Here is a 57,671-nt window from a genome sequence, read left to right as displayed (position 1 = left end):
TAGGAGTCAGGGCAGCTACAGAATCAACTACCACGATATCTACGGCAGCAGAGCTGATCAGCTGATCGGCAATCTGCAATGCCTGCTCACCATTGTCTGGCTGTGAAATCCACAGGTTATCCACATCCACGCCCAGCTTGGCAGCATAGAAGCGGTCGAAAGCATGCTCGGCATCGATGAAGGCAGCAATACCGCCCGCCTTCTGAGCCTCTGCGATGGCATGGATGGCCAATGTTGTTTTACCAGAAGATTCAGGACCATAGATTTCGATGATACGTCCCCTTGGATAACCGCCTACGCCCAATGCATTGTCGAGAGCGATACTGCCCGTAGGAATCACCTCGATATTCTCGACGTGCTCATCGCCGAGTTTCATAATAGAGCCCTTGCCGAAGTCTTTCTCAATCTTCGCCATGGCTGCCTGGAGGGCTTTCAGTTTTCCCTCGTTGGGGGTCAATTTGCCCTCTTCTATCTCTTTTGCCATATTCTTTTCATGTTTAAAGTTTAATCAATCTCCAAATCGCCATCAAACACCTCGTGCCATGGCAATCCCTGCTTGTTCAACTGCTCCATGAATGGATCTGGGTCGAACTCCTCTACGTTCCAGACGCCTGGTTTCTTCCAGATGCCCTTCAGGAACATCATCGCACCAATCATGGCTGGCACACCAGTGGTGTAGCTTACGCCCTGCATGCCGGTTTCGTTGTAAGCCTCCTGGTGCTTGCAGTTGTTATATATGTAGTAGGTACGCTCCTTGCCATCCTTCTTACCACGGATGCGGCAACCGATGGATGTCTCGCCATCATAGTTCTCGCCAAGATCCTGTGGGTTAGGCAATACTGCCTTGAGGAACTGCAATGGAACAATCTTCACCTTGGCTGTCTTGCCTGAGCCATCTGCCAATGGAGCCTCGTACTCGATTTCGTCGATGCGGCTCATACCGAGGTTCTGAATGCAGTCGAGGTAGGTGAGATACTGCTGACCGAAGGTCATCCAGAAGCGTGCCTCCTTGATGGTAGGGTAGTTCTTCACCAGGCTCTCCAACTCCTCGTGGTGCATCAGATAGCTCTCGCGAGGGCCGATGTTAGGGTAGGTGAGAGGCTTGTGGATAGACAGAGGGTCGGTTTCAATCCATTCGCCATCCTTGTACCAGAGTCCCTTCTGGGTAATCTCGCGGATATTGATTTCAGGGTTGAAGTTGGTTGCGAAAGCCTTGTGATGGTTTCCGGCGTTGCAATCCACGATATCGAGCACCTCGATTTCATCGAAGTGATGCTTGGCAGCGTATGCGGTGAAAATGCCGGAAACACCTGGGTCGAAACCGCAGCCGAGGATAGCGCAGAGACCTGCCTGCTCGAACTTTTCCTTATATGCCCACTGCCATGAGTACTCGAAGTGAGCCTCGTCCTTTGGCTCATAGTTAGCGGTATCCATATAGTTGCAACCGCAAGCAAGACAGGCATCCATGATGGTGAGATCCTGGTAAGGCAAAGCAAGGTTGATGACAAGCTCAGGCTTATAGCTATTAAAGAGAGCCTTCAACTGCTCAACGTCGTCGGCATCCACCTCAGCCGTCTGAATATCCATCTTGTAGCCCTTGGCGTGGATATCCTTAACCAGCTTATCGCACTTTTCCTTGCGACGGCTAGCAATCATAAACTCGGTGAAAACATCCTGGTTCTGGACGATCTTGAAGGCAGCCACGGTAGCCACGCCACCAGCGCCAATCATAAGTACTCTACTCATTTATAATTTTGTTTTTTATTATTATGTTTATTATTTTAATGTTTATTTTATCTCCTTTGCCGAGATTCCGAGGGCGTTCATCAGCGAGTAACCCAGAATCTCCTGTCGGAAGTTTCCTCCCGGCATGGGTTGCATGGCGAAGAGCGTGATGCGCTTGTCGTCATCCTCCACCTTTCTCAGCATATCTCTCAGCTGGTCGTAGGCATCTCCATCTTCCGAGTTCGGAATCACCATCACCCTTTTCACCTCCTTGGTGTTGCATACGGTGCGTGCCACTTCTACGAGGAATTCATCCTTTCCCACCATCTTTTCCTCGGTAGGATAAGAGGCAAAGATGAATTCTCCCAGCTTATCATCCTTGAAAGCCTGGGCGTTGAGATCCTTCTCATAGTTGGAAGGGCGGAAATTCTTCATCGCCAGAGATTTCTTATCATGGATAAGCACCACTTGCGTTTCGTGCTCCCCCTCTCTGAGTCCTCCGTCGAGGGCAATGCACACTGCCCATTGAGCCATATCTGCTGGCTGGATGCGGCGGTTGATCATTCGCTCGAAGTTGACAGTTAGGTCGAAAGCCACTTTGTCGATATAATCGGCATCAGCGATGATTACATTCTCGCTCCATTTTATATTGTTTGTATCTAATGTATTCATTGGTGCAAAAATTAAGCAAACGAGTACAATGAAAGCATGCTTTCAAATAGTCGAGTGCAGATTATTTTCTGCAAATTTACGAATAAATTTCGTAATTAAGGCATTTTGAAAATATAAAATAATAAAAAAGATAGAATTTTCATCATTTCTTCATCTGATGGAATCCTATCTTCTGTATTTTATGCGATAATCCGGGTTCTTCTTCTTCCTGTTCTCCTTTCTTCTTTCTCGGCAATCTGGGTTCTTCTTCTTTCTGTTCTCCGGTCTTCTTTCTCGGCAATCCGGGTTCTTCTTCTTTCTGTTCTCCGGTCTTCTTTCTCGGCAATCCGGGGGCTTCTTCTTTCTATTCTCTGAAGTATTTTATGCGATAATCTTCGCCAGATAATGTCCGGCGAGTACGGCGACGAGCCCCAATGCCAGGCTTCCGAATAGGTAGAGCATCATATAGAGGTAATTTTCCTCCTTCATCAATCCTGCCCCCTCGTTCATGAAGGTAGAGAAGGTTGTGAATCCTCCGCAGAATCCCGTAGTGAGCAGCAGTTTGGCAGATGGCGACATCCATCCCCCTTCCCGCCAGTTCAATCCCGAGAGAAAACCGATGATGAGGCATCCCGCCACATTCACCGCCATGGTTCCGAAAGGAAAGGCAATCACCGTGCAGGATTGCACCATCTTTGAAATCCAATATCTCATGCCGCCTCCGAAGAAGCTGCCGATGCTTACTATCAATATTTCTTTCATCTCCTTATATAATATAGTAACTTGATGTAATTTAATAACTTGTATGATATAATAATTGGGTGCAAAAGTACGAGTTTTATTTCTACTGGCAAAAATATCTTTGAAAAAAGATAATCCTCAGATTAATTTTTCCCTCTATTTTTTCTTTTAAGGGATAAAGAAGCAATCAGGAAGAGGGGAAAGTTCCCTCTTCTTGATGAAAACAGAATATGTTGAACAATTAAAATTAATAGGAGAAACAAGTTATGAAACGAGTATTCAATCTTTTGGTAGTGGATGAGAGTGGCAGCATGAGCATTATCGAGCGCCAGGCACTGGTGGGCATCAACGAGACCCTGACCACGATTCAGAAAATGCAGAAGACGCATAAGAACATGGAGCAGCGTGTAACGCTCATCACCTTCGATAGCACCCACAAGAATCTGTTCTATGATAATGTGTCTGCCCGTCATGCCACCCCTTTGACCTCAAGGGATTACAACCCATGTGGCGGCACCCCTCTTTATGATGCCATAGGCATGGGTATAGCCAAGATCAACGCCCTGACTACCGAGGATGACAGCGTATTGGTAACCATCATTACGGATGGTGAGGAGAATTGCAGCGAGGAGTATGATTTGGAGATGATCAAGAACCTCATTGAGAAGTTGAAGAAGCAGAACTGGACCTTTACCTTCATCGGCACCGATGATCTTGATGTGGAGAACATCGCTCAGGATATGGGTATCGACAACCACCTTCAGTTCTCGGAAGATGAGGCTGGCACCAAGGCGATGTTTGCAAGAGAAAACAGAGCCAGAGAGCGTTACAACAAGTGCCGTGCGATGGATTGCAAGATGGAAGCTGGGAGTTACTTTGAGGAGAAATAAGATAAAAAAGAAGAAGTTGACGAAAAAAATGAATGGTAAATGCTGATTATTCAGAAAGTTTTTGTACTTTTGCAACCAGAATGATTTCTCGCAAGAGTTTGACTTCTGTTTTTTGATGGTTAAATTAGCGTTTGCTATTCGGTCATGCACATTGGAACGTAGGAAACTTCAATAAAAAGCAGGAATACCGGCAGATAGTAAGCGTCCGCTATAGCGTGGGCGTTACTTGTCGTTTTCCTCAGCTTTTCCTACGGCTGCAATGTGGACAGGTTTCGTCCACGTGTTTTGTATCCGTAGGTAATGTAGAGAACGATGGCTTCGCAATTATAATCTATCGGATTCACTAATTTAATAACATTAAAAGCTTAGCTATCGGCATAACGGGCACAACTTATGAAAAAGTTACATTTTTCTTTAATGGCGATTCTTTTCGCCTTGTTCTCAATGGTGTCTTTCACCGCTTGTTCATCTGATGATGACGATGCTCCATCACAAGATGATATCAAGACTAATTGTATAGGAATGTGGCAGACGACTCACATTTCTGGCTGGGGATATGATGATACAGAGGATGAGAATCTTATTAAGGTTGATCAGGATGTTCCTGAAGGGGATAGTGAGAGAATCCTTTTCAAGGGTGATGGAACCTACAAATGGTATTGGTATTATGGTGGTGACTGGCATTCATCTAGCTATACTTACAAATATGAGGTTTCTGGCAATAAAATCATTCTGTATGACAACAGAGGTGATATAGATATAACTTATACTGTTGTTTCCTTCAAAAATGATACTGTTGTATTGGAGGTTACCTTAGAGGAAGGCCCTCAGTATAAGCAGAGAATTACTTGCAAGCGAGTAAACTAAATTATATAAGAATTTTAAAAAGCAGCATGATTTCACGTGCTGCTTTTTTTGTTTTATATCAATCCTCTTTTCTTCAATTTTTCAATCATGGCTAATTCGCTTCTTTTGGATATTTCCGAGTTGCTGCTCTCTTTTGAAACTGCCTTTTGGTGCAGAGAGTTGATCTGTGCCAACTTCTGCTCCCGCGAGTAAGGATGCAATAACATGGATTCTACCTCCTTCACAGCACCCATACTGTTCTGACGGTGAAAATCGTTTATATAAGATCTTTCCAGTACTGAATTGTTCTGCATAATCATCTAATTTTGCTAGACCTTCAGATGTAAATCCTTCATTGATTATGTCACTGATGGACATCCAAAAATCATGATTCGTCATATTTACTTGTTTTAATTGCCACAAAATTACGGTTTTTCTTCGATAACACCAAAATTATTGGGGCTTTATTTCGCATTTTCCTGCGAATTGTTTCAATACATCTTTCATATCATCCGGAAGAAAAGAAATTGCCTTCTCTTTTATTTCTTGTGGAATACCAAATCGGGCTTCGGCGATGGAGCCGACGATGGCTCCGATGGTATCGCTATCGCCGCCATGAGATATGGCTAGGCGGATGGCATCCTCGAAGGATAAGGCTTGCGAGAGGAGATAGAAAGATAAAGGCACGGCATCCATGCAGGTTTCGTCGAACTTGCCTTTCGGATAATCTCGTGTTTCGAAATCTTCGTAATAGCTGCGGGCGATATTCTTGAATGTTTTCATTGCCTTATCATCATATTCTTTAGCTTTCTCACCCTTACACTCCTTGGATTCCTCTGAGAATTTGCTTTTTCTGAAATGCCAGATGGCATGAGCCACGGCTTTGGCTCCCTTGATTCCTTCGGGATGGTTATGGGTAGGAAGAGCCGTTTTCTCGGCCTCTTCCAAAACCTGCGACAGGTCATTGAATTGCCAAGCCACCGGTGATACTCGCATCGCCGAACCATTGCCAAAGCTATTGTATGGCTGCGGATCAAGAGAACGAATCCACCCCGCGAATCTTCCGCCATACGCTCCTTTTGGAGAAGGATAGCGGCGGCACCAATCCAGCAGGCTTTCCTGATAGCTTCGTCCGTTCAGTATCGCATCGGCTACCGCTACCGTACAGATGGTATCATCGGTGAAGTCGCATCCCTCTCCGAATATCTCGAAATCATAATCAAACGTATTGTTGAACTCATATTTTGAGCCAGCAATATCTCCTATCATTGCTCCTAACATAGTTACTTAATTATATTTTTTGTAATAAGATTTACCTAATTGCCATAGATATTTATCTATCTCTTTTAGATTGTATGCTGTTAACCCATAGCTCTCTTGGAACTTATGTATAATATTGATGAAAACTGGGTAGTTTCGTAAGTCGGAATTGTTGAAATTATAGAACTTGTCGCGTCTTTTGAAATACAGTAACACTTTCTCTACATAGTTATCGTAAATAGCATACATTAATGGTTGATGGTGGCTGCAATATTTTGATGCAAATGAGTAGAAAAAATGCTGCTTCTTTTCTTTTCCAACTTCGACGTGGGCAATTTCATCCACTAATGTTAAATCTCCATTTTTCAGTCTCTTGTCAAAATCAGCAATTGATAGTATATGCTTGGCAACAGCATGAATATCAAATATGTTGGTACTATAGAAGTCATTTAGTGTAGAGCATTTTAGCAGAACATCTTCTATGGTATTATTCTTTTGGCATAAGCTGAAAAACAATTTGTCAAGAGCTTTCTCTTGATTTACATAATTGTCTAAGCTATCCCACAAGCGAATGTATTTTTCAACTTCGCTTGGGGATGGCTCATATTCTTGTGGTATAGTTTGATTTCTCATCTTTAATCCTCTAATTTAATCCTCTAAAAAATTCCACTCTTTTAGTTTCTTTTTAGCCAAAGGATGTCCTTCTGAGTAGGCTAATGAATAGTAGCGTTTAGCTTCTTCTATATTTTTATCTACTCCCCAACCTTTCTCGTAAAATTCTCCACAACGATAGTGGGCGTATGGCAAACCACAGGCCTTATACAATTCAAATGCTTTCTTTAGGTCAACTTCTGTTCCATCTGTACCTTTACGATAGATGTCTGCCAAGTTGCTACGAGCTAAGTCATTGCCTTGATCTGCAGATTTGGCAAACCAATATTTAGCAAACTCTACATTTCTTTCAACGCATACACCGTCGTTGAAGAAACAACCTAAGTCGTTTTGTAGCTCGTCATCTTCAAGGTCATAATTGTTTGGATCATTCTTGACCAGATTCAAAACATTCAATACAGCCTCCTCTGTATAACCATAATCTTCTGGTTTTGCATTTGTCTTTTGTACCAATACAAAATTCTGATAATTCTTTGGTATATCAAAATACTTATCTTTTTTATTTGTCTTCATATCTTATGATGTTTAAATTGTATATTACTCCATTTCTTTACTCTATCACCTCCCAGAAACTCTCCGGTAAGCTGATGTTCTTCATCTCCTTTGCGCTCTCGAACAAAGGGGCGATGTCTTCGGCTTCGAAACCGGCGATGCCGCAACCTATTGGGGTTACCAGAAAATGTAGCTCGGGATGCTGATGGGCAAAGATAATGAATTCCTCCACGTATGGACGGATGGTTTCTACGCCGCCCTGCATCGTAGGGATGGCATAACTCTGGCCCTGCAAGCCTACACCCTTGCCCATGACGGCACCGAAATGCAGGCGGGCTATACGGGCTGCTCCACCACCATGCATGCCAGCCAGATTGCTGCCAAACACAAAAATCTCGTTTTCCTTCAATGAATCAATCCAGCTAGGAGTGATTCTTCCCTTCTTCATATCTTCCATATTATTCTTATTATTAAATATGTTATTGCCATTATCTGCCGATTCCTCGCAGCACATGCATTCTGCCATCATTCTCGGCATAGAACTCATTCTCGGCATCGACATCTTAGGAGCACTGGAAACTGATGCGTCTTCATCGCCGAACGACAGATAGCTTCCGTATTCCGATGCATCGAAGTATCTCTTGAAATAAGGAATCACCACATCGTGCATCATCTTCTGACAACGCTGGGTGACGGCAGAATGGGATATGCCCAACTGAGCGGCTACGTCCTTGCCCCTGAATCCCTCTATATAGAGCATCTTCAGGATGATGCTGTTCTTGCTGTCTCTGCCATAATAGAAATTGCCGATGTCTTCTATCGTCTGGTACAGATCGTGCTCAAACTGGTTGTCGGTTACGTCAAACTGCATCTTGCGGCTTTCCTGTCGTGCCTCGAAACTCTCGAAGCGATGCTCCTTCACCACCTCCTTCAGTTTATCCAGCAGCAGGAACCGGAAGCCATTCACCATCCAGGTTTTGAGCGACATGCTCGGTTTTCGGTCTTCCAGCGGCTTGAAGCCGTGTTCACAGAGATAGAGATAGTATTCGTGAGCCAATGAATAAAAGTCCATGCCCGGCTTGTGCTGCAGGTCGTATCGCTTATCGTAGATGCAATAAGCCACCCGGCAGTATCCGTAGTAATACTCCCTCACTATTCTGGCATCGGCATCCTTGAAGCCCTGCAGAATCTCATCATCCGATAAGCTTTCTAATGCCTTCTTATCCGATGGTTCTATCTTTTCCGAAAAATCAGTGTCTGAAAAATTCTTTTCTTTCTTCATATCTATATCTTTTTGATATCTGCAATTCGATTGCAAATATATACTTTTTGCAAAAGAAATGGCAGGTTTTGCCCATTTTTTCTCTTCTATATTCTATTAAAAGAAGAAAATGATGCAAAAATTAAGCTGGTATCGAAAAAAAGTATCCCCTTTTTTACTTTTCCCGTTTTGGATGGTCATATAATCGTACCATTCAAGTATTATTTTTTTCTTCCCAAGCCAGTATCAAGCCGACAACGCCCGAATAGCTCTTCCTGCCTTCTGCCACATGGTTGCTCCTGAGGTAGAGTTCGAAGATGAAATCCTGGGCGGCATCCAATGCCTTGCATCGCTTGCCGAGCCAGTAGCGGCGGTCGCTCTTTGCCAGTTGGATAATCTCGGGACGGATATGTTTCAGGAATTTTTCTCCCTCCTTTTCGCCGAGAATATCGAATACATTGTTCAGTACGTGGAAGAATATGTGGTAATAGCCGCTGAACCTCATCAGCTTATCTGCCGATGCCGTGCACACGATGTAACTGTAGAAATTCGCCTCTCCCTCGTTGGCTACACCCAGAAAGTGAGCAAACTCGTGGGCATAGGTGGCAGGATAATCGTGGGGGAGAATATCTCCATTAAGCGTAAACTCACAGAAGAAAGGCCCCATGCTTCCGGTAACGCCCGACATCGAACTGAGGGGTGTGAATACCATCGTCTTGACATGAGGATGCTGGTTGAAAGGTGCATTGATACCCTCCTTATAACCTATTTTATTATATTCCTTCAGAACCGCATCCCGCACCCGATTTTTCAAACCGTCATCTACGATGCTATCAGAGAAAATGCTACTCCCGGCAATATCAGAAGAAATGCTTAAAGCGTTGAGGCTGTCGGCATATTGATAGGCGAATGCCTTGAATTTAGCTTCGCTTACTTCCACCGGCTTCATTCCTATTCTATCATAGATATTCGGCTGGGAGTAGTTCAATCCCCAGGCGATGTAGAACCAGGCATATACCCAAAGCAGGTATTCTGCCACTCTTCCGAATATAACCTTCTTCTTGGGATAGCTGCCTTTCTTTGCTGCCAGGAAGAAGTATCGCTTGGCAAGCTTCTTTCTCAATCCTATCTCATAGATGGGATAGAAGATAACCCAGGCAATGCTGAGAACGATGAAGATATCGCCTACGGCAAAAGGAAAAAATCCTGAGATGGGAGAAAGGAGTGTGCCGATAATCGGATAGATACGGGTGGTGTAGATGAATCCCCATAGAGGAATCATTTTGGCAAGAGTAATGAGGAGGAGCAGTACCAGCAATAACCAGTGGCGCCACTTTACCCGATTGAGTCGAAATGTATGCAGTATCTTCATGTTTTTTATTCTAATTGTTCTTATTCTTTATTCTAATTGTTCTTAATGTCGCCAAATATGGCTTTCTGATGCAAAAATACAAAAGTTTTCTGAATAGTTGACAGCATCGATTCATTTTTTTGCTATTTTTGCATATACAAAAGATAGAAACGAATTTATTAACTTAAAGTAATAGGAGGGGCTATTATGAAACAGACACAGGAAAAATTCGAGGCAATGAACCTAGAGTATGAGAACCTCTATAATGAGGAAGATGACCGCAGAGATTATAATTCTGTTTGGTACAGTTAGGTAATTGGATGCAGTTAGACAATTCTTACTAAGGACAGTTGGATTATCAGCTAGTTATGCTGCTAGATAATAAAGCAGCCAGATCATAAAAAGGCTATGCTATTTGTTGCAGAATCTCAAGCAACAACAGCATAGCCTTCTTGTGTCCTTATTTCTCGAAGTGCTGGTAATCCTTGCTATGTTTCCAGTCGCCACCCCATCGGAACCCTTTCTCTTTAAAGAGCCGGTAGCATAAATCGCCCTTTCTGATCATGTAAGCATGGTGCTTGCTACGGTCGAGATAAGGTCGTGCCGTAGCTGGCTCTACCACTTCCTTGCCATTCTTCAAATGCTTATGATAGGGATTGTAGAGGGTATTGATGTCAACGGCAAGTCCCTTGCCGTGCTTCGAAACGGTCTTGGTATGTGAGATGAATCGGAAATTGAAGCTGGAGGAGTTGTTGTCCCTCATTGCCCTCTCGTCATCGGCATCCCAGTAGTCGATAAGTCTCATTCGCTCTATCGGATATTTTGCCTTATATAGCTTTCTGAGGATAGCGAGTACATCAGCAGCTATCGCTTTGTTCACCACCATTTCTCCCACTATCTTCCTGCCGTCCTTATCCACATGCAGGCATCTCAGATATCGCAGTTCGCTTCTTGCTACGGTGCAATTCTTTTTATACGTCTTTCCTTGCATCAGATGGAAGATGGGGTCAGGGATAGGAGAGATGGAGAAGAAATGCTTCTCTCCAAGTTTTCTGATGGTTTGCTCGCTGACGATATTTCCCGGCTTCTGTGCCTTGGATGGAAGGCAGAAAAGCATGGGGAGAGCAAAGTATAGGATGATGATCTTTTTCCAAAACATAATTCTTACTCCTTAATATTTATTCTCTTTCATTCTTTCTTGATTTAATTCTTCTTCTCCTTGTTTTGATTCACAGGGATATAATGCGAATCCTTGATTTCGCCAATTACGATGATGCTGTGAAGGCTTCCGATGCAGTCGATATTTCCCAGGGTGTTGAGCATGAAGTCCTGATAATCCTTCATATCCCGGGCATACACCTTGATCTGGAAGTCGTAATCGCCGGTGGTGTTGTAGCATTCCGTTATCTGGTCGATGGTTTGCACGGTGTCCATGAATTGCTGAATCAAATCATGGGTGTGCTGCTTCAATCGGATATTGCAGAGCACAATCACGTTGTGTCCCATCTTGTGATGATCCACTATCGCTCCATATCGCTGGATGTATCCCTCACGCTCCAGTCGCTTCTGTCGTTCGAAGGTGGGAGAAGGGGAGAGGTGTACTCTTGCGGCAAGTTCCTTCACGGTGAGTCGTGAGTTCTGCTGCAACAACTTGAGTATCTTGATATCGATTTCATCGAGATTTTCTTCTGTAGCCATTGTTCCTTTTCTTTCTGTTTTATAGTTTCTTTGTTTCTCCTTTTAGCGTTTCTTGCAGAATAATATTCTGTGAATTTGCTTAATACGCTGCAAAGATAGCATATTTTTCTGAATTACGAAGAATATTTGGCAGATAAAATTCTTTCTCTTACCTTTGCACTCGCAATTCCGGATGCAAAGAGCCGTTCATCATCTGATAATGGCAAATTAAGAGTCATTCTTCATTAAAAAATATAGGAGATAAAATAATGAGCAACGTAAGAAATATACATTTTGAGGCAGTGGGCAGCTATTTGCATCCTGCAGAGTTGAAAGAAGCAAGAGCCAAGTTTGCTGATGGCAAGATTTCTGCCACCGACCTTCGCTGCATCGAAGACCGTCTGATTACTGAGGTCATCAGGCAGCAGAAGGCGCATCGCCTGCCTTATATCACTGATGGCGAGTTCCGCCGCAGCTATTGGCATCTCGACTTTATGTGGGGATTCAATGGTGTGGAACATATCGAACTGGAGCATGGCTACCAGTTTCATGGCGAGGAGACAACCAAGGGTTCTATCCAACTGACCGGCAAGATTACCGGCGAGAATCATCCTTTTATCAAGGATTTCCTGTTTGTGAAGAAGTTTGAGGAGTTGGATGCTAAGGGCGAATATATCTTCGAGGCAAAGCAGACGGTGCCTGCGCCTGCTCAGTTCCTTGCAGAGTTGTTTCGTGGCAAGAATGCCGAGAACACCCGCAAGTTCTATCCTAATACCACCCAGCTGATTGAAGATATTGCCCAGGCTTATCGCACCTTCTTCCAGGAAATCTATGCAGCCGGTTGCCGCACCATCCAGCTGGATGATTGCACCTGGGGAATGATTGTGGATAGCGATTACTGGAAGGCTAAGGTGGGCACAGGTTTCACCCTTGAGCAGGAAGCCCTGCAATATCTGAAGGTGAACAATCTTGCCATCGAGGGCAAACCGGAAGGATTGACTATCAACACCCACGTATGCCGAGGCAATTATCATTCCTGCTATGCCACCAAGGGTGCCTATGATGCCGTGGCTCCTTATCTCTTCGCTCATGAAGATGTGGATACCTTCTATCTGGAGTATGATGACGAGCGTTCGGGCGGTTTCGAACCATTGAAATATGTGGCAGATGGCAAGAAGGTGGTTCTGGGTTTGGTAACCTCTAAATCTCCTGTGTTGGAGGATAAGGCTACGGTCATCGCCAGAATCCACGAAGCTGCCAAGTATATTTCTCTCAATCGCTTAAGCCTCAGTCCTCAATGCGGTTTTGCCTCTTGTGAGATTGGCAATAAACTGACCGATGCTGAGCAATGGGCAAAAATAGATCTGGTTAGAGAGATTTCCGAGGAAGTTTGGGGCTCTTCTTCTTTCTCCGATGCAGAATGATGTAGCCGGAAAGCAAAACCAGCGTAATCAGCAAGCCGGAGATGAAGACGAAAAGGTCGGAAAGAGGTCCTAAGAATGGAGAATAGCATCTACCCACATGGAGTTCTAATGCCACATTCCAAAGCGACATGGGGGTGGCAGAAAGCAACTCGGGGGTAGATGTTGTTTCACCTAAGCTCGCCCCTTTGCTATAATCGAAAATCACTTCTTTTCCTCCAAAGAAGTCCTTGGAATAACCGCTGACCAAAGAACTGGAAATCGGAATCATCGATTTTCCTTGGTTGGCTTTCCCTGTGAAATAATCCACAATCAGATTCTTTTCCGGATTCCAACGGAACATACCGCTGAATGATCCTATCAGCCAGCCACCCTTGCCGTCACTCTCGAAAACATTCACGCCCATCGGACTTATCTTTGGCGATTGCTTCTTATCCAATAAAACCTGCTTCTGGCAGAAATGCTCATCCACTCGAAGAAAACCTTCTGAGGTAGAAACAAGCCAGTTGCCCTCTGCTGCATCCCATCGGATAGCACGAAGTTTATCGTGCCAGACATTTCCATCCTTCACCTTTTCTGTAGTTTTGTTCATCGCCAGAGGTATCATTAAAGGTGGTCGGAGACACATACCTGTTATCGATAGCCAAAGCGTAAGGATGATAGTCGTGTATCCTAATTTATTATGCCATTTCGCATTGAACACCATCTGTTTGCCAAGCTTCATCATTCTTTCTCTTGCCTGTAATCTCTTCTGTCGGCGGATACGGTAAGGAAGAATGAAAAGGATGATGCCCGTTATCGAAAGGATGATGAGTACGATGGCGATGGCATCTACCACCAATCTTCCGGCTAATCCGAAGAAAGCACCGCTATGCAGGTTCCAAACGGTCTTGAAAAGGGTAACTTCCGGAACAAAACCTTCCGGTTGACCGATGATTTTGCGGGTAATATTCGTCTTTTTGCTGATTGCATCCCTCTTTTCGTTGGCTGCATCCGTCTTCTTTCCGGATATTTCATAAACGGCAGAACGGGTCATGGCGATGATGCTTGTGCTGTCTTTGGTCAATGTAATGTCAGCGATACGCTCTTCATTATCTGCGAGCGGAAACATCTTCCATTCCTTTCCGTCGAAGCGATATACATCCATCATGGCTGCACACCAGATTTCTCCATTCTTCGTCTGTACCATGTTGCGGATATTCCTGCCATCCACGTTCTTGGGTAATCCCTTGTTAAAGTCTTTCCAGCTTTTCATCTCTGCATCGGTAAGCCATACGCCACCATAACCATACGCCAGGATGGAATCACTTGGAGTTTTGCTGATGCGGTGATTGATCTTGATAGAACCTTTGATGATGCCGTTGTTGAAATTCTTGATATGATAAGCCGATGGCATCAGACTTCTGCTTACTTCACAACCGGCGAATAGCTGGCGATGATTTAAAATGATACCTGATACGCAGAATACCAACATAAAGACAGACAGTACAAGTCCGAACCAACGATGGTATTTCTTCCATGTAAAACGTTTCTTCTTTTTTTCTCTCATTGTTGTTTTCTACTAAATGGGTTGCAAAGGTAAGAATATCTATCTACTTCTGCAATACCCAAAAATAATGATTTAGGATGCCTCTGTTTTTTCTAATCTTTAGTTTCTTCACTTTTTCACTAAAAAAGTTTGGTGATTTCGTGATTTACTAGTAACTTTGCACCCCGAATAAAAAATCATCATTCATTAAGAACAATAAGAAACTAGAAAACAAGGAAAAATGGAATATATGTCTCAAGAAGGCTACGATGAGCTCGTGGCCGAACTTCAACACATGGTTAACGTAGAGTTGCCAGCCGTTCGTGATGCGATTGCTGAGGCTCGTGATAAGGGTGACCTCAGCGAGAATTTCGAGTATCATGCTGCCAAACGTGAGCAGGGCAAACTGTTGAGCCGCATCAGCTTCAAGCAGAAGGTCTTGGAGAATGCCCGTGTCATCGACAAGTCTCGATTGAAGAGCGATACCGTTGGCTTGCTGAGCAAGATTAAGATTACCAATCTCGCCAACAAGTGCAGCATGAGTTATGTTATCGTGAATCCTCACGAGGCAGATTTGCATAGTGGCAAAATCTCTATCAAGTCGCCTATCGCCAAGGCCCTTCTGGGTAAGAAGGCTGGTGATGAGGTAATGGTTAAGGTACCTGCCGGCTTGCTCAAATTCCGCCTGGATAGCGTTGAGTTATAACTTGATAGTGTTGAGTTATGACTTGCTAGCGTTGAGTTATAATGTATTCATTTAAAGGAAAACTCCCGATAATTTGAAACAATCAAATTATCGGGAGTTTCTCTTTTATATAAAATCTATATTAGTGCTTTTATAAGTCCTATTAATACTTCTTCTGAATTCTATTCTAATATTTCTCCAGAATCTTATTCAGTAAGAAGGTGGCATTCTGGTTTCTTGCCACACCCTTCTGTATCTTATAAGTATAGGTAACATCTGTGCCCAAATCTATCTCGAAACAATAGTTGTGGAATTTGCCTGATGCATCATTCTCCATCTTGGAGAGTTCCAAATCGTGGGTAGCGATGATACCGCTCACCGGCTGCTTGGCGATGGCTTCTAGGAATTTTCTCGAACCATTCAGCTTATCCAATGAATTCGTTCCCTTCAGAATCTCATCCAGAATAATCAGCGTTCGGAGTGGCTCCTTATTGCCCTCTGCACTTTCCTTGCAGAACTTCAGAAGCTCCTCCAATCTAATCAATTCTGCATTGAAATAAGAGATGCCGTGCGTCAAATCATCGGTGGTTCTCATACTCGAGAACAATCTGAAACGTGAAATCTTCAGTTGATCCGCAAATATCGGCATACCTGCCATCGCCAGGATATAGTTCACGCCCAGCGAACGCAGGAAGGTACTCTTCCCCGCCATGTTGGCTCCGGTGATGATATAATAGTTGTCGTCCTTGATGGTGAAATCGTTCTTCACCGCCTTGGCACCCAGGAAAGGATGATAGAGATTCTTACCTTCGAACACGATTTCCGGACTTCCGATTCCTGCATTTTCAGAAACATCGCTTTCTGCATCTGCTTCCTGCTTTCCCGAAACAAATTCCGCCTCTTCCGCCTCCGGATGATTATATCTGAAATCCGCCATCGAAACCATTGCATCCATCTCGCTGATGATATGCATCCATTCCTCCATCTTCATCATATAGGTATTCTTCCATTTCAGGAAACTGCGAACCAGGAAGAAATCACTCAGCATGAAGGCATCGGTGAAGAAAAGACCCAGGAAGTTGCCTCTTCTGTCATACCCCTTCAATATCTTTTCCAGTTGGGCAAAGGAAGGCAGGGCATCTGCCAGGGAATTCTGCATCTCCTTGCCTAATTCGCTATGGAAATTGCGCCTGTTGATAAGCTGGAGTATCTGGGCATAGGCGATGAGCTGATGTCGAAGCTTGCCGCCATTGCTGTCTATCTTATCAAGTGTCTGCTTGCAGACGAAGAACACCACCATGTATTGAACCAACACCCACCACAGAGCGAAATCCACCGAAACCATATTGCATATCGATAAAATCACGGAACCGATGACTCCGATAATCATCATCCATCCGATAACGAGCGAAACCGGAGATCCAAACCATGCCGGCACCTCCATCTTCGAAACCTTCTGCATCGCATCCACCACCGCAGCAGAATCAATCTTCTTCATCTTGCCATTCACCATTTTGCCATCCGCAGTTTGGCTTCTGTTCTTTTCGCCAAGTGCCAGAAATTCCATTCGCCAGTTTTCGCCTTCTCCAGCCAATTCCTTCTGCAAATCCCTTCTTCTTTTGATATCCTCCATGCTCAAAGGCGTTTCCCGGGTAAGATTCCTGGCGAGCGCCTCCGAACCGCCCGATGTGATGGTTCGGCAGATGCGGTTGAACAGCGAACTCTTGCCGAAGACATCGAGGTCGAAGGAATAAGGATGCTGCGGATTCTGATAGGAATCGCCCGTCTCGAAAGGCGAGAAATCCCCCTCCAAAGCCTTGATTTCGTCCTGATAAACCTTGAGCAAAGCCGAAAGATGCTCTATCTTCTCCTTGTTCTTATCGTCAAGTCGTCTGATTTCCAGATAGGCAATCAGGCACAGCACCGCCCCCAACAGATAGTTCTGCGTATCCCCATCCAATGCGAAATAGCAGATCAGGAAGGCGAGGATGCCGCCAAAAGCCAGCAGCTCGCCCGTTATGAATCCCGTATTCTTACGCTTCAGGGCAGCCACCTCAGAAGCGTATCGGCTTACATATTGTTGATAATTCTCCTTGATATTCATACTTTTTTCTATATTAATGTCTGTATAACTATTTTGCGGCAAAAATATGAAAAAAACACCGAATCACCAAATTAATTAGGTTATATTTTGACGTTTTATGATTTTCCTTTCAGGAAGAGTAAAACATACTAGACCGATAAAAACTCTTAAAAAGCATAACGTATCTTCTTGGATATCAATATTTGTTGCTATCTTTGCACGGTATATACGAATAACGCTACATTGGTAAATACTAATTATCAATATAAGTTTAATCATACAATGAATAATATGAAGAAGATATTTTTAGGATTGGCAGCTGCACTGATGTTGACTGCCTGCAACGAGAACAGACAGCTGGAAGCAATGACCAGCGTTGACTCTGCAAGTGTGGTAACCGATTTGATGATGAGTCGCAGAAGCATCCGTGCTTACAAGGATTCCGCTATCAGCCGTGATGCCCTAAACGAAATTCTGAAATGCGGCATCCATGCGCCAAACGGGCAGAATCTGCAGTCGTACGAAATCAGAGTGATAGATTCTCCTGCACTCATCGATTCGATAACCCAGGCCGTGGTAAAGGATAATCCTAAGATAGCCGAGCGCAAGGGCTTCAAGAACATCTTCGTGAATGCTCCATGCGTGGTTTGCATTGCCTACGATACGACTTATGATATGGCGCAGATTGATTGCGGTTTGCTTGGCGAGAATATCATTCTTGCAGCATGGGCAAAGGGCATCGGCTCCTGCTGCCTGGGCAGTTCTGCCCGTTGGATATTGGATTCGCCGTCAGCCAAGCCTTACCTCGACCGCATGGCATTCTCCAAGAATTACAAACTGCTCTACTGCATCGCCCTGGGTTATCCTGACGAATCGCCGGAGGCAAAGCCAAGACGCCAGGACATGATCAAATTCATGGATTAAGACAAATGAAATTTGATGTCCTGTTTCAGGACATCAACGTCTAAAGATAGATATGCATCTTCTTGAAACATGTAGGCAAAATATGAAACATCTTCTTCAAGTCCTTTTTTGTTTTGGGAAAAATGAGATAAATATCTTCCCGAGAGTTATTATTGAAAATGATAACCCAATATTTCTTCTTTTTTAATAGAGTTTCCAAAAAAACTTCGTATCTTTGCAGTGGCTTTATGCAAGATAAGCTGTTGTAATATCATCAAGCGTAGAATTATGGCAAGAAAAAGATATCCTATAGGAATACAAACCTTCGATAAGATTCGCACGGAAGACCGGCTCTATATCGACAAGACAGAATATGTTTACCGCATGACACATTCTGACAGCAACTATATATTTCTGGGACGCCCACGCCGTTTCGGAAAGTCTTTGCTTGTATCTACGTTACAGAGTTATTTCGAAGGAAAGAAAGAACTCTTTAAGGGACTTGCCATTGAAAAGCTGGAGCAGGAATGGACAGAATATCCTGTGCTCCATTTCAGTATGGCTATGGGCAAACACATGGAGAAGGAGCAACTGGAAAGATACCTGCTCTATATCATCGGCTTGAATGAAAAGAAGTTTGGTATAGAAAATGATGCTGTTGATCCGAATGTGAGATTGGCAAACCTGATTATGAATGTGTACAGACGGACGGGAAAGAAGGTGGTCGTGCTCATCGATGAATACGATGCTCCTCTTCTTGATGTGGCACACGAGGATGACAATCTCAAGAATCTTCGCAATATCATGCATAATTTCTATAGTCCATTGAAGGATTGCGACCCATATCTCCGCTTTGTCTTCCTCACCGGTATCACCAGGTTTTCGCAACTCAGCATCTTCAGCGAACTGAATAATATCACCAATATTTCGATGAACAGGGAATATTCGGGAATATGTGGAATCACCAAGGAGGAGCTGCTCACCCAGATGTCGGACGACATTGATGAATTGGCAAAATCGCTAGGCTCCACAAGAGAAACTGCCATCGAAGAACTGAAAATGAACTACGATGGTTATCATTTCTCTGCCCAATCGTCAGATATATTCAATCCGTTCAGTCTGCTCAACTGCTTTGCCAATCAGGATTTCGGTTCATACTGGTTCGCTTCCGGCACTCCAACCTACTTGATTAACATGATGCGGAAGTTTCATGTCTTGCCGGCAACTCTTGGAAAAATGTATGCCAAATCATCAGCCTTTGATGCCCCGACAGAGAACATGACAGCCATAACCCCTTTGCTATACCAAAGTGGCTATCTTACCATCAAAGATTATGACAAGACCAGCAAGCTCTATACTCTTGATTTGCCGAACAAGGAAATCAAGGTAGGATTGTTCGAGAGTCTTCTTCCTAACTATCTGGAAGGAATGTTTGCCCAGAATGGAGATGTCACCATCGCTCAGATGTCTGTGCTTATCCGTCAGGATGATATGGACGGAGCATTACAGCTGCTCCAGACCTTTCTGGGAACTGTGCCATATTGCAATGTCACCAACCATGAAGGTCATTACCAGCAGATGCTGTTTATCATCTTCTCGCTTTTGACTGGCTATGTGGTAGATGTAGAAGTGCACACTCCCAATGGAAGGGTAGATATCGTGCTGTTGACCGACATCCGTCTCTATATCATAGAGCTGAAGCTGAACAGGGATGCCCAGACGGCTTTGCAGCAAATCAACCTCAAGAACTATGCCCAGCGCTTTGCGCTTTGCGGGAAACCTATAGTAAAAGTAGGTGTCAACTTTGATTCTACACAGGGCAATATTGCGGATTGGATGATTGAAGAGAATGATAAAGATAGCTAGCCTCTTGTAAAAAGAGAACGCACATCAGCTTTTGTGCACGTATGTCTCGCTGATGTGCGGAGATAAATACCCTATAAAGTTTTAAAGCTATGAATATGAGGAGATTTATATTTTTTCTGATTGTCTGCGAGTTCTTTTCTTTGGCATGTATTGCTGCAAATAAGACTATAAAAGGACATATTGTAGATGAATTTGGTAAGAACGTTGAATTCGCTAGCGTATATGTAGATAGTATTTATGCGGTATCTGACAAGGAAGGAAATTTCTCTCTGGTGGTGCCCGATGGTATGAAACAGGAACTTGTGATTAGTCATATCAGTTATCAGACCAGTAAAATTCCTTATGATGTATATAGCAAAAAGACTTCGCTGCAACTTACGTTGAAAGAAAAGACTTGTGATTTGTCAGATATAACAGTCGTTTCCGGTAAAAAGCAGGAAAGCATTCTTGGAAAGGGAGTTCGGGCACCAGGTGATGTTGCATTTCATAACGTTAGAAACACGAAATATGAAACGGGCCCCTTATTTGTTGTAAATAAAGACTATTATGTGAAAACAGCTAAGTTGCGAGTACAAAAATGTACTTTTGCTTCATGCACAATTCGCTTAATCATTTATGAAGTAAAGGGAACAAATTTTGTGCCTGTACAGCATCGACCTTTGTACGTCCGATTATCCGAAATTTCAGATAAGAAGGATTTATCTGTTTGGATAGAAGAACCATTGAAGCTGGAGCGCAATCATAAATATTATATAGGTGTAGCTGTTATGGCAAGTAGTGGTAATGGCGAAATTCATTTTCCTGCTTATTTCAAGAAGGGTTGCGTAAGAAATCTGTGTACAGATAGGAAAAAGAATTTGCCAGTAACCTTGGGCGTTTCTCTTTATGGTATATCTGCAAAGCATCTTTAGTAACTTTTTTTATTGCAATAACTAAAGATATTTAAATATTTAACCCTATATTTGGCGATAAATAAAGAAATAACTATATTTGCAGCATGATTACGGAATATGGTATAGAGGCAAAGTCTAATTCTGAGATTATATCTGAATTAGGAGGACGATTCAAGCAATATCGTCTGTTCAGCAATCTCACTCAGAAAGAGGTGGCTGTAAAGGCTGGTGTGAGCATTTTCACCATTAGCCAGTTTGAAAAAGGCGAAGCTAAGAACATAGGCTTTGGCACTATTCTTTCTCTGTTGAGGAGCATTGGATTCCTGCAGGAAGCTGAAAAACTCTTGCCGCCGCTGCCAATTCTGCCTAGCCAAGTGAAGAAAATGAATGAAAAGAAGGAAAGGGTAAGACATGAAAGATAATGTTGTGCAGGTAATCCTGATTCACATTTCTATCGTAACCATGAACTTACGGTTCTTGGCAAGCGAAAGAATATAACGAAGCAGGATTTGATGCTTTTTGCACAAAAACAGGATATCAGAAATGCTTCTAATATCATAGAAGAAGTGGAAGACGTGGTGATGAACTTCAAGTCTTATGCCGAAAAAGTGGAAATCGATGAGCACTGGATACGCAAAATAGAACGGGTTTTGGAAGAAATCCGTAAGTAAGCGATTTCATATCATTTGGCGTTGATGGGGGAAGAGATTCCTGATAAAGTTTAGTATATGCTTGGGCGATGTTTTAAGGAAGAATAAGAAAGGAAAAGAAAGAAAAAGAATACGAAAAGATAATCCGAAACAGAAGTAATGGCAGCTATCTGTTTCGGATTTTTTTTGCAATGATTAATTTCCAGCGCAGTTCTTCCTCAACCACATCCCGAAGAAGCGGTCGTAGATGATATAGCTGCCATTGTACTTGTAGATGAATTCTCTATTGATCAGCGTCTTGAGAGCAAGACTCACGCTGCTGGCAGCAGGCAAGTTGTGGCGGCTGATGAAATCCTGCGAAAGAATGGAGGTGACAGCCTTATCCTGGGCAATGGCAGATAGAAGGGCAGCCTGATTGTCCGTAAGGGAATCGTAGTAATTCACGAATGCCACTTCCTGCTCGTTCACCAGTTCCAGGGTTACATCATTTATTTCCGCTGTCGTTATTTCCTTTCCGTTCTGATAGAGTCGGTTCAGAATATCCTGGATATACCAGGTTTGACCATCCACCTTATTATATAGATAGGCAAAGGTATCATGATCCATGGTCAGATTCCGGGTTCCCATCCATCTGTTGGCAAAACGATGATACTCATCCTGGTTGATGAGAGGAAGGTTGAGAATTTGCGAACTCTGATAGAATGGGCGCTTTGCCGACAGGAACATGTCGGTCATCATGTGCTGCTTGCTGCCTGCAAAGATGAAATATACATTCGGCAAGAACTGGATGTAGGAGCGCAGCAGGGCCTCTGTGCCATCTTCGGGATATTCGGCTATCTGCTGGAACTCGTCTATGGCAATATAGATTCGTTTTTCCGATTGTTTCAGATACTCGAAGATATGTTTAAGGGAATCTTCGCGCTGGCTTGGCGAAACCGTAATCGAGAACGTAGGGATTCCCGTCATCTCATCAAACGACATCGTAGGCTTGTAGCCAGCAAAGAAGGTGGTAATCTTGCGCATGGCAGTTTGTGAGAAAGTATCAACCTTCCCGATAACCGTCTTTGCCAATAATTGGATGAATTGGCTCAGATTTCTTGTGGCATTGATGTCGAGATAGAAACAATGCGTTTCAGGCTCCTGCTTGCTGATGTTCTCAAAGACATGGTGTATGAGTCCCGTCTTTCCGATGCGTCGGGGAGAGATGAGGACGATGTTGCGCTCATTCTGCAAAGCCTTCATGATGACTTCCGTCTCTTTCTTGCGGTCGCAGAAGTATTCTGCTCCCTTATATCCGTAGATAACAAATGGGTTATTCAGCTGTTCCATAACGTTTTATATCTATTCCATGTTTTATGTTACATGTTTTATGTAATGCAAAGGTAGTAATAATCTTTTAGGTAAGAAACATCTTAGTAAGAACTTTATTACTAATTAACTTTTAACTAGTTATACTGATGTCATTTTTGGGTTCCCCAAATTCAACAAGCATGTGCTAAACAACGAAATGCCTCAACCATACTGGTCGAAATCGGTTATTATCAGGTTAAAACCATTATTAAGTAAGCGATTTCATATAATTATAATACAGAAAAGGGTGGTTATTGCTTTTCTTTTTGTACCTTTGCACACAATTCGGCAATTGTACGTGCCAAATCATAAGAAGTGGAATCAAGAATATCTAATAATAAATAAGAAGTAATGACTACACTTACAATTTCTATTATTGTCGTTTTCGTGCTCGGCTATGCACTCATTGCCACCGAAAGCTTGACTAAGGTAAACAAGGCTGCGATAGCCCTGTTGATGTTGGTAGGTTGTTGGACCCTCTACATGATGGATCCAATGCAGTATCTCCAGTTGATGCACCCTGATTATACAGGCGGCGCAGCAGGAATGGTCGAGAAGGTGACCGGAATCATCCAGGAACATCTGGGCGATACCGCCACAACACTCTTCTTCCTGATGGGTGCGATGACCATCGTGGAAATCGTTGACCAGAACGGCGGATTCAACTGGGTTCGCAAGGTGATGAAGACCAAGTCGAAGCGTGCGCTCCTCTGGCGTATCGCTGTCCTTACCTTCATCCTCTCGGCTATCCTCGACAATCTGACCACCAGTATCGTGATGATCATGATTCTCCGAAAGCTCGTCACCGACCACAAGGATCGCATGGTTTATGCATCCCTCGTCATCATCGCAGCCAATTCGGGTGGTGCCTTCTCACCAATCGGCGACGTTACCACCATCATGCTCTGGAACAAGGGATTGATTACCGCAGCCGGCGTTATCGCCGAAATCTTCATCCCGTCTGTGGTTTCCATGGTGATTCCAGCCCTCATCCTTCAGACCATGTTGAAGGGCGAACTCGTGATGTCTGAGGTTTCTGACCAGCAGAATGCATCGGTCAGCGATTTCACCGAAGGTCAGCGCAAGGCAGTGTTCTGGTTGGGAGTAGGCGGTTTGATCTTCGTTCCTATCTTCAAGAGTATCACCCACTTGCCTCCATTCGTAGGAATCCTCCTGGTATTGGGCGTTCTCTGGATTGCTACCGAAGTTTTCTATCGCGGTTTGCATCGTGGAGCTGATGCCGAGGGCACTCAGAAGCGAGTAACCAAGTTGCTTTCTCGTGTTGATATGAGTACCATCCTCTTCTTCCTCGGTATCCTGATGGCAGTATCCTGCCTGGCTGAGATTGGCGTATTGACTGCTTTGGGTCAGGGCTTGAACGTCGTATTCGATGGCAACCACTACCTGGTTACTGGTATTATCGGTGTGCTTTCAAGTATCGTTGACAATGTGCCTCTGGTAGCCGGATGTATGGGAATGTATCCTGTGGCAGCCGCTGGCGATATGGCTGTGGATGGTGTCTTCTGGCAGTTGCTGGCCTACTGTGCCGGTGTAGGAGGTTCAATGCTGATTATCGGTAGTGCCGCTGGTGTGGTGGTAATGGGTTTGGAGAAGATTACCTTCGGCTGGTATATGAAGCACATCTCCTGGATTGCTTTCGTAGGTTACATCGCAGGTATCATCTGCTACTGGTTCATCCGCACCTTCCTTTATGCTATCTAAAGGATAAATGTTTTCGCTTACGTGAAAAAGTTTTTTTTTGAAGAAAAAGTCTCATAGTCTCATTTTCTATTAAAAATACCGGCTTAAAGACTTGATAGATAATAAGATAAAAAGAATGAGACTTCTCGGTTCTGATGCCGGGAAGTCTCATTTATGTCTCATAGAAGTATCATTATTTCACTTTTTCTTTACGAGATATTTCATTCCATCTGCAAATCTCTTGTGTTTCAACTCACTCATATTCGCCAGTTTCCTGCCGAATCCCATCAGGCTGTTTACCTTGAGCGATGAACCAATCTGCTTTTTCAGATAGTCGAAAATTTCGGCGGCAGTAAGATAGTCACCCTCTTTCTCATCCTCAACCAATTCAAAATAGAGCAGGAAATACTGATCTATCGGCTGGATTATCTCAAACTGGCTGTTGCTCTTCATGATCAGCTTCACCTGCTGCGCATCGAAATAACTCTTTTCGCCATTGTTCAAGGCAGAAAGTGCCTGGGCAAAAAGCTGCTGATAGTTCGGACGAACGCTCACGTCGATAGGCCCCGTCAGTTCCACACCGATGAATCTTCGATTGCCGGATGGATCGGAGAGAATATCCTTCATGTTGCTCGTGGCGATGAACGAGGCGAGACGAGGAAATTCCATGACATGACTGCCATACGGAGGCTTGTATTTCAGCGTAGGCAACTGGATGAGATTCTTCAGGAATCCCTGCTGCACCTGTGGTGAAATCTGGTTGAACTCATCGAGATTGATGACCATAAACTGCGCCATCGCCTGATAAACCTGACGCTTTTCCGACAGAATAAGATTGTCACTATACCCCCACTGCAGTTCCGGCGGCAACAGTCGGCGACAGAAAGTACTCTTGTTGTAACCCTGTTTGGAAATGAGAAGCGGAGCCACCGAGTTGCCGTATTGGCGATGTGAATAGCCGCGCCACTGGTCCACCATGCCCAGGAACCAGGTGTAAAACCAGTCAGCCCAATGAGGATTGGCGGTAGGCACCGTGCGGGCCAAGGCACGGATATGATCCTTTCCATCCCATTTGTCGTAGCACTGGAAGAGATATTCATCTATCGGATTATAATTTTTGATATAATCAGACTCCAGGAAATTACGTACATCCTTGATGCTCACCCGGATATCAGCCAGCTGCACCTCCAGCGTCATGCGCTTCTGTACTCTGGGTTCCACAGGTTGGTAGCCATACCATCCCTTGTCCTTCGGCAGATATTCCACATATTTCATCACCGTGTTGTATCTGAAATCATATCTGCTTTTCAGCAGCTGCATCATGTTCACGATATTCTCGCGAATACTGTTTCTGTCAACTTTCTTTTCTTCTTCCGGAGCCCTGAAATCAGGAATTGTCTGCTGACAATTATCCGTGTTGGGAGCTGGGCTTTGAGATCGTGCATGGCTATCAATCTTCATCGCCACCGCCTTGCTGTTGAAATAAGGCTCCGCATCGAGCGTCATCATGAAACTGTTGTGAATCGAAGGCTCTTGGGATAGGGTAGAGCCAGCCTCGATAGAAGGTTTCGGACCATCTACAAGAATCGAAGCCTTGACAATAGCCTGATATACAGGGAAAATCTGCTGGTAAGCGATGCGATAGAGATGCTCGGCATCCGCCTCAGATGTAGGCAGGGAATCATTTTCGCCCTGGAATTTTATCAGAACGATAACAGTCTTTCCGTCGGCACCTGTGATGGCGGCAAGGGTAGAAGGCAGAATGGCTACCGAGCGTTTAACGCCCTCCGCACCATCAACATCAGTAATGTTGCCAAATTTCAGCAGCAGGATGCCGTTGAAAGCCTTCATCTTCAGGTTGTTGTTGTCGTCTTTGGTGAATTCAGCAGCGGGATAGATGTGCATCCATTTCGGCATATCCTTGTAGCCTTCATAGTTGTTGCTAAGATACGGAACGCTTTCGCGGAAGTGGGTGATAGTCAGTTTGCTATCATCCCTTGCGAATCGTTCCATCAGCTTCTCCATCGTCTTGGTACTTACGAGAAGCTGTTTTTTATTGTTTGTATGTACGATAGTTACCTTCATTGTATTTCTGGTTAATGGTTAAGTGTTAACTGTAAACTATAAATTGTAAACTATAAACTCTTTTCGGTGTTGCCCAAAACAGGTCACGATATTTGGGCACTTATTGCCCGCCTTATGGGCACTTGTTGCCCAGCCCTTGTTCTGTGGATGCCCGCTTGGTGGGCTGTGGATGCCCGTGTAACGGGCATGGTAGGATCAGCTAGTGGGCACAGAGGGAACATCTGATGAACTGAAAAAGTAGACATATAGTTGCTCTCCTAAACTGGAATACTAGACATATTCAGTATAGTGAAACGGGAATGAATACATCTTTAGTTTTATCAAACCGTAACAATAAATACTTGGAAAGATTAGATGTTTGTGAAGTCAATCTCTTCCGAGAAGTGTTCGAACTCAACGTCTTTATATCCGTATCTGGCGAAGAGCTGTTTGATATATTTCTGCTGTTCCGGGAGGAGTTTCAGTTGTCCCAGTTTGTATCGGTAGTATTGTCCTTTGCTACCGAGGTAGCTTCTCATTTCGGCGCGCAGTGTGGGTGCGTCTTTCACTTTCATTTCGGCAAAGAGTTTGTCGAATCCCCATGCCATTTTCACGACACGCAGCGGAGCGAAGTACTTGCAATTCCCGTTTTTCAGGGCATTTGGGAAGATGGCATCTCCTCTATCAGTCTTCTCGTTTTTGTAGAGGCCGGATAGATAGTGGATACACTTGTCTTTCATCGGACATGGTTCGGTGAAGCAATAGGTGATGAGGCTAGGAACGTTTCCGTATTCGAAAGCCTTTTTCAAAAGTTCCTTTTCATCCATATTTCTTAAGTATTAAGAATAAAACATTCTGTTTTACTAAACGCAAAAATATCCTGTTTATTGCCTTACAAATGCTATTATTATCACTTCATAAAGCATTTTTTTTCGATGCAAGCAAGAAATCATGATACTTCTCGCTAATTTATGATACTTCCATGATACTTCTTCCTTCATTTTTAGAGAAGTCTCATTCGTGATAAAGTGCTGTGTATTAAAGATATAAGCCTTATTCTACATCGAAAAATGAGACTTTGATACTTTTTTCGAGAAAAAAATATCCATATGCGCGTATGCTAACCTTATTTTTTATTCTAATCCACCATTCTCACTTTTTAGTGAGTTTCTTGCATGGATTGTTGTGGTAGATAAGCAGTTTATTATAATAGGTAATATAAACTGTGTGACTTATAAGGATGTGTTTCGAAAACAATTTATGGTAAAATTGCTATCTCGATGTTGCAAAATGTTCTTTTAACGATCTGTTTTGGTTAATTTAGAGTTAAAAATTTGCGTGAATGAAAATTTCTGATTATATTTGCAGCAGTTTAGTAAAAACTAAAAATGGCTGAAAAGTATCAAGTAAGAAAATTCGAGCCAGTCAACAATAGTAGTTATCAATTCTTTGAGGTCGCTGTTAATGGAAAATTCCAATTCCAAGAGTTTGTCGACAATCTAAAAGATGAACAAAGGGATTTAAAAAAGTTAAACGCTATATATGGATACATGGACAGTTTGAGTCCGTCTAATCTTTTGCCAAAGACAAAGTTTAGGTCTATAAAGTGTAAGAAATGTAAAAATGTATATGAGTTTAAAAAGAATGATATTCGTGTGTACGTCATTTTGGAAAGACCCGATGTTTTTGTAATTCTCGGTGCATATAAAAGTAACCAAGATTTAGACATCAAGAAGATTGATAAGTTGTTCAATGGCTTTGAAATGTGATTATTATGGACAGAAAAGAAGTATTGAAAAGCCCAGAGTATTGGACTGCTAAAACTCAAATAGAGCTTTACAATCAAGCTGAGAGTTTTATGAAAGAGACTGGTCGTAACAAAACACAGTTGGCAGAGTATCTCGGAGTTTCCAAAGGATATGTCTCCCAGCTATTGAATGGAGATTATGATCATCGTCTCTCTAAGTTTTTTGAGTTGTCGCTTGCATTTGGCGTTATTCCACAGATAGATTTTATACCTGTAGGGAAGTACGTCAGTGATGATGCTTGTTCTAAACAATTTAAAAATATTGCATTGCCAAATGCAAATTTTGTAGAATGGAATGATGGGGAAATTCATGTCAGCTATTCTATGAAGAGTAATGAGATTATGTGTCCAGTTAATACTGACACACCTAAGAATGCAGCATAAATTATGACTAAATTTAGAATGTTTGGTATTCATTTAGACCAGTTTGCAATCTTGTGCGAAGACTGCAAAGATGAAGTTGGTATGAATGTTAGCCTAAATTTCAAGTATGGTGATGAAGGAAAGAAAGTCGCTTGTGTTGTTGCATTTGACTTCACTTCTGAATCAGAAAAAGTAATGGTTTTAAAGATGACGTGTGAATTTGAAATCCAAGTAGATGATTGGAAGACTCTTCGCAATGACAAAGAAGTAGTCATACCAAAAGACCTTCTTGAATTTTTCGCAGTTCACACGATTGGAACAGCGAGAGGTGTTTTATTCTGTAAAACAGAAAACACTCAGTTCAACTATATCGTTATCCCACCAATAAATGTTTCGGAAATGGGAATATCAGATTTGACAGTAAAATTAGAATCCAAAGATAATTAACCTATAAGGAGCGGTGTTTACGGATTTTAAGCTTCATCGTGAGGGGAAATGGATTCTATTCCTGCGGAGGATTTGCTTAATGAATAAAGCGTAGAATCCTGCTGACATTACTGCCGGCAGGATTCTACGCTTTTCTTATATGTCGATTGCAAATAGAACTCTATTGAACTCTCTTGTGATTTCTTATTCAGCATTTGTCTGCTGCTCAGTCTCTGTAGCCTCCTGCTGCTGAGTAGTCTCCTGTTGTGTAGAATCCTCAGTGGTAGCTTGTGACTGGATAGGAGTGCCAACTTCTGTTTAATGTTACTTACTTTCTTTCTTTTTTGTGGATTCATTATCGAACCCGCTATTCATAGTCACAATCTGCGTACCAAAAAGAAGATGAAAAATGATATGTATTGATTATCAAATGTTTATGTTTTGTGCGTCAAAAGTAGATGGTGTGGAAAATAAGGAAAGTATGTGGAAACATTCCCCAAAAACTAAAGCTCCTTGCCAAGTAAGACTACTTCTTCTTCCCATTTGTGTCTCCTCACACAACTTTTTTCGAAACATTTTTCGATAAAAGTTTTGTTGTTAAAAATAAAACTTGTACCTTTGCATCGGGTATTGTTCTAAGATTAGGATGGTTCCCAAGACATTGTGGGTAAAAACAAAAGCATTCGCTATTATTTCGCGTTTAGCCAAGAGCGTAGGAAACTCAATTTGGAATAACAAGCACGGAAATAATATGTGATAGGTGGTTCGTATATATATGTAGCCTCCAGTCAATCCGATTAAGCAATGCAAACACGCTATAGGCGTGATGCATTCTTATGGATTGACTGGGGCTCCATTCCTACGCCGCCCCGTGCTAAACGCGATAAGAGGCATCACGCCCTTTTTGTGTTTTAGCGGATTGATAGTTGGGTGCGTAACAACTATCAATAATTATGGCAAATAGTACATTATCAAATGCTAAGGCTGCCAAGAAAGACGAGTTCTATACCATGTTTTATGATATAGAAACCGAAATGGAAGCCTATCTCGATTACAATCCAAATGTATTTCGTGGCAAGACGGTTCTTCTGCCTTGCGATGACCCGGAGTGGAGTAATTTCACTAAGTATTTTGCACAAAACTTTGAAGATTTGGGTTTGAAGAAACTCATCTCAACGAGCTATGCTATCAATAGCAAGGTTATTAAAGCAGGAATTCAAACATCCTTTTTGGAAACAACTTCTCCAAAGTTTGACAAGTCTAAGACTAACACCCATGGTAAAATTTTCGTTTTAGAAAAAGACACTACTGGTGATGGTAAAATCAATCTTGAAGACTTGGAGTGGGACTATCTTGAAGGAGATGGTGATTTCAGGAGCGAAGAGGTTAAAAAGTTAAGAGATGAAGCGGATATTATTGTAACCAATCCACCATTTTCGCTTTTTAGAGAGTTTCTTGCATGGATTGTTGAGGCTAATAAGCAGTTTATCATTATAGGAAATATAAACTGCGTTACCTATAAAGAAGTATTCCCATTGCTTAGAGATAATAAGGTTTGGATGGGATGTACTATCCATAGCGGAGACCGTGAATTTGGAGTTCCAGATGAATATCCTTTGGAAGCAGCAGGATGCAGAATTGACGAAAATGGAAAGAAATACATTCGTGTAAAAGGGGTAAGATGGTACACTAATATAGACCATGGTCGTCGCCACAATCCATTGTCTTTGATGTCTATGGCTGATAATATTAAATATAGTAAGCATAAGGATATTCAAGGAAAAAAGTATCAGCATTATGACAATTATGATGCCATTGAAATTCCGTATACAGATGCAATTCCTTGTGATTACGAGAATTTAATGGGTGTACCAGTTACCTTTCTTGATAAATATTGTCCAGAGCAATTTGATATTATTTGGCAAGCATGTGGAAATACAAGAGCTTCTGCACCTAAGGAAATATTAGATGAAGTCGGATACACCATTCATCCAGAGGATAGAGGTGGATGTGGAGTCGTAAATAATAAGCGACAATATGCTCGAATATTAATCCGTAAAAAACATTTATAAAATGGAAAAGGAATTGAAAATATATACAGTAAAGGAGTTATGTGAAGGTTTTACATATAGTGATGTTGACGGAAAGGGGTTGTATGGTTTAGCGGGTAAGCTAACCATACAGCCAGAGTATCAGCGCAACTATCTCTATAGTGAGAATAATAGTGAGAAAGAAGCCGCTGTTATAGATTCCGTCTTGAAGGGATATCCTTTAGGTTTGCTCTATTTCAACAAACTTCCTGATGGACGTTTAGAGGTTCTTGATGGACAGCAACGCATTACAAGCCTTGGTAGATACTTGATAAGAAAGTTCTCTATCATGAGAAATAACAAACCGTATAAAATCTTTTCGTTGGATGCTGAAGAACGAGAACGCATAGAGAATACAGAGTTAATCGCATACATTTGCGAAGGCACGGAGTCAGAAATCAAGGAATGGTTTGAAATCATCAACATTGGTGGTATCAAACTCAATGACCAGGAGAAACTGAATGCGATTTATTCAGGACCTTTCGTTTCTGCAGCCCGAAAGGAGTTTAGTAATAAGGATGATAGTCATATACAGAAATGGGGATGCTACATCTCTGGCTCTGCTAACAGACAGGAAATTCTGCAAGAAGCCTTGAGATGGGTTAGTCATGGCAACATCAAGGATTATATGCAGGAGCATCGTCGTGATACCGATATCAATGAACTCAAACTATATTTCAACGATGTCATTTCATGGATAGAGCAGACCTTTGATGATGTCTATCCCAAGATGAAGGGATTGAATTGGGGAGAACTCTACGAAAAGTACCATACTACTCCATACGATCATATCAAGGTTTCACAAAAGGTGAAAGAGCTTTATAACGATCCATGCGTTCAAGATAAAAAGAACGTGTTTGAATATGTGCTTGGCGGTTGTAAGGATACAAGACTTCTGAATGTCCGTGTCTTTGATGACAATACCAAACGCAGGGTTTATGATCGTCAGACGGCAGATGCCAAAAAGAAGCATGAAAGCAATTGTCGTCTTTGTGCTTGTGGCGATGGTCCCAATAAGGATAAAATTTGGGCATTAAAGGAAATGGATGCCGACCATGTACAAGCATGGAGCAAAGGTGGAGCCACAGACGAAAGCAACTGCCAGATGCTCTGCAAGACCCATAATCGGGCTAAAGGAAACAGATAGTTTGAGTATGGATAGAGTGCTAGAGAAGTTAGGCCGGTATCCTTGTTTGGAATGGGCGATAGCATTGATTCCGGTACTCTTCGGAGGACTGATATATTTGCTTTATCGGCCTAAAAGCATTTTTTTGTTTGAGATATTGAACAAAATGGGTGGTTCCACGACTATTGATATAGTAAGGAATAAAGTAGAACAGATTCATTTGCCTGATTTTGTGGTTTATAGTTTGCCTGCTGGGTTATGGACAGCATCATATCTTATGGCTATGTATTTATGTACTAAGCAGCTGAATAAGAAAATGAGGCTATCTTTAGCTCTACCTCTTCCTATATCTGCTGTTGTATTAGAATTCATGCAACTGTTCAATCTTTGCCCTGGTATCTTTGATATTTATGATTTAGTGTGTTATATGATTCCGATAATAATGTTTTTTAAAATAGTTTGATATGAAAAAACAAGATGATTTAAGTGTTGGAGGGGCTTTATTCCTTTCCGTAATTTTTGCTATTATGGCTATATTGTCTTACAATTCTGATGAGTCAGGAAATCCCATAGCCATAATACCCGCTATAGGTGTAATTGTTGGCTTAGTCATGGCTCTTAATGCCAAAAGTAAGGCTTCTGATCGAAAGGCAAGAAAAGAACAGCAGGATATTTTTGCCCAGACGCTGGATTACGATGATTGTTTTGGAAATGGTGACTTAAAATTATATTTTAATTCCCAAAAACAGGACGTGACCGTATGCGCTACAACTAATGAAGGTAGAAATACACAAGTAGTTAGAGATTTTTCTGTTACGGAAACGGTGAAAACAGATAGTTACATCGTATCTTATGATGCTACTCATAACAAGATTTTGCGTATAAAGAATAACAATGGCAATATAATGCTTAAAGAATTCAATCTCAATTACACTTTGAAAAAATGGGATGTAGTAATGAAGAAATCTACTCCAGCTGTTAAGGCGTATAATGATTATGCTTTCATTACTGATGATGTCAATGAATTTGTTGCTATCGTGACTCCTACAAGTATGCATCTGCACCGATATTCTGATATCGTAAGCATTACGTATGAAGAAAATGGTAATGATATGTACAATAAGTCTCTCGGTGGAGCTGTTGTTGGTGGTTTGCTTTTTGGTGGTGTTGGTGCTATCGTTGGTAGTAATACTGCAAAGGCTGTCAAAAACAAGAAAATCGAAAGGATGTCTATAAAAATATTGCTCAAGAGTACTTCTGATCCCACAATTTTGCTTGAAATTTTCAAAGCAGGAAAAGATAGAGCTATTCTTGAGACAAAGAATACTGCTGATAAGTTTTTCTATGAGGGGCTGATGAAAGAAGTTACAGGCATAAAGGACATTTTTTCCATCATCATAGATATAGTTGATAAGAGTAGTGCAAGCCAAAACCAGCAGATAAGTGTCTCTACATCAAATAGTATTGCTGATGAACTTACCAAATTGGTGCAGCTCAAGGATGCTGGAGTTCTTACGGAAGAAGAATTCCAGGCACAGAAAGCAAAATTATTGCAATAATAAATACCGGAACAAATCATGATGCCACTTCTGCCCTTAATCTTAGCATCAATCTATGCTATGATGCAGGATATGATCAGGGGCAGGAGGATGGGTATCATGATGGTATTTTCCTCTCTACGCTTATGAAAAAGGTATCTTAAAATTGGCTGATGGAAAAAGATGGGTATTAGCCGAATTTTAGTCGAAGTTAGCCGAATTTTTAGTCGAAGTTAGTCAATCTTTAGCTTGCTTCTTTGTCGTAAAATATTGAAAGCCAGTTGCTAATGATGAAATCTAACTTAGTTGAACTTTTGAACGTTTAGTCGAACTCAAAATGGGATATCTGCTTTGGAAATATTTCCCTTCTTGGCTTAGACTAAAAGTATCTGAAGGAGCATGAAAGGGAATAAGTGTTGTCGTTAAAAAGTGAAGTTGTGTAATCGGTACAGCACTATTGCCAGATAGGGATGACTTTACGATTGGTTGGTTGTATGAATAGAAAAAATATGGAAAATGAAATTATAAAAGAAAGATTCCTCGGTACCATCTTTGGACAAGCTATAGGAGATGCCTTGGGACTGAGCACGGAGTTTATGTCCAAGCAAGAGGTGGATCGTTTTTATCCTAATGGGATAGAGGACTATTCACAAATCGTGCAGGATGATCATCGTCGTCGTTGGCAAAGAGGCGACTGGACTGATGATACCGATATGATGCTGTGTATCTTAGATTCCTTTGTGGCTTGTCAAAAGGTAGATATTCTTGATATTGCCAGAAGGTTTAAGGAATGGATGATGAACGGAGGTATGGGAATTGGCCGGCATACCTATAATGTAATGGCTCTTGGCGACTATACTTCGAATCCACAGAAGGCTGCAGAGATTATCTGGAAGATGGGAAAGAAAAAAGCTGCAGCTAATGGAGCCGTCATGAGAACTTCGGTGGTAGGGCTTCTGAAGGAAAATGTGACTAGTAATGCTGAGAATATCTGTAAGCTAACTCATTATGATCCTCGCTGTGTGGGCTCTTGCGTTATCGTTTCTTCTATCATACATGCTCTTGTCTTTGAAGACAGGATATTGGATTATGAAGAGGTGATTGGCATTGCCAAACAATATGATGAACGAATCGTTCCATTTATTGACTTGGCATATCATGAAGGTCTGGATTCTTTGTGTCTGGATGATGAAAAGAGTATGGGATATACGCTCAGAACTTTAGGGGCTGCCCTATGGACTTATTGGCATGCAACCTCGTATAAAGAGGGTATCCTGAAGATTGTTTTATCAGGAGGAGATGCGGATACCAATGCTGCTGTAGCAGGAGCTATCCTGGGTGCTAAATTTGGAATATGCCATATTCCTGACGAATGGAAAAGTGGCCTTCTCTATGCTTCTATGCTCCATGACAAGGTGCTGGAATTCTACGCAATGTATCGATAAAAACGTATCATTGTCTGTTGTTTGTAAATCGCCCGCCAATGGCGGACGATTTGCAAGAATAGCCCTCAAATCTTTTGAGATTTATAGTCCCAACTCTTTTAGCATTTTCTTTATGACATCAGTCTTGATGGTTGAGAATTCTGATTTGTCATAGATTTCTATCAACCATACTTCACCTGTATTCTCATCTACCAATGTGGTATATGTGATAACTCTAGCTCCTCCCGCTTTACCTTTTCTTTTGGAATCAATAGCCATGCGGATTTTTCTTAACCCACCACCTAAGTCAACTCCTAGAAAAGGATCTTCTTTTAAGGATTCTTTGAATTTGCCAAAATCCTGCTTCATGGACTTATAGCGTTTAGCTAAGTCCTTTAACTCCTTTTCAAAATGAGGAGTTGTTTCAATATTATAGCTCATCGAAAAGTTCGTCTGCGGATTTTGCTTTCAATTTACCCTCCTTTATCATTTTTACTTCACGTAGTCCTTGACAAATTCCTTCGGTTCTGTCAATTGACTGCTGAGGAATTATTTCAAACAGAATCGTCTCCAAATAATTGCTGAGGCTTCTGTTGTCTCTTTTAGCATTGCTCTTTAGAATATTGAGCAAATCCGTATCTATTCTTATAGAAGCGGAAGATTTTGTTTTTATTGTTGTACTCATATTACTTACATTTTAATTATATGTGTGCAAATATAGTGCAAAAGATTATAACTTCCAAAGTTTTTTGCTTTTTTTAATTGAATTAAACTTTTGAGTTTTTTCTTTAGCTTATTCTTTTGAGATCCATGTATATATATGCTGCTGTATCAAAAAGCGTAGAATCCTGCTGGCATCAATGCCAGCAGGATTCTGCGTCTGTTTTATTTAAACAAATCCTCCATTTTAACTTCCTTTTGAACTATTCCACTATGCTTGCCATACGCCACCCCATAGGTTGTAATCATCGTGAGATGAATGGACTGCTTGGGAGAAAGCGTTGCTTTTAGGGATTCTATGCGATGGCGCAAGCGCAGTTCCTCTTCCTTGCTGATGGTATAAGGAGCGCTGGCAAATTTCATCTCGCATAAGTTTACTACATTGTCGTTTCTGATGATCAGCAGGTCAATTTGGGTGCCTTCTTTCTCCTCTGTTCCTTTCACGTTCCATGCAGAGATCGAGGTTTTTACGCCAGCAACTCCAAGAGCCTGCTTGATTTGCTGGAAATGTTGCCAGCAAACTTCTTCGAAGGCCACTCCATGCCATGCTTTTAATACATCAGAAGTCATATTGTCGCTTACAAAACCGGTTTCCTTTCCATGGGGTTCTACGTATTTCTGCCAAAAGAGACAGAAGTTGTCTATCAGTTTATAGTATGTTGTACTTTTGGGCATCCCGTATGGCGAATAGCTTGTGATGAAATCACTTTCAGCCAAAGCTGCAAGGGTGTTAGACAAACCTCCTCCCAGAGGGAGACCTGTGGCTTGGCTGATTTCTTCACGAGTGAAACCGGAATGGCGGGTTGCCAATAAACGTACTACCTTTTTGCTATCTTCCGGCTTGTTGAAGATTGCAGCAAAAAGCCTGTTAAACTCATCTTTCAGTCTAGGTCTATTGCCAAAAAGAATCTTATCTACATTTTGCTCGAAGCTTAACCCTTTTTGGAAGTACCCCATATAATAAGGTATTCCTCCAAAGACCATATAGCTTTGCAGGATGTCGTATTGACTCATTTGGATGTTAGCATGCTCGAAATACTCTTCGCATTCTTTCAGAGTGAAGGGTGAGAGCTTGATTTCTGCAGTCAAGCGTCCGTAGAGTCCTCCTTTGCTTCTTGATAGATTACTGAGAATCCAGGAAGTAGCACTACCGCAAACCACAAGCATGATATTGTCCCTGCCACTACACCAGCCATTCCAGAAGTTCTCGAAGGCAGGAAGAAATCCGGAACGAGGGGTATCCATCCACGGAAGTTCGTCGATAAAGATGACTTGTCGTTCGCCATTGTCTTGGTCTTGTAGCAACTGTTCGAGCAAGAAGAATGCTTCCATCCAGGACTTGGGCATCTTATAACCTTCCAATCCTTGGTTGAGAAGGGCATAATAGAAACTTTCCAGTTGGGTTTTCAGCTTGTTTCTGTCGTTATCTTGGTCAACAGGCGACACGCCTGTATGCTGAAAGGTGATACGATCTTTCAGTGCTTGTTTGATAAGGAATGTCTTTCCTACACGACGGCGTCCATATATTGCTACGAATTCGGGGCGGTCGCTATAGTACAGCTTATCAAGTTCTGCTATTTCTTCTTTTCTTCCTACAATCATATTTTCTTCCTTTCCTATTATTTTCTTGTATTTGATATTTTGTGCAAAAATATAAAAAAATAACGATTTCGGCAAGATATAGTATATTATATTCTGCCGGAATTATGCTTTTTTATACTTTATCGGCAAGATATAGACTGTTATTTATAGCAGCTCCCTTGCTATCCAGGCACAGGCTTCGGCATCTGCCAAGGCATTGTGGTGCTGGGTGAGGTTGTAACCGCAATAGGCGGCTACGGTCTGGAGCTGATGGTTGGGGAGGAGAGTGCCCAGCTTTCTTCGGGAGGCACGGCAGGTGCAATGGAATTCATAGCCGGGATATTCCATCTGATACGTCTGGAATACTGCCTTCAGGCAGCCTTCGTCGAAGGGGGCGTTGTGGGCTACCAGGGGCAGCCCCTCTATCTTGGGCGCAATCTCTGCCCAGACTTTCGGGAAGACATCCGCATTCATCGTGTCTTCAAGAGTTAACCCGTGAACCCGGGTGTTCCAATAAGAGTAATACTCCGGTTCGGGTTTGATGAGGCTGTAGTAACTGTCTGCTATCTCACCATCCCTCACTATCACGATGCCCACCGAGCAGACGCTAGTACGCTGCTGGTTGGCCGTTTCGAAATCTATCGCTGCAAAATCTTTCATCGAATTAAGTATCTATGTTTTTATTTTAGGTACAAAGATACTATTTTTTAGGTTCAATCATCCTAAAAATATAAGATTTAAGAAAGTTTTAGGATGAATCGTCATAAAAGTCCTCAGATTCCGGAAGTTGTAGGCTCAACCATCCTAAACCTTTTCTCCTATCCCCATATCTAGGTATTTTCCCGAAACCATCATTTTTAGGTATTGCAGATAAAGGGAAAAGGATGTAACTTTGCACCCGAAAATAAATGTAACTAAAAGAGATTAAGGACAAATGAAAACAACTATCGTAATTTATGGCTCTTCCACTGGCTCATGCCAGTCGATTGCCGAAACCATCGCCTCTAAGTTGGGCGTGGAAGCTGTAGATGTAGCTAACATCGGTGATGCTACTATCGCAAGTCATGAGAATCTCATTCTCGGTACTTCTACATGGGGTGCCGGCGAGATGCAGGATGACTGGTATGACGGCGTGAAGACGCTGAAGAGTGCCGGCTTGGCTGGCAAGACCGTTGCCCTGTTTGGTTGTGGCGACAGCGAGTCTTACCCTGATACATTCTGCGGCGGTATGAAGGAACTCTATGATGCCGCTGTTGAGGCTGGTGCTACCGTATTGCCTGGTGTTTCTACAGATGGATACACCTATGATGACAGTGAGGCTGTTGAGGACGACAAGTTCCTGGGACTCGCACTCGACGAGGTGAACGAGGACGATAAGACAGAGGAGCGTATCGATGCCTGGATTGAGACCATCAAACCAGCGCTTTAGTATTAAAAAATAATTTTTCAGGAGTCATAGAAATCTCTGACTATAGAATCTTGAGTCATTTTGGGTTCATAGATTTTTAAATCATAGAATTCTCTGATTCCTGATAGGAAACTTGATTAATTCGGATAGTATGCAGAAGGAAATCGCAACACCAGTAGATTTGAAGGTTCTGATGAATCATATATATGAATATAAGAAGGGCGTGCGCCGTCTGGTGCTCTACACCTTCAACAGGAAATATGAGTCTTTTGCCATAACAAGATTAGAGCGTCAGAACATTGATTATATCATCCAGCCGGTTGGCAACGACCGTCTGAATCTCTTCTTTGGTAAGAAGGAATGCCTGGATGCTATCCGCATGATTGTTACCAAACCCTTATGCCAGCTTACACCGGAGGAGGATTTCATCCTGGGTGCCATGCTGGGATATGACATCTGTGCCCAATGCGAACGCTATTGTGAGCGAAAGAAAAAAGTTTGCTAAGTTTTTCTTTTATCTTCGGAATATTATTATGTTAATAAAGAAAGAGCGTGATTGCCTCAATTGGCGACCACGCTCTTTTCATATAATCAATCGATTGATTCAATCGAAATCTCGGAATAATTCCTGTTTTTAATACCTATTTCGACGGAATAATTCCTTTTTCTTACTTCTTCATCATTTCCTCTACGGCTCTGATGAGCTGGGTATCATGTCCGGTGATGTAATCCTCTGGAGAATTATATACCTCGATGTCTGGATAGAGGGTGGTGTTCTCGCCGAAGGTACCACGCATGTCGCGGCAACCTACCTGAGGAATACCGAATACCAGGCTGCGGTCCATCAAGGTCTCCCACCATACGGCAGTCATTGTTCCTGCCACTGGTGCACCAATCAGCTTACCGATGCCCAACTCCTTATATACCCATGGGAAACCATGACCGTTGCTGTAGTCGTCTTCGCAGATCAGAACGCAGGATGGTTTGGTCCACTTGTTGAATGGATCCTTGCCCACAACCTTTCCATGAGGCACAAACTCCTGATACTGCTTGCCGCTGAGCAGGGTGCAGAGGTCATCGTGCAACCAGCCACCACCATTGTGGCGCTCATCCACGATTACGGCATCCTTGTTGCGGTTCTTGTCGCTCAAGAGTTCGCTATATACGGTGCGGAAGCTCTCGCTGTCCATTGCCTTTACGTGAACATAGGCGATTCTACCCTTTGAAACGCTATCCACGATGGCACGGTTTCTATCCACCCAGCGCTTGTAGAGAAGCTCCTGCTGATAACCCTGTGAAATCGCCTTGATGGTGAGGTCGAAAGTCTTGCCCTTGGTATTCTTGATGGTGAGGCGTACATTCTTGCCAGCCTTTCCATCGAGCAATGCGTTGTAATCCTTACCCGCCTTGATAGCCTCGCCATCAATCTTCTCGATGATGCAGCCGGCAGTAACTTCGTTCTTCTTTACAGCGAAAGGACCACGCTTGATGACTTCCTGAATCTTCAAGCCGTCACCCTCGTAGTTCGGATCGAAGAAGGCACCGAGAGCTGCGGTAGAAAGAGAAGCACCGCCAGCATAATAACGGCAACCGGTATGGCTGGCATTCAGCTCACCCAGCATCTCGCTCAACATCTCAGCGAAGTCGAAGTTATTGTTGATATAAGGTAAGAACTTCTCATAAACCTTGCGGTAGTACTCCCAATCCACACCTTGCATCTTTGGATCATAGAACTTGTCTGCTACCTGGCGCCATACATGGTCGAAGAGATACTGGCGCTCCTCGGCAGGCTTGTAGTTGAATGGAGCCTCGAAGTCGATGTTGGTAGTAGCCTTGCTGCCCAGATCAATCTTCTTGATGCTGCTGCCATTGCAGAGGAAGAGGTTCTTGATATCCTTGTCGGCAACGAAGCCGCCGCCACCGATACCCTTCATCATCAGGGTAGTGCTGCCTTCCTTCAAGTCGTGGCACCAGAGGTCGTAGCCACCTTCAAAGGCAGCCTGGTAATAAACCTTCTCTCCCTTGCTGTCGATGATGGCATCACCCATATTGGATGAGTTGACGGTAAGACGAACCACGCGGTCACGGCAGTTCTCGAAGTCGAGTTCGAGAGGCTTCACCTTATCTACCTCAATCTTTCCCGTCTTCTCCTCTTTCTTCTTCTTGTTTTCCTTCTTCTTCTCCTCCTTCTCGTCAGCCTTCTTCTCCTTCTCGTCCTTGTTGGCCTCGGCTAATTCGAGTTCCTCCTTAGACATGCGGAAGCGGTCGTAGGCTTCGAGGTCGAGGAACATGAGATAGGCATCCTCTTCAGCACCCCATGAACCGTGGCTGCGATAACCGGCACGGTCGCTCTCGAAGAGGATAGCCTTTCCGCCGAGTACCCACTTACCGTTGCTGTCGCTGTAACCGCTGTCGGTAATGTTGTGCACTTCCTTGCCGTCAGCCTTTACCACGGCGATATCTGTGTTGTTCCATCCGCCATTACCGATGTAGCTGCACATGAGCCACTTGCTGTCTGGGCTCCATTCAAACCAGATGTCGCCATCAGAGTAAGAATAGTTGTACTTGCCATCGAGCACGGTGCGCACTTCCTTCGACTTCAGGTTGATGATGCGGAGGGTAGCACGATCCTCATAGAAAGCCACCTCCTTGCCGTCAGGACTGTAGGCAGGATACTGAGAAGTAATATTGGTCTTGGTGAGCTGCTCCTCTTCTACCTCGGTGCTGTAAGTAAAGTTCTTCTCCTTCTCGTTCTTGATCTTAGCCTGGAAAATCTGCCATACGCCATTGCGCTCAGAAGCATAGACCAGACTTCTGCCATCAGGAGCAAAGCTCAGGTTGCGTTCCTGCTGAGGAGTATCGGTGATTCGCTTGGTGGTCTTGTATTCTGTAGAGGTAACATATACATCACCGTGCATCACGAAAGCCACCTCCTTGGCATCTGGAGAGAGGGCAATCTCGGTAGCACCCCAAGACTGAACCTTGCGGATGAGGCTTGGTTCATCGTTATCTGTTGTGATGGAGATGTTGACCTTCTGCGGCTGTCCACCTTCCTTTACGGTATAGATTTCGCCATCGAAACCATAGCAGAGCAAACCATTATCGGAAGAGGTGAGGAATCGTATAGGATTCTTCTTCTGCTGCGTAATCTGTGTATCCTTTCCGCTTGCGATGTTGCGGCGGTATATGTTGAAGGAACCGTCCTGCTCGCTGAGATAGTAGAAGCTCTGGTTGTCGGCAGCCCATACCGGGTTGCGGTCCTCGCCCTTGAAGGTAGTAAGCTTCTGATATTTTCCATTGTCGAGCATCCAGATATCTCGGGTGATAGGAGAGGTATGGTGCTTGCGCCATGCATCCTCGTAACCCTTCTTGTCGTGATAGAGCACCTGACCGTTCTTGTTGATGCTGATGTTCTCCATCGGAAGAACGGAATACAACTTAGGACGACCGCCCTCTGTGCTTACCTCGTAAACCTGCGAAAACTCGTTAGATGCAAAGAGATTGCTCTGGGCTGTAGGCATGATGTTGGCTGAGAAGAGCACATGGTCGTTGTCCTTGAAGGCGATTGGAGTCTCCTTGCCACTGTTGGTGGTGAGTCGGGTTGGCGCACCACCCTTGGCAGAGATGACGTAAACGTCCAGGCTGCCTTCGCGGTTGGAAGTGAAGGCAATCTTCTTGCCGTCAGGGCTCCAAATAGGCTGGGAGTCGTAAGCAGCATGGGTCGTCAACTGGCGTGCCTCGCCACCATTGGCTGGAACGCAATAGAGATCGCCCTTATAGGCAAAGGCGATGGTAGAGCCATCCGGTGAGATGGCAGGGTAGCGCATCCACAACGGACCCTGCTGGGCCTGGGATGCCAGAGATGCTGCCAGAAGAGCAGCACTAAGAATCAGTTTCTTCATTATTATAAAATTTCTGTTTGATTTTATGTTGCAAAGTTACGGCTTTTATGTGAAACTACCAAACTAAACTCCGTAAAACCACGAAAAGACTACTTATTTATAAGGATATGGGAATCTGAGCCTATCAATCTGATACCAACTTCTAAGTATAAAAAATGTGAAAATCACAATTTCTCGGTATTGTGCAATTTCTAAATAAGCCTTACCTTTGCAGCCCGAAAAAGGAATAGATATGAAAAAAGGAATAGATATGAGAAAAGGATTAGGAAAAATCAGAAAGATTAAAAAGAAACACATCTTCCTGGCCTTATTGGCTGTGATCGTTCTGGGAGGTTTGGCGAAGGCTTACTCTGCCTGGGTGGGTACTACCCGCATCGCTTTCCTCAACTATCAGGCTATTGCGCTGGGACAGATTTCGCATGCCAACGACAATGCGATGATCAAACTGAGTGAGATTACGACCGATGATTTCGATCATCTGGATGATTACGATATGATTATCGTGAATGGTATGGGTCTCCGAATCGACGAGAACCAGCGTAAGCAGTTGGAAGAGGCTTCCGACAAGGTGCCAACCCTGACTCATGCTGCTACCAACCCAGCCAACAATATCGTATCAGTAGATAACTTCGATGCCGATTATCTGATGCAGTATATCGAGAACGGCGGCAAGAAGAACTATCAGAGTATGCTCGCTTACATCCGTAAGTTTATCGACGGAAAGAAGTTCATGGCTCCAGAGCCGGAACGTGTAAATGAGCGACCAGACTATCTCCTGACTCATTTCGACCCGAAGGATGAAAAGGGCGATGAACTGGGCTTCAACAGCATCCGCGAGTACAACGCCTTCCTGGCAAAGAACGGTTTATATAAAGAAGGTGCTCCTACCATCATGCTTACTGGTTTTATGGGTGCGGCTCCTGATATGGAAAAAGCTTTCGAAAAGAAGGGATTCATGGTGTATCGCATCAATAAGCTTCAGAGCTTTATCGCCGGTCATCATGACGACAGCATCCAGGCGAATGCCGTTGTGAATATGGCGCATGGCAGACTGGGCGATTACTTCGTTGAGTTCCTGAAGCAGAAGAATATTCCTCTGTTCTCACCTCTTAATATCAACCGCTTGACCACCGATTGGGAGAACGACAAGCAGGGAATGAATGGCGGCTTCATGTCGCAGAGCATCGTGACTCCGGAGATTGATGGTGCCATCCGTCCATACGTGGTTTTCGGACAGCGCATCAACAAGGAGGGCTTGCAGGAGGTTTACGGAATCCCTGACAGAATGGAGAGTTTCGTGGAGAGCGTGCAGGGCTATGTGAATCTGAAGAACAAGAAGAACAGCAGCAAGCGCATCGCCATCTTCTACTTCAAGGGTCCGGGTCAGAATGCTCTCACCGCTTCGGGAATGGAAGTGGTTCCATCGCTCTACAATCTCCTGGTTCGCTTGAAGAATGAAGGATACAATGTAGGCAAGTTGCCAGCCAATCCTCAGGAACTGGCAAAGATGATTCAGGCTCAGGGTGCCGTCTTCGGAACCTATGCCGAGGGTGCCTATACCCAATTCCTCCAGTTGGGACATCCTGCCCTGGTTACCGCCCAGCAGTTTGCAGGTTGGACCCAGAAGGCTTTGTCTAAGAAAATGATCAAGGAGATGAATCAGCTCTATGGTTCCTTCCCAGGCAAATATATGGCTACCGATGACGGTAAGCTGGCGGTGGCAAGACTGCAGTTCGGCAATGTGGCATTGCTTCCACAGGTGATGGCAGGCGTGGGAGGCGACTCCTTCAAGATTGTGCATGGCACCGACCAGGCACCTCCTTACACCTATGTTGCCTCTTATCTCTGGGCACGTTATGGTTTCAGTGCCGATGCACTCATCCATTTCGGAACCCACGGTTCGCTGGAATATACCCCGAGAAAGCAGGTGGCACTCGGCAGCAACGACTGGAGTGACCGATTGATTGGTGTGGTTCCACATCTTTATATATATACCATTGGCAATGTGGGCGAGGCGATGATTGCCAAGCGCCGCACCTATGCCCAGACCCAGAGCTATCTCACTCCTCCTTTCAAGGAGAGCGAATTGCGACAGACCTATAAGCAGTTGAGCGATGCCATCCAGTCATACGAGAAGAAGGCATCTGCCGAACAGTCGCTCAAGGTGAAGGCGCTGACCGTGAAGATGGGAATCGCCCGAGAACTGGGGCTCGATGCCAAGCAGATGAACAAGCCTTATTCTGCAGATGAAATTGCGAGAGTAGAGAACTATGCAGAAGAGTTGGCAAACGAGAAGATTACCGGCAAGCTCTATACTCTGGGTGTGCCATACGATAATGATGATGTCCGCACCAGTGTCTATGCGATGGCTACAGATCCTATTGCCTACGGAATGCTGGCAGTAGATAAGTTGAAAGGTCGTGTTCAGGAGGGTGTGGAGAAGCATAAGCAGCTTTTCGACCGTCTCTATCTGAGCAAGGCACGCAATACCGTGACCCAGCTTCTGGGTTCAGCCTCGGTTTCTGATGAATACATCTGCCGTTATGTAGGAATCACTCCTGCCGAACTCCAGATGGCTCGCAAGGTTGAGGCGATGCAGGCAGCTCCGGATCCTATCCAGATGATGATGCAGATGGCAGACCAGATGGGTGGAGCGAAGGAGGCGAAGCCGAAGAAGGTGGACCACCGTACGGTAAGCGAACTCCGTGCTGCCAAGGTTTCTCATAAGAAGAAGATTCCGCAGATGAGTCGTGAGGCTTTTGAGAAGATGGAACAGACCGGTCGCTTCCCTGACAAGATGATGGAAGCTATCAAGAAGGGACAGAAATGGTATCAGGAGGATTTGAAAAAGGCGAAGATGGCGAAAGCCGGCAAGGGCAAAGCATCTCAGAAATCTTCTAAAGATAAGGGTATGATGATGTCGAAAGCACCTAAATATACCCGTCAGCAGATTCATCTGGCTCAGGCTATCACTACCATAGAGCATGCCTTGCAGAATGTGGGCAAGTATTCGGAGGCGCTCCGTCAGAGTCCGCTCAACGAGATGTCTTCTCTGATGAATGCCCTGAATGGCGGCTTTACCGCCCCATCTCCAGGTGGTGATCTGATTGTGAATCCGAACACTCTGCCTACCGGTAGAAACCTCTTCTCCATCAATGTGGAGAATACACCTTCGGAGGATGCCTGGGAGAAGGCGAAGGAACTTTGCGACAATACCATCAAGATGTATTGCGAGCGACATAAGGGTGAATATCCTCGTAAGGTGAGCTATACGCTCTGGAGCAGCGAGTTTATCGAAACAGAGGGCGCTACCATCGCCCAGATTCTCTATATGCTCGGTGTTGAACCGGTAAGAGATGCCTTCGGTCGTGTTACCGATCTGCGTCTCATCCCATCCAAGCAGTTGGGCCGTCCTCGCATCGATGTCGTAGTTCAGACTTCCGGTCAGCTCCGCGACCTGGCAGCATCCCGTCTCTTCCTCATCAACAAGGCGATAGAGCTGGCGGCAAATGCCAAGGGTGATAAGTACGACAACCTGGTGAAAGCTGGTGTTACCGAATCCGAAAGAGTGCTCGTAGAGAAGGGCATGTCGCCAAAGGAGGCACGCGAGGTGAGTATGTATCGTGTCTTTGGTGGCGTAAACGGCAACTATGGTACCGGTATCCAGGAGATGGTAACCGCAGGCGATCGCTGGGATAAGGAGAGTCTGATTGCCGAGGTCTATCTGAACAATATGGGTGCCTACTATGGTGATGAGAAGAACTGGGAGACCGTTCGCAAGGCTGCTTTCGAGGCAGCGCTGACCCGTACCGATGTGGTAGTTCAGCCACGACAGAGCAACACTTGGGGTGCTTTGAGTCTCGACCACGTATATGAGTTTATGGGAGGTATGAACCTTGCTGTGCGCAACGTGACCGGTAAGGATCCGGATGCTTATCTCGCCGACTATCGCAACCATAGCAATATGAGAATGCAGGAGGTGAAGGAGGCTATCGGTATCGAGGGCAGAACCACCATCTTCAATCCTGCCTATATCAAGGAGAAGATGAAGGGTGGAGCCAGCAGCGCCAGCACATTCGCCGAAATCGTAACCAATACCTACGGCTGGAATGTGATGAAGCCAAAGGCAATCGACAAGGAGATGTGGGACGAGATATATAATGTATATGTCAAGGACAAGTACCATCTCGGAACCAAGGAGTTCTTCGACAAGCAGAATCCGGCAGCGCTGATGGAGATGACCGCCGTGATGATGGAGAGTGCCCGCAAGGGAATGTGGAAGGCTACTCCTCAGCAGCTCAAGGACATTGCCAAGCTTCATACCGAGACCGTGAACAAGTATAAGCCTTCATGCTCCGGTTTCGTCTGCGATAATGCCAAGCTGCGCAACTATATCGCCAGCAAGACCGATGCTGCTTCTGCCAAGGAATATCAGCAGAATGTAGAGCAGATCCGTGATGCTGAGGCTGCGAAGAACAGCAGCGACAAGGGTATGGTGATGAAGAAGGAGACGCTGAATGAGGATGCTCAGAAGACCACCACTGTGGTGAGCGGCATCGTTGTAGGTGTCATCGTCATCGTAGCGTTCGTTGTGCTCGCGATATATTTGCGACGTCGTCGCAAAATGATGAGTGAAGAATAATTCAACACTTAACAATGAAGAATAATTCAACATTCAACATTTAACATTCAACATTTTAAAAAAAAGTGGAGACATTAGTTTTAGTAATGATGATATTGGTTTGCTTCAGTTTTGTGCTGAAGCAGACCTTCCACGGAGTGAAGGAGATTATGATCATCTCGGTGCTCGTAGCCTTCTTCGTGGGAATGACCTGGCCATTCGCCATCGAGCAGTCGAAGACGCAGATTGCGGCCTGGATAGCCGACCAGAAGCTGATGCTCGATATGGCGGTGCTGCTGAGTATCGACGTGGCACTCACGATGCTTTTCTGTGTGCACCACGTAGATCTGAAGACTTCGGAACATGTGAGCCGCCGCAAATGGATGTTCTTCATCTTCCTGAAATACTTCCCGGGTTTGCTGGTTTTCCCAGTGCTGTTTAGTGTTCTGGTGATGACCATCTTCCTGCTTCCCGGTGTATCGTTCCAGGTGGTAGCCTGGGTGCTTGCCGTAGTGCTGCTGGTCTTGACTCCGGTATTCACCTACGGTTTGAGATGGCTCTTGCCGGAGCGACCAATCCGCTTGGAACTGCTCTTCCTGGTAGAGGTGCTGCTCGGATTGATGGGCATCATCGGTACGGTGAATGGCAGGACAGCCGTGGCAGGATTCAATAGTTTCGATGCCCTCTCGCTTCTCGGCGTCATCGCCATCGTCATCGTAGGAATGGCTATCGGATGGGGCTGCTATCGCATCAAGATGCAGCGCTTATCCCAAAAGTTATAAAGGCGCAAGCCCCAACTTAACATTTAACATTCAACACTTAACATTATAAAATAAAGATGAATTACATATCAGACGTATTGTTTTGGATTTCCACAGGCATGCTGGTTCCTGTGATTATTTTGTTGATTTTCTTCTTCCTCAGAGCCTTGCTGCTCCTCGGAGGTTTCTTCGGACAGTATCTTGTAAAGCGCAAGTCGGGTGCGGAGATTCGTGAACAGATGAACACCCTGAAGCTCGAGAATATCGATACCTTGGGCGAACGCTTGCCGAAGAACAAGCAGGCTGTCATCGTTTCCTATATGAAGAAACTCGTGGACAACCGTCAGAGCAAGGCGCAGGTGAACCGCATTCTCGACCAGTATGCCCAGTTTGTTGAGAAGGATCTTTCTCTCCCTTCTACACTTCTGAAGATGGGTCCGATGCTCGGTTTGATGGGTACCTTGATTCCGATGGGGCCTGCCCTGGTAGGTCTTTCTACCGGTGATATTGCTTCGATGGCTTACAATATGCAGGTGGCTTTCGCTACCACCGTAGTAGGATTGTTTTCTGCAGCCATCGGTTTCGTAACCAAGCAGACCAAGAACCGCTGGTACACCGAGGATATGAGTAACCTTGAGTTTATGGCAGACCTTGTAAATGAAGAGTGAATAACGAAGAGTGAAGAATTCAATAGTAAGAATTTATGAGACAAAGACGTAGAAGTCGTCTCTCGCATGATGGCGAGGATGATGATCCGATGAGCGTAGTGAGCAACCTCTTCGATGTGGCGATGGTATTTGCCCTCGCCCTGATGGTAGCCCTCGTTTCGCGCTATAATATGACGGAAATGTTCAGCAAGGATAACTTCACGATGGTGAAGAACCCTGGCAAGGAGAATATGGAAATCATTACCAAGGATGGTGAAAAGATAAATCGCTATACTCCTTCTGAAGACCAGAGCAATAAATCTGGTAACAAGGGAAAGAAGGTGGGCATCGCTTACCAGCTGGAGAATGGCGAAATCATCTATGTTCCGGAAGATAAATAAGCGGGGATTGCAAATCTCCTTAAACAGAAAACGGGGATTACAAATCCCCTTGAACAGGAAACGGGGATTGCAAATCCCCTTGAACAGAAAATATTATTGTAACTAAAAGAAAAATAAGAAAAATGAAAAAGTTTAAGACAATGATGGCCATGATGTTGGCTTTGGTTTCTATGTGTGTAGCATTCAGCTCTTGCAGCAGTGATGATGATAATGATACTGTGGCAGCTGCCAAGGAGATTGCCGGTTCATACACCAGCTCTCTGGATATGACCGTAATGGGCGAGGCTTCTACATACGATAATGTTACTATGAAGATTGAGGCTATTGATGATGCTACCGTCAAGGTTACCTTACCTGCTTGCGGCGAGGGCATGATGGCTCTTCCTGCTCTGGAGGTTCCTGCTGTAAAGGTTTCTGGTTCCAATGGTGCTTATGCATTCGCTCAGGAAAACTATGCCGGTACTGTTACCGTGAATGGTGCTGAGAAGAACTACACTGTAACCTTGCAGGGTACTTTGAAGGACAAAACGCTGACTGTCAACTACTCAATACAGTATGGCAAGATGCCTATGCCGATGATTGCTAAGTTTGTTTGTACAAAATAAAAGGATTGTTTCAGGATAAACTTTGATATAATTCGATGAAGCAAAAGATATTCGCACTATTCCTGATCCTCTGCGGATTGTGCCTGAATCTGAAAGCTGAAACCCAGGGCGATGTCGTGGGTAGAGTGCTCGATGATTCGGGCGCACCTTTGGCGGGTGCCACCGTCCAGATGGTGAATGCCAAGGGAGGAGTAACCACTGATGAAGATGGATATTTCCGCATTCCTTACAGCAAGGATGGAGCGGTGAGAGTGAAGGTGAGCTTTGTGGGCTATCAGACTCAGACTTTCGTACTGAAAGCGGATGAGAGAAAAGGTGAGCAGCATGTGCTTCGCCTTCAACCGGATGCTACAGCCCTCAATCAGGTGGTGGTTACCGCAACCCGAACTCCGAAGGCGCTGAAGGATGCTCCTGTGGTAACCCGTCTGATTACCGCCAATGATATCAAGATAGTTGATGCTACCAATATCCAGGACCTCCTCACCGAGCAGATGCCGGGTCTGGAATTCGGCTATGCCATGAATCAGGAGACTTCTCTCAACATGAATGGTTTCGGTGGAAACGCCGTGCTCTTCCTCGTAGATGGTGAGCGATTGGCTGGTGAAACCATGGATAATGTTGATTATAGTCGTCTGAACTTGGATAATGTAGGACGTATCGAGATAGTAAAGGGTGCAGCTTCGGCGCTCTATGGTGCCAATGCCGTAGCCGGAGTCATCAACATCATCTCCCGTGAAAACAGTGAGCCTTGGACTGCCAATGTCAATACCCGCTATGACGACTTCAACAAGGAGTGGCGCCACGGTGGAAGCTTCAGCTTCAATGCCGGAAAATGGAATTCGCAGACCAGCATCCAGCGCACCACATCGGATGAGGTTCAGCTCACCAGTCCTTTCGATACAGAATCCAACATCCTCCATATCTATGGTGGAGAGACCTTCAATGTGAAGGAGCGTCTTACCTACAAGCTTTCTGATAAGATAAAACTGATAGGTCGTGGCGGTTATTTCAATCGTATCAGCAAGCGCAGCAACTATGATGATCATTACATGGATTATTCTGCCGGACTGAAGACGGTGATGAATCTCTCGGAGAATGATAACCTGGAGATTTCTTACGGATTCGACCAGTATGACAAGACCCGATTCGTGAATAATGAGCGCACTCACGACCACGATTATACCAACCGTCAGAACACCGTCCGTGCCCTCTATTCCCATATCTTCGGCAAGAACACATTGACGGCAGGTGCTGATTTCCTGAACGATTATCTCACCACCTATCAGTTTGCCAACAATGGTTCCAAGACTCAGAACTCATACGATGCCTTCGCCCAGTTCGATTACAATCCTTTGCTGTGGTTGAACATCGTGGCAAGTCTTCGTCATGATTACTTCTCTGCATCCAGCCAGCATGCCACTACCGGTCGTCTGGCTCTGATGACCAAGTGGAAGGGCTTTTCCATCCGTGCCAACTATGCCGGCGGATTCCGTGCCCCAACCCTCAAGGAGATGTATATGAACTTTGATATGGCGGGTATGCAGATGATTTACGGCAATCCGGATCTGAAGCCGGAGAAGAGCGACAACTTCAACCTGGCGCTGGAGCATACCGGCAGGGTGAAGAATGCAGGCATCTTGACCGGTCAGTATAGCCTTACCCTAATGGGCTATTATAATAAATATGATAAGCGCATCACTACTGAGGATTATGCCGATTATACCCCGGGAACCGGTCAGCCGGATGTGGCTTCCCGTTATTGCAACGAGGATGGAGTGGAGGTGAGCGGCATCGACTTCAGTGCCCAGTACCGTTCGGATATGGGACTCGGTGTGAAACTCGACTACAGCTATCTCCATGTGGGTGGCAGAAGTGTAGATTCCCAGTTCTCCCAGCCTCGTCCGCATTCAGCTACCTGGCGTCTCGACTACGATCGCCAGCTCTGTTCGTTCTATCGCATCAATGCCGCTCTGTCAGGCAGATACCTGTCCTCTCCAGATACGAACATCAAGAAGCATGACAGCAGTTATCAGTTGTGGAAGTTCACGCTTCAGCAGCGATTCCTGGATGCCGTCAATCTGAACTTCACGGTAGATAATCTCTTCGATTATACACCAGAGAAGTATTATTGGAGTTCGGCGATGACCACCGGCCGCACCTTCTCTGTGGGACTTTCGGTTGACATCGACCGCATCGTGAATCTGTTCTAGAAACCGTCATCTGGCAGTTTCCAGACCCAAAATAGGTTAAAAAAGCCATAGTGAAGGATGCTTTTCTTCAAATTATGCCGTACTTTCGGTATAAAATCGTAATTTTGCAGTGATTTAAAACCTATTCATTCAAAATTATGATACGAAGAATCATTCTAACTATGGCTTTTTTGGCTAGCCTTTCATTATCAGCCAAGGATGTGAACATGGGCAGTTGGCAGATTGTTCCATTGCCTCAGCAAGTCAAGGAGATGAGTAGCGCTCCTTTCCGCATCACTGCCAAAACTACAATCTATTATGCTGCTGGAGATGAGAAGCAGAAGAAGGATGCCGGGTTCCTGGCATCTCATATCAAGGAGGTAACCGGTATCGAGGTAAAGACTACCAACAGGCAGGAGAAGAAGCAAATTCGTCTGGCGCTGAATACTGGTGATACCCGGTCTGAGGCTTATTCTCTGGTGGTCAACAAGAATGGCATCACCATTTCTGCCACCTCTCATGTAGGTATCTTCTATGGCATCCAGAGTGTGATGAAGGCATTGCCTATCACCAAGAATGTGAAGAGCGTTTCTCTTCCTGCTGCCGAGGTTACCGATGCTCCCCGCTTTGCCTATCGTGCATTCATGATTGATGTGGGCCGTCATTATTTCAGCGTACCTTATCTCAAGAAGTTGATTGATGTCTTTGCGATGCACAACATCAATTATTTCCACTGGCATCTTACCGAGGATCAGGGCTGGCGTCTTGAAATCAAGAAGTATCCGATGCTTACCCAGATTGGTTCCAAGCGCAAGGAGACCATCCTGCCAACCAACAAAAACGAGTTTGATGGTGTTCCCGTATCAGGTTATTATACCCAGGAGGAAGCACGCGAAATCGTGAAGTATGCTGCCGACAGATACATCACCGTGATTCCGGAGGTGGATATGCCGGGTCACATGCTGGCAGCCCTGGCATCTTATCCGGAGTTGGGCTGTACCGGTGGTCCTTACGAGGTAGCTACCCGTTTTGGTGTTTTCGAGGATGTATTGTGTGCCGGCAAGGCTCAGACCCTTCAGTTTGCCAAGGACGTGATGGATGAGATTATGGATATTTTCCCATCAGAGTATATTCATATTGGTGGCGACGAGTGTCCAAAGAACCGTTGGAAGGTTTGCGAGAACTGTCAGAAGAAGATTGCAGAGCTCGGCATTCAGGAACTTCCTAAGCACAGCAAGGAGGAGCAGCTCCAGACCTGGTTTATGGGAGAGATAGAGAAGCAGATCAGAAACCGTGGCAGAAAGATGATGGGTTGGGATGAGATTCTGGAAGGAACTCCATCCAAGGACATCATCGTTTGCGGTTGGACCAGTGTGAATGCCAGCATCCGTTCAGCCCGTGAAGGTCATCCAACCATCGTGGCTCCTATTTCGAATTTCTATTTCAGCAATCCTCGCATCAACAAGATAGAGGGTATTCCAAGCATCCAGCGGGTATATGATCTGGATCCTTGCTCTGATAAGTTGACTCCTGCCGAGCAGCAGAACATCATCGGTGCTGAGGGTTGTATCTGGACCGAGTGGGTAAAGGATGCCGAGAAGATGGAGTGGGAGTTGTTGCCAAGACTTGCCGCCCTTTCTGAGGTTCAGTGGACTGCCAAGGATAAGCGCAACCTGGAGAACTTCTTCCCAAGAATGCTCCACATGCAGGATCTCTACCGCCTCTACGGCTTGAATTACAAGGCTGATATCGAGGATGCCGTGAAGAAGCATCTGGAAGAAAAGAAGTAAGTTATAGATTTAATGTCCGTTTCAAAACTGATACTGTCCCCATGAGACATTGTCTTATTTGGTTTTAATGGAGTTTCAGGAAATGTAAATCCCCAATCTGCAAACTTCAACAGGTTGGGGATTTATATTTTATATTATCTTCTTGTTTTACCAAAAACGTCGGAATGTGTGCCTGTAGTTAGCATGAGGAGTGTTAACTCCTCATCATTCTGTTCCCATATCAGCAGCCAATCTGGATTTATATGAGCCTCCCATTCGCCTTCGTGGTTTCCGTGAAGAATATGTGGCTTGTATTCTTTCGGCAGGCATCCTTTTTCTACCAGAATGGTTATGGCTTTTCGTAGGTCTTCTATGGGGTAGCCGCGCTTTTTGCAAAGCTTTAAAGCTTTGTCAAATTTCTTGGTTGTATCAAGTTTATACATTATTCTCCTAAGATAGTATCAAACATTTCATCAACAGAATTCCAATGGGTAACTCTGCCTTTCTCCTTGTCTTCTTCGGCAAGTTCAAGATCTGTTTTCTTTGGTTTCATGACAGAAATAGAACTAACGCCATTCAGCATTTTGATAGCGTTCTTCAATTTTGTCAGCATTGCTGGATCTGATACTGTTACCAGCAATTGAGGTTCGTTTATTGCTAATGTATTCATACTTACTCCTTTTTAAAAACATTCATCAATTTACAGCAGCAAAAATACGCTTTTTTCTCTAAATAGCCAAGTAAATTAAAAGATTTTTTTAATTTTGGTATAGTGTACCCGTTTTTATGTGCTAACTTCATGGATTTACAGTCTCCTGACGGTATGATGGATGGAAGTCTCATCTTAGGGCGATTTTCCTTATTTTGCTTAGAACCATCTCTTCTTCATTTTCTTTAAGAAATCCTTGGTGATGGGGAAGCCGGAGGCATCACCTATTATGGAGTCGGTATGGCAGAAGGGACATTCAGCTGTAGGCGGCTCATCAGGGAGGTAATCCGTGATTTCGGATGGCGAGAAGATTTCGCCGCAGAAGAAACAGCCGCACTTTTCAGATTTTTCTATTTGTTCCTTGTTGCTGTAGCTGCAATCGTGAGCCTGGCGGAAGATTCTGTCTTTCTCCTCCTCTTCTTTCTGCTTCTTCTCTGCCTTCTCCAGATACCCCTTGAATCGTCTCTGAAGATAGAGCGGCACATGATAGTGAGGGGCGAAGACATACAGCGACGGAACATGGTCGTGGTATTCGTAGCCGGGACCATCTATCACGGTATAGCTGTCATCCGTTTCATCGTATGGCAGTTCATCCAATCCTCGTTTATCCTTGGCAGCCTGGTTTCTCTCCCAGATCCATTCGGTGGTAAGCGGAGTACCGACGACGATGGCAAGTTTCACCTCATCGCCACGATATACTTCCACGATGTCACCCTTCTGGAATCTGATCTGTTCAGCGCTTCTGCCTCGGAAGGTCTCGTCAGGATGACGGTCGTATGCAGGCAAATCGCAGACTCCGGGATAGTAAATGCTGAAACGCGAACAGCAGTAAGACCGGTCGATCAGTTTTCCTTCCCCATCATACACCCTTTCCGAAAGACATTCCCGGTCGTAGTGCAACAGTCCCAGCGGAATCTCCGAGATATAATAGCAGAAGGTATCCAGCGGATAGTCGTCTTCCTCCTTCATCTTCTTGCGGTAAAGGACATCCTGGTGCATCAGTCTCTCTGCCTCCTCCAGAGTTGTGGTGAAGGCTTGCGGACAATAGGTGTTCACCTTGTATTTCGGATAATGTGAACGCTTTTTCTCCTCCAGCTCTTCCGTTTCTAAAACTTCGAGCTTGAAGATGGCAGGAACATTCCGATGCTGTGGATGTTCTGCCAATTGCTTGAATTCTTCGTATGTCATAGGATGGCTATTTTCAGAATTGGTGTGTCTTCTTGTATTTTGTACCATCACAGTTGGTGATATTGATTTCCAGGACCAATCCTTCCATCTGAAAGTCGAGCGGGATGTTGATGGCACGTCTTTGGATATTCATTTCGTAGAAGATACTTCCGTCCTTTTTGCAGAGCAGGATATCCAAATAGTCTGGCATATCAGGTATAGTTCCAGGCTCTGACATTTGTGGTTGAAACTCCCCAAACTCTTCCTTCACATACTCGAATAGTCCCCGAGTACATTTTTCGATATCCACCCCTACATATCGAGTATAGGTGTATTTGATGATACATAAAGACATTTTATTTGCCATTTTATTCTTTCTTTTTGGTTATACCTTTATAATATAGTAATATGAAGGGAAAATTTCAAAAAAAAAACGCCAATATTTTAAAAAAAAGTATTGGCGCTTGATTATTGAATTAGCGTCTGTTTGAAAAGAGGGCTACTTGTTAAATTGTTCTTTGAATAGAGTCGTTAAATTAAATAGTTATTTTACTGACCCTCTATATTTTCAAATATGCTATAAAACTTTAAGATGGTATCAGCAAACCAATTCACCAACTCGTCATCTGTTTTGTCCAAAGTGTCTGTAATAAGCCATGCCCATTTGTTCTTCTGCTTAGTTCCTTGTTTAAGCTTCAGGTTTGGTAATTGGGTGAGGACATCATTCTTGGCTATAAATTCATCCATTTGTTTTTTTGCATGTTCACCATTAAGCGTACTGATTGTTACGGTGGTAATGCCATAACGAACGCTGTAGCCACAGTCATAGAAGAAATCTTTGCGTCTCGGAGAATTGAAGTTAATGTATGGTCTGCCCTTTGGATTGCTGATAGAGGAGCCAATAGTGCTCTTGATTTTGTCAATGACACTGTTCCAAAGATTATCACACCACTCTGATTTCTTGTTTGTTGAAATCTCTGCAGAAGAATCCATGTCTTGGTTAATCTCAAGCGGTGAATCTCCGCTATTGTTGTCTTTTATCATCTGCATCAGGTTGTCGAACCCTTCTTTGCCGTAATTATCTAAAATCAGATTACGCTCAAACTTGGCTATGGCATTCAGCACTTGGCTTCTTGTTACGCCATAAACAAACTCATGACCAGCTCTAATTTCGTATTTATCAATGTTCTGATTATGGACTTTTGAGCATTCTAGATTATAGATATCATCAGTTAATAAACTTCTGACAGTATCATCTGTTTTTCCTGTTTGCTCAGGATATTCAAAAACTTCAAACAACTGACAAACCTCTGGGATACCTGTACGCACTTCCTGATTGATTCTTACCATAGCAGATTCCCATTTGTCAATATTGTCGTTTTCTTCTGAAGTCTGACCAATCTTAAGCCAGCCACCTTCCTGCAGTTTCAACTCTGTATTGGAAGAATACTGAGGTGAAAGGCGCTTAGGACCGAATACGTAAATTATAGTTCTTTTCATTTTTTCCTTATTTCCGCAACACTATAATTTAATATTTTTTATAAGCACCTGAGCAACAATAAGTTGCTCATGATTATGTCCTGTCAGAAATTTCACTTATCTTAGTGTTGCATTTAAAAAACAAATAAAATGACAGTATCGGCGAATCGGTACCACTGTAGCGCATGAATCGGTACCATCATAGCACTGCATTCGGTACCATCGTAT

General features: G+C 44.0%; 54 protein-coding genes and 1 pseudogene (1 of these 55 running past the window's edge). 27 read left to right on the top strand and 28 right to left on the bottom strand.

Going from position 1 to position 57,671, the window contains the following annotated elements; genetic code table 11:
- From recA to crcB, 5 genes are all read right to left on the bottom strand, one after another.
- Positions 1–484 carry the beginning of a recombinase RecA gene (recA, locus tag AAAT87_RS05020; protein ID WP_089544943.1) on the bottom strand. The gene continues 548 nt to the left of window position 1, outside the view, so the window shows 484 of its 1,032 coding nt (coding positions 1–484); the start codon lies at positions 482–484; its stop codon lies off the left edge, out of view.
- A gap of 20 nt (positions 485–504) precedes the next feature.
- The gene (locus AAAT87_RS05015) at positions 505–1,746 is read right to left on the bottom strand and encodes a saccharopine dehydrogenase family protein (protein WP_349225807.1); all 1,242 of its coding nucleotides are present in this window, start codon (positions 1,744–1,746) and stop codon (positions 505–507) included.
- Positions 1,747–1,788: 42 nt separating this feature from the next.
- A complete protein-coding gene (locus AAAT87_RS05010; protein ID WP_153128356.1) occupies positions 1,789–2,397 on the bottom strand; it encodes a DUF6621 family protein in 609 nt (202 codons plus the stop codon).
- Positions 2,398–2,539: 142 nt separating this feature from the next.
- Positions 2,540–2,722 (bottom strand): hypothetical protein, encoded by a 183-nt coding sequence (locus tag AAAT87_RS05005; protein ID WP_349225806.1) that lies wholly within the window; start codon positions 2,720–2,722, stop codon positions 2,540–2,542.
- A 35-nt stretch (positions 2,723–2,757) separates the two neighbouring features.
- Positions 2,758–3,138, bottom strand: a complete 381-nt coding sequence (gene crcB, locus AAAT87_RS05000; RefSeq protein WP_089544945.1) for a fluoride efflux transporter CrcB — start codon at positions 3,136–3,138, stop codon at positions 2,758–2,760.
- A gap of 245 nt (positions 3,139–3,383) precedes the next feature.
- Between crcB and AAAT87_RS04995 the strand changes: the two genes are divergently transcribed.
- The gene (locus tag AAAT87_RS04995; RefSeq protein ID WP_349225805.1) at positions 3,384–4,007 is read left to right on the top strand and encodes a vWA domain-containing protein; all 624 of its coding nucleotides are present in this window, start codon (positions 3,384–3,386) and stop codon (positions 4,005–4,007) included.
- A gap of 393 nt (positions 4,008–4,400) precedes the next feature.
- Complete coding sequence (locus AAAT87_RS04990) at positions 4,401–4,874, top strand: lipocalin-like domain-containing protein (RefSeq protein ID WP_296972997.1); 474 nt, start codon at positions 4,401–4,403, stop codon at positions 4,872–4,874.
- 81 nt (positions 4,875–4,955) lie between these two features.
- Here the strand turns inward: AAAT87_RS04990 and AAAT87_RS04985 are convergent, their stop codons facing one another.
- The 8 genes from AAAT87_RS04985 to AAAT87_RS04950 form a co-directional block, all read right to left on the bottom strand.
- Complete coding sequence (locus AAAT87_RS04985; RefSeq protein ID WP_349225804.1) at positions 4,956–5,252, bottom strand: hypothetical protein; 297 nt, start codon at positions 5,250–5,252, stop codon at positions 4,956–4,958.
- A gap of 54 nt (positions 5,253–5,306) precedes the next feature.
- Positions 5,307–6,134: an ADP-ribosylglycohydrolase family protein gene (locus tag AAAT87_RS04980; protein ID WP_349225803.1), complete on the bottom strand. Its 828-nt coding sequence runs from the start codon at positions 6,132–6,134 to the stop codon at positions 5,307–5,309.
- 6 nt (positions 6,135–6,140) lie between these two features.
- Positions 6,141–6,746, bottom strand: coding sequence for a hypothetical protein (locus AAAT87_RS04975; RefSeq protein ID WP_296973000.1), 606 nt, complete (start codon positions 6,744–6,746; stop codon positions 6,141–6,143).
- Positions 6,747–6,761: 15 nt separating this feature from the next.
- On the bottom strand, positions 6,762–7,298 hold the full coding sequence (locus AAAT87_RS04970; protein ID WP_296973001.1) for a tetratricopeptide repeat protein: 537 nt from the start codon (positions 7,296–7,298) through the stop codon (positions 6,762–6,764).
- Between the two features lie 37 nt (positions 7,299–7,335).
- The gene (locus AAAT87_RS04965; RefSeq protein ID WP_264958542.1) at positions 7,336–7,725 is read right to left on the bottom strand and encodes an A1S_2505 family phage non-structural protein; all 390 of its coding nucleotides are present in this window, start codon (positions 7,723–7,725) and stop codon (positions 7,336–7,338) included.
- A gap of 1,027 nt (positions 7,726–8,752) precedes the next feature.
- Positions 8,753–9,910, bottom strand: a complete 1,158-nt coding sequence (locus AAAT87_RS04960; RefSeq protein WP_349225802.1) for a DUF3810 domain-containing protein — start codon at positions 9,908–9,910, stop codon at positions 8,753–8,755.
- 439 nt (positions 9,911–10,349) lie between these two features.
- Entirely contained in the window at positions 10,350–11,048 is a 699-nt protein-coding gene (locus tag AAAT87_RS04955; protein ID WP_296973003.1) for a M15 family metallopeptidase, read from the bottom strand.
- 44 nt (positions 11,049–11,092) lie between these two features.
- Positions 11,093–11,587: an Lrp/AsnC family transcriptional regulator gene (locus tag AAAT87_RS04950; protein ID WP_293466970.1), complete on the bottom strand. Its 495-nt coding sequence runs from the start codon at positions 11,585–11,587 to the stop codon at positions 11,093–11,095.
- Between the two features lie 248 nt (positions 11,588–11,835).
- On the opposite strand from AAAT87_RS04950, the gene AAAT87_RS04945 reads away from it, so the two are divergent.
- Entirely contained in the window at positions 11,836–12,990 is a 1,155-nt protein-coding gene (locus AAAT87_RS04945; RefSeq protein ID WP_349225801.1) for a 5-methyltetrahydropteroyltriglutamate--homocysteine S-methyltransferase, read from the top strand.
- Here AAAT87_RS04945 and AAAT87_RS04940 read toward each other — a convergent pair.
- Positions 12,935–14,536, bottom strand: coding sequence for a PepSY domain-containing protein (locus tag AAAT87_RS04940; protein WP_349225800.1), 1,602 nt, complete (start codon positions 14,534–14,536; stop codon positions 12,935–12,937). The two genes, AAAT87_RS04945 and AAAT87_RS04940, sit on opposite strands and share 56 nt — an antisense overlap.
- Before the next feature lie 220 nt (positions 14,537–14,756).
- On the opposite strand from AAAT87_RS04940, the gene greA reads away from it, so the two are divergent.
- Positions 14,757–15,221 carry a transcription elongation factor GreA gene (greA, locus tag AAAT87_RS04935; RefSeq protein ID WP_089544955.1) on the top strand — a complete coding sequence of 155 codons (465 nt, stop codon included), beginning with the start codon at positions 14,757–14,759 and terminating at the stop codon, positions 15,219–15,221.
- Between the two features lie 166 nt (positions 15,222–15,387).
- Here greA and AAAT87_RS04930 read toward each other — a convergent pair whose 3' ends face one another.
- On the bottom strand, positions 15,388–17,304 hold the full coding sequence (locus AAAT87_RS04930; protein ID WP_349225799.1) for a MutS-related protein: 1,917 nt from the start codon (positions 17,302–17,304) through the stop codon (positions 15,388–15,390).
- 270 nt (positions 17,305–17,574) lie between these two features.
- On the opposite strand from AAAT87_RS04930, the gene AAAT87_RS04925 reads away from it, so the two are divergent.
- The 5 genes from AAAT87_RS04925 (at position 17,575) to AAAT87_RS04905 (ending at position 21,616) form a co-directional block, all read left to right on the top strand.
- A complete protein-coding gene (locus tag AAAT87_RS04925) occupies positions 17,575–18,207 on the top strand; it encodes a nitroreductase family protein (RefSeq protein WP_349225798.1) in 633 nt (210 codons plus the stop codon).
- Positions 18,208–18,474: 267 nt separating this feature from the next.
- Entirely contained in the window at positions 18,475–20,052 is a 1,578-nt protein-coding gene (locus AAAT87_RS04920; protein WP_349225797.1) for an ATP-binding protein, read from the top strand.
- A 95-nt stretch (positions 20,053–20,147) separates the two neighbouring features.
- Positions 20,148–20,963: a carboxypeptidase-like regulatory domain-containing protein gene (locus AAAT87_RS04915; RefSeq protein ID WP_296973014.1), complete on the top strand. Its 816-nt coding sequence runs from the start codon at positions 20,148–20,150 to the stop codon at positions 20,961–20,963.
- 86 nt (positions 20,964–21,049) lie between these two features.
- Positions 21,050–21,367: a helix-turn-helix domain-containing protein gene (locus AAAT87_RS04910; RefSeq protein WP_089543833.1), complete on the top strand. Its 318-nt coding sequence runs from the start codon at positions 21,050–21,052 to the stop codon at positions 21,365–21,367.
- Positions 21,368–21,457: 90 nt separating this feature from the next.
- Positions 21,458–21,616: a hypothetical protein gene (locus AAAT87_RS04905; protein ID WP_349225796.1), complete on the top strand. Its 159-nt coding sequence runs from the start codon at positions 21,458–21,460 to the stop codon at positions 21,614–21,616.
- Between the two features lie 174 nt (positions 21,617–21,790).
- On the opposite strand, the gene AAAT87_RS04900 is transcribed toward AAAT87_RS04905, so the two are convergent.
- Positions 21,791–22,924 carry an AAA family ATPase gene (locus AAAT87_RS04900; RefSeq protein ID WP_349225795.1) on the bottom strand — a complete coding sequence of 378 codons (1,134 nt, stop codon included), beginning with the start codon at positions 22,922–22,924 and terminating at the stop codon, positions 21,791–21,793.
- 372 nt (positions 22,925–23,296) lie between these two features.
- On the opposite strand from AAAT87_RS04900, the gene nhaD reads away from it, so the two are divergent.
- On the top strand, positions 23,297–24,667 hold the full coding sequence (gene nhaD, locus AAAT87_RS04895; protein WP_349225794.1) for a sodium:proton antiporter NhaD: 1,371 nt from the start codon (positions 23,297–23,299) through the stop codon (positions 24,665–24,667).
- Between the two features lie 177 nt (positions 24,668–24,844).
- Here the strand turns inward: nhaD and AAAT87_RS04890 are convergent, their stop codons facing one another.
- Positions 24,845–26,731, bottom strand: coding sequence for a VapE domain-containing protein (locus AAAT87_RS04890; protein ID WP_349225793.1), 1,887 nt, complete (start codon positions 26,729–26,731; stop codon positions 24,845–24,847).
- A gap of 350 nt (positions 26,732–27,081) precedes the next feature.
- Positions 27,082–27,537: a DUF6078 family protein gene (locus AAAT87_RS04885; protein ID WP_218414868.1), complete on the bottom strand. Its 456-nt coding sequence runs from the start codon at positions 27,535–27,537 to the stop codon at positions 27,082–27,084.
- Positions 27,538–27,847: 310 nt separating this feature from the next.
- Here AAAT87_RS04885 and AAAT87_RS15525 point away from each other — a divergent pair.
- The 8 genes and pseudogenes from AAAT87_RS15525 to AAAT87_RS04845 form a co-directional block, all read left to right on the top strand.
- Positions 27,848–27,958, top strand: a pseudogene (locus tag AAAT87_RS15525) (adenine-specific methyltransferase EcoRI family protein); the annotation flags it as partial.
- Between the two features lie 140 nt (positions 27,959–28,098).
- Positions 28,099–28,479, top strand: coding sequence for a hypothetical protein (locus AAAT87_RS04875; RefSeq protein WP_144152976.1), 381 nt, complete (start codon positions 28,099–28,101; stop codon positions 28,477–28,479).
- 5 nt (positions 28,480–28,484) lie between these two features.
- The gene (locus AAAT87_RS04870; protein ID WP_144152978.1) at positions 28,485–28,901 is read left to right on the top strand and encodes a helix-turn-helix transcriptional regulator; all 417 of its coding nucleotides are present in this window, start codon (positions 28,485–28,487) and stop codon (positions 28,899–28,901) included.
- A 3-nt stretch (positions 28,902–28,904) separates the two neighbouring features.
- Positions 28,905–29,327, top strand: coding sequence for a hypothetical protein (locus AAAT87_RS04865; RefSeq protein WP_218414866.1), 423 nt, complete (start codon positions 28,905–28,907; stop codon positions 29,325–29,327).
- A gap of 932 nt (positions 29,328–30,259) precedes the next feature.
- Positions 30,260–31,378, top strand: coding sequence for an adenine-specific methyltransferase EcoRI family protein (locus AAAT87_RS04860; protein ID WP_349225792.1), 1,119 nt, complete (start codon positions 30,260–30,262; stop codon positions 31,376–31,378).
- Between the two features lies 1 nt (position 31,379).
- Positions 31,380–32,543 carry an HNH endonuclease family protein gene (locus tag AAAT87_RS04855; RefSeq protein ID WP_349225791.1) on the top strand — a complete coding sequence of 388 codons (1,164 nt, stop codon included), beginning with the start codon at positions 31,380–31,382 and terminating at the stop codon, positions 32,541–32,543.
- Between the two features lie 443 nt (positions 32,544–32,986).
- Positions 32,987–34,081 carry an SHOCT domain-containing protein gene (locus AAAT87_RS04850; RefSeq protein ID WP_349225790.1) on the top strand — a complete coding sequence of 365 codons (1,095 nt, stop codon included), beginning with the start codon at positions 32,987–32,989 and terminating at the stop codon, positions 34,079–34,081.
- Positions 34,082–34,569: 488 nt separating this feature from the next.
- Positions 34,570–35,505, top strand: a complete 936-nt coding sequence (locus AAAT87_RS04845) for an ADP-ribosylglycohydrolase family protein (RefSeq protein ID WP_349225789.1) — start codon at positions 34,570–34,572, stop codon at positions 35,503–35,505.
- Positions 35,506–35,586: 81 nt separating this feature from the next.
- Here the strand turns inward: AAAT87_RS04845 and AAAT87_RS04840 are convergent, their stop codons facing one another.
- From AAAT87_RS04840 to AAAT87_RS04825, 4 genes are all read right to left on the bottom strand, one after another.
- A complete protein-coding gene (locus AAAT87_RS04840) occupies positions 35,587–35,925 on the bottom strand; it encodes a type II toxin-antitoxin system RelE family toxin (protein WP_349225788.1) in 339 nt (112 codons plus the stop codon).
- The gene (locus tag AAAT87_RS04835) at positions 35,915–36,169 is read right to left on the bottom strand and encodes a hypothetical protein (RefSeq protein WP_119228871.1); all 255 of its coding nucleotides are present in this window, start codon (positions 36,167–36,169) and stop codon (positions 35,915–35,917) included. The genes AAAT87_RS04840 and AAAT87_RS04835 overlap by 11 nt, the downstream gene beginning before the upstream one ends.
- Positions 36,170–36,369: 200 nt before the next feature.
- Complete coding sequence (locus AAAT87_RS04830) at positions 36,370–37,806, bottom strand: AAA family ATPase (RefSeq protein ID WP_349225787.1); 1,437 nt, start codon at positions 37,804–37,806, stop codon at positions 36,370–36,372.
- 144 nt (positions 37,807–37,950) lie between these two features.
- Positions 37,951–38,445, bottom strand: a complete 495-nt coding sequence (locus AAAT87_RS04825) for a 3'-5' exonuclease (protein WP_089543802.1) — start codon at positions 38,443–38,445, stop codon at positions 37,951–37,953.
- 274 nt (positions 38,446–38,719) lie between these two features.
- Here AAAT87_RS04825 and fldA point away from each other — a divergent pair, with 274 nt between their 5' ends.
- Both fldA and AAAT87_RS04815 read left to right on the top strand, forming a co-directional pair.
- Entirely contained in the window at positions 38,720–39,214 is a 495-nt protein-coding gene (gene fldA / locus AAAT87_RS04820; RefSeq protein WP_349225786.1) for a flavodoxin FldA, read from the top strand.
- 130 nt (positions 39,215–39,344) lie between these two features.
- Complete coding sequence (locus tag AAAT87_RS04815; RefSeq protein ID WP_296973150.1) at positions 39,345–39,698, top strand: DUF2023 family protein; 354 nt, start codon at positions 39,345–39,347, stop codon at positions 39,696–39,698.
- A gap of 163 nt (positions 39,699–39,861) precedes the next feature.
- Here the strand turns inward: AAAT87_RS04815 and AAAT87_RS04810 are convergent, their stop codons facing one another.
- Entirely contained in the window at positions 39,862–43,095 is a 3,234-nt protein-coding gene (locus AAAT87_RS04810; protein ID WP_349225785.1) for a S41 family peptidase, read from the bottom strand.
- A gap of 280 nt (positions 43,096–43,375) precedes the next feature.
- Here AAAT87_RS04810 and AAAT87_RS04805 point away from each other — a divergent pair, with 280 nt between their 5' ends.
- From AAAT87_RS04805 to AAAT87_RS04775, 7 genes are all read left to right on the top strand, one after another.
- The gene (locus tag AAAT87_RS04805) at positions 43,376–47,737 is read left to right on the top strand and encodes a cobaltochelatase subunit CobN (RefSeq protein ID WP_428848564.1); all 4,362 of its coding nucleotides are present in this window, start codon (positions 43,376–43,378) and stop codon (positions 47,735–47,737) included.
- A 65-nt stretch (positions 47,738–47,802) separates the two neighbouring features.
- Complete coding sequence (locus tag AAAT87_RS04800) at positions 47,803–48,498, top strand: hypothetical protein (protein ID WP_238405574.1); 696 nt, start codon at positions 47,803–47,805, stop codon at positions 48,496–48,498.
- 56 nt (positions 48,499–48,554) lie between these two features.
- A complete protein-coding gene (locus AAAT87_RS04795) occupies positions 48,555–49,145 on the top strand; it encodes a MotA/TolQ/ExbB proton channel family protein (RefSeq protein ID WP_349225783.1) in 591 nt (196 codons plus the stop codon).
- 35 nt (positions 49,146–49,180) lie between these two features.
- Positions 49,181–49,525, top strand: coding sequence for a DUF2149 domain-containing protein (locus AAAT87_RS04790; protein WP_254974229.1), 345 nt, complete (start codon positions 49,181–49,183; stop codon positions 49,523–49,525).
- Between the two features lie 122 nt (positions 49,526–49,647).
- Positions 49,648–50,130 (top strand): calycin-like domain-containing protein, encoded by a 483-nt coding sequence (locus AAAT87_RS04785; protein WP_349225782.1) that lies wholly within the window; start codon positions 49,648–49,650, stop codon positions 50,128–50,130.
- Between the two features lie 35 nt (positions 50,131–50,165).
- Entirely contained in the window at positions 50,166–52,340 is a 2,175-nt protein-coding gene (locus AAAT87_RS04780; RefSeq protein WP_349225781.1) for a TonB-dependent receptor, read from the top strand.
- A gap of 137 nt (positions 52,341–52,477) precedes the next feature.
- Positions 52,478–54,109: a beta-N-acetylhexosaminidase gene (locus AAAT87_RS04775; RefSeq protein ID WP_349225780.1), complete on the top strand. Its 1,632-nt coding sequence runs from the start codon at positions 52,478–52,480 to the stop codon at positions 54,107–54,109.
- 134 nt (positions 54,110–54,243) lie between these two features.
- Here the strand turns inward: AAAT87_RS04775 and AAAT87_RS04770 are convergent, their stop codons facing one another.
- From AAAT87_RS04770 to AAAT87_RS04750, 5 genes are all read right to left on the bottom strand, one after another.
- Positions 54,244–54,531 (bottom strand): type II toxin-antitoxin system YafQ family toxin, encoded by a 288-nt coding sequence (locus AAAT87_RS04770; protein WP_349225779.1) that lies wholly within the window; start codon positions 54,529–54,531, stop codon positions 54,244–54,246.
- On the bottom strand, positions 54,531–54,758 hold the full coding sequence (locus AAAT87_RS04765; RefSeq protein WP_218432065.1) for a hypothetical protein: 228 nt from the start codon (positions 54,756–54,758) through the stop codon (positions 54,531–54,533). The genes AAAT87_RS04770 and AAAT87_RS04765 overlap by 1 nt, the downstream gene beginning before the upstream one ends.
- 198 nt (positions 54,759–54,956) lie before the next feature.
- A complete protein-coding gene (locus AAAT87_RS04760; protein ID WP_349225778.1) occupies positions 54,957–55,985 on the bottom strand; it encodes a hypothetical protein in 1,029 nt (342 codons plus the stop codon).
- Between the two features lie 13 nt (positions 55,986–55,998).
- Complete coding sequence (locus AAAT87_RS04755) at positions 55,999–56,331, bottom strand: hypothetical protein (RefSeq protein WP_349225777.1); 333 nt, start codon at positions 56,329–56,331, stop codon at positions 55,999–56,001.
- Between the two features lie 182 nt (positions 56,332–56,513).
- A complete protein-coding gene (locus tag AAAT87_RS04750; protein WP_349225776.1) occupies positions 56,514–57,464 on the bottom strand; it encodes a hypothetical protein in 951 nt (316 codons plus the stop codon).
- Positions 57,465–57,671 lie beyond the last annotated feature (207 nt).

It is taken from the genome of Segatella sinensis (genome assembly GCF_040095255.1).
Taxonomy (GTDB): domain Bacteria; phylum Bacteroidota; class Bacteroidia; order Bacteroidales; family Bacteroidaceae; genus Prevotella; species Prevotella sinensis.
Note: the sequence above shows the minus strand (reverse complement) of the source record. Positions and strands in the feature narration are given on the sequence as shown.

What these genes read in the sequence shown, in the direction of transcription:
- AAAT87_RS04815 (WP_296973150.1), top strand. Translation starts at nt 39,345, where the DNA reads ATGCAGAAGGAAATCGCAACACCAGTAGATTTGAAGGTTCTGATGAAT.
- AAAT87_RS04910 (WP_089543833.1), top strand. Translation starts at nt 21,050, where the DNA reads ATGATTACGGAATATGGTATAGAGGCAAAGTCTAATTCTGAGATTATA.
- AAAT87_RS04755 (WP_349225777.1), bottom strand. Translation starts at nt 56,331, where the DNA reads ATGGCAAATAAAATGTCTTTATGTATCATCAAATACACCTATACTCGA.
- AAAT87_RS04995 (WP_349225805.1), top strand. Translation starts at nt 3,384, where the DNA reads ATGAAACGAGTATTCAATCTTTTGGTAGTGGATGAGAGTGGCAGCATG.
- AAAT87_RS04750 (WP_349225776.1), bottom strand. Translation starts at nt 57,464, where the DNA reads ATGAAAAGAACTATAATTTACGTATTCGGTCCTAAGCGCCTTTCACCT.
- AAAT87_RS04905 (WP_349225796.1), top strand. Translation starts at nt 21,458, where the DNA reads ATGCTTTTTGCACAAAAACAGGATATCAGAAATGCTTCTAATATCATA.
- AAAT87_RS04870 (WP_144152978.1), top strand. Translation starts at nt 28,485, where the DNA reads ATGGACAGAAAAGAAGTATTGAAAAGCCCAGAGTATTGGACTGCTAAA.
- AAAT87_RS04960 (WP_349225802.1), bottom strand. Translation starts at nt 9,910, where the DNA reads ATGAAGATACTGCATACATTTCGACTCAATCGGGTAAAGTGGCGCCAC.
- AAAT87_RS04765 (WP_218432065.1), bottom strand. Translation starts at nt 54,758, where the DNA reads ATGAATACATTAGCAATAAACGAACCTCAATTGCTGGTAACAGTATCA.
- AAAT87_RS04830 (WP_349225787.1), bottom strand. Translation starts at nt 37,806, where the DNA reads ATGATTGTAGGAAGAAAAGAAGAAATAGCAGAACTTGATAAGCTGTAC.
- AAAT87_RS04865 (WP_218414866.1), top strand. Translation starts at nt 28,905, where the DNA reads ATGACTAAATTTAGAATGTTTGGTATTCATTTAGACCAGTTTGCAATC.
- AAAT87_RS04860 (WP_349225792.1), top strand. Translation starts at nt 30,260, where the DNA reads ATGGCAAATAGTACATTATCAAATGCTAAGGCTGCCAAGAAAGACGAG.
- AAAT87_RS04810 (WP_349225785.1), bottom strand. Translation starts at nt 43,095, where the DNA reads ATGAAGAAACTGATTCTTAGTGCTGCTCTTCTGGCAGCATCTCTGGCA.
- AAAT87_RS04785 (WP_349225782.1), top strand. Translation starts at nt 49,648, where the DNA reads ATGAAAAAGTTTAAGACAATGATGGCCATGATGTTGGCTTTGGTTTCT.
- AAAT87_RS05015 (WP_349225807.1), bottom strand. Translation starts at nt 1,746, where the DNA reads ATGAGTAGAGTACTTATGATTGGCGCTGGTGGCGTGGCTACCGTGGCT.
- AAAT87_RS04795 (WP_349225783.1), top strand. Translation starts at nt 48,555, where the DNA reads ATGAATTACATATCAGACGTATTGTTTTGGATTTCCACAGGCATGCTG.
- AAAT87_RS04845 (WP_349225789.1), top strand. Translation starts at nt 34,570, where the DNA reads ATGGAAAATGAAATTATAAAAGAAAGATTCCTCGGTACCATCTTTGGA.
- AAAT87_RS04990 (WP_296972997.1), top strand. Translation starts at nt 4,401, where the DNA reads ATGAAAAAGTTACATTTTTCTTTAATGGCGATTCTTTTCGCCTTGTTC.
- AAAT87_RS04885 (WP_218414868.1), bottom strand. Translation starts at nt 27,537, where the DNA reads ATGGATGAAAAGGAACTTTTGAAAAAGGCTTTCGAATACGGAAACGTT.
- AAAT87_RS04875 (WP_144152976.1), top strand. Translation starts at nt 28,099, where the DNA reads ATGGCTGAAAAGTATCAAGTAAGAAAATTCGAGCCAGTCAACAATAGT.
- AAAT87_RS04890 (WP_349225793.1), bottom strand. Translation starts at nt 26,731, where the DNA reads ATGAAGGTAACTATCGTACATACAAACAATAAAAAACAGCTTCTCGTA.
- AAAT87_RS04775 (WP_349225780.1), top strand. Translation starts at nt 52,478, where the DNA reads ATGATACGAAGAATCATTCTAACTATGGCTTTTTTGGCTAGCCTTTCA.
- crcB (WP_089544945.1), bottom strand. Translation starts at nt 3,138, where the DNA reads ATGAAAGAAATATTGATAGTAAGCATCGGCAGCTTCTTCGGAGGCGGC.
- AAAT87_RS04950 (WP_293466970.1), bottom strand. Translation starts at nt 11,587, where the DNA reads ATGGCTACAGAAGAAAATCTCGATGAAATCGATATCAAGATACTCAAG.
- AAAT87_RS04975 (WP_296973000.1), bottom strand. Translation starts at nt 6,746, where the DNA reads ATGAGAAATCAAACTATACCACAAGAATATGAGCCATCCCCAAGCGAA.
- AAAT87_RS04770 (WP_349225779.1), bottom strand. Translation starts at nt 54,531, where the DNA reads ATGTATAAACTTGATACAACCAAGAAATTTGACAAAGCTTTAAAGCTT.
- nhaD (WP_349225794.1), top strand. Translation starts at nt 23,297, where the DNA reads ATGACTACACTTACAATTTCTATTATTGTCGTTTTCGTGCTCGGCTAT.
- AAAT87_RS04855 (WP_349225791.1), top strand. Translation starts at nt 31,380, where the DNA reads ATGGAAAAGGAATTGAAAATATATACAGTAAAGGAGTTATGTGAAGGT.
- greA (WP_089544955.1), top strand. Translation starts at nt 14,757, where the DNA reads ATGGAATATATGTCTCAAGAAGGCTACGATGAGCTCGTGGCCGAACTT.
- AAAT87_RS04900 (WP_349225795.1), bottom strand. Translation starts at nt 22,924, where the DNA reads ATGGAACAGCTGAATAACCCATTTGTTATCTACGGATATAAGGGAGCA.
- AAAT87_RS04790 (WP_254974229.1), top strand. Translation starts at nt 49,181, where the DNA reads ATGAGACAAAGACGTAGAAGTCGTCTCTCGCATGATGGCGAGGATGAT.
- AAAT87_RS04955 (WP_296973003.1), bottom strand. Translation starts at nt 11,048, where the DNA reads ATGTTTTGGAAAAAGATCATCATCCTATACTTTGCTCTCCCCATGCTT.
- AAAT87_RS04925 (WP_349225798.1), top strand. Translation starts at nt 17,575, where the DNA reads ATGAAGAAGATATTTTTAGGATTGGCAGCTGCACTGATGTTGACTGCC.
- AAAT87_RS04840 (WP_349225788.1), bottom strand. Translation starts at nt 35,925, where the DNA reads ATGAGCTATAATATTGAAACAACTCCTCATTTTGAAAAGGAGTTAAAG.
- AAAT87_RS04835 (WP_119228871.1), bottom strand. Translation starts at nt 36,169, where the DNA reads ATGAGTACAACAATAAAAACAAAATCTTCCGCTTCTATAAGAATAGAT.
- AAAT87_RS04970 (WP_296973001.1), bottom strand. Translation starts at nt 7,298, where the DNA reads ATGAAGACAAATAAAAAAGATAAGTATTTTGATATACCAAAGAATTAT.
- AAAT87_RS04915 (WP_296973014.1), top strand. Translation starts at nt 20,148, where the DNA reads ATGAGGAGATTTATATTTTTTCTGATTGTCTGCGAGTTCTTTTCTTTG.
- AAAT87_RS05010 (WP_153128356.1), bottom strand. Translation starts at nt 2,397, where the DNA reads ATGAATACATTAGATACAAACAATATAAAATGGAGCGAGAATGTAATC.
- fldA (WP_349225786.1), top strand. Translation starts at nt 38,720, where the DNA reads ATGAAAACAACTATCGTAATTTATGGCTCTTCCACTGGCTCATGCCAG.
- AAAT87_RS04920 (WP_349225797.1), top strand. Translation starts at nt 18,475, where the DNA reads ATGGCAAGAAAAAGATATCCTATAGGAATACAAACCTTCGATAAGATT.
- AAAT87_RS04945 (WP_349225801.1), top strand. Translation starts at nt 11,836, where the DNA reads ATGAGCAACGTAAGAAATATACATTTTGAGGCAGTGGGCAGCTATTTG.
- AAAT87_RS04930 (WP_349225799.1), bottom strand. Translation starts at nt 17,304, where the DNA reads ATGAATATCAAGGAGAATTATCAACAATATGTAAGCCGATACGCTTCT.
- AAAT87_RS04760 (WP_349225778.1), bottom strand. Translation starts at nt 55,985, where the DNA reads ATGACATACGAAGAATTCAAGCAATTGGCAGAACATCCACAGCATCGG.
- AAAT87_RS04780 (WP_349225781.1), top strand. Translation starts at nt 50,166, where the DNA reads ATGAAGCAAAAGATATTCGCACTATTCCTGATCCTCTGCGGATTGTGC.
- AAAT87_RS04985 (WP_349225804.1), bottom strand. Translation starts at nt 5,252, where the DNA reads ATGACGAATCATGATTTTTGGATGTCCATCAGTGACATAATCAATGAA.
- AAAT87_RS04980 (WP_349225803.1), bottom strand. Translation starts at nt 6,134, where the DNA reads ATGTTAGGAGCAATGATAGGAGATATTGCTGGCTCAAAATATGAGTTC.
- AAAT87_RS04825 (WP_089543802.1), bottom strand. Translation starts at nt 38,445, where the DNA reads ATGAAAGATTTTGCAGCGATAGATTTCGAAACGGCCAACCAGCAGCGT.
- AAAT87_RS04965 (WP_264958542.1), bottom strand. Translation starts at nt 7,725, where the DNA reads ATGAAGAAGGGAAGAATCACTCCTAGCTGGATTGATTCATTGAAGGAA.
- AAAT87_RS04940 (WP_349225800.1), bottom strand. Translation starts at nt 14,536, where the DNA reads ATGAGAGAAAAAAAGAAGAAACGTTTTACATGGAAGAAATACCATCGT.
- AAAT87_RS04850 (WP_349225790.1), top strand. Translation starts at nt 32,987, where the DNA reads ATGAAAAAACAAGATGATTTAAGTGTTGGAGGGGCTTTATTCCTTTCC.